Below are 56015 nucleotides of genomic sequence, written 5' to 3'. Positions count from 1 at the left end.
TGGCGCCATCAGCGAAGCCCTGGCCCGCAGCCTGGCGGAACCAACCGAGCGCGATGCCGGGCTGTTCACCTTCCTGGTCACCGCTTCGGGGGTGGCCTTCCTGGGCCTGTCGGCAGCCTTCTGGGGCCTGCTGTTCGGCCTGCTGAGCCATGGGTTGCTGAGGCTGCGCCAGCCACGTGCCCGGGAGGTGCTGCGCCGTACCCCATGAACCGCCGTGCTTCCAACGCTTTACCCATAAAAACAAGATCAAGAGAGCTTCGGAATGAACCACACCCCTTGTGTCGCCCTGGGCCTGACTTTGCTCAGCCAACCGTTGCTGGCCGCCGAAGGCGGCTTCTTCGAAGATTCGAAGGCCACCCTGAGTGCCCGTAACTACTACTTCAGCCGCGACTTCTCCGACATCGTCGGGGCAAACCGGCAATCCAAGGCCGAGGAGTGGGCCCAGGGCTTCATCCTCGACTTCAAGTCGGGCTACACGCCGGGCACGGTCGGCTTTGGCATTGATGCCCTGGGCCTGCTGGGCATCAAGCTCGACAGCAGCCCCGATCGCACCAATACCGGGTTGCTGCCGGTGCACGGCGATGGCCGCGCCGCCGACGAATACAGCCGCATGGCGCCCACCTTCAAGGCCCGGTTGTCCAAAACCGAATTGCGCGTCGGCGAACTGCAACCCAACCTGCCGGTGCTGACCTTCAGCGACATCCGCCTGTTGCCACCGACCTACCAGGGCGCCAGCCTGAGCTCGGCGGAAATCGACGGCCTGACCGTGCAGGCCGGGCACCTGAAAAGCACCCACCTGCGCAACGAAGGCGGCGACGGCAAGATGAACGCCATGCTCGGCCATGTGCCGATCCGCCAGGTAGAAAGCGACGCCTTCAACTACCTGGGCGGGGACTATGCGTTCAATGCCAACCAGAGCAGCGTCAGCCTGTGGTATGGGCAGCTGGAGGACATCTACGAACAGGGCTTTGTCGGCCTCAAGCACAGCAAGCCCCTGGGCAACTGGGTGCTCAGTGCCAACCTGGGGTATTTCACCGCGCGCGAGGACGGCGATGCGTTGCTCGGCAACATCGACAACCAGGCGTTCTTTTCGATGTTCACTGCCCGGCATGGCGGGCACAGCTTCCATGCCGGCTACCAGGGCATTTATGGCGACAGCCCCTTCCCACGGGTGTTCGCCAACATCTCGCCGCTGGGTAACGAAGTACCGACCTATGAGTTCGCCTACACCGACGAACGCTCGTACCAGGTGCGCTACGACTACAACTTCGCGGCCATGGGCGTGCCGGGGCTGACCGCGACCGTGCGCTACATAACCGGTAACAATGTCGATACCGGGCTGGGTTACGAAGGGCGCGACCGCGAGCGCGACCTGGACATCGGTTACGCCGTGCAGGGCGGGGTGCTGAAGGGGCTTGGGATCCGGGTGCGCAATGCCATGGCCCGGTCCAACTACCGCAGCGACATCGACGAGAACCGTCTGACGCTGGTGTACACCTGGCAGTTGTTCTGACGCACCCACAGGGTGCCTGCGGGACCTTTGTAGGAGCGGCCTTGTGTCGCGAAAGGGCTGCGCAGCAGCCCCCGACAATCTTCAGGGGGATCAAGATAGCCGGGGCCGCTATGCGGCCCTTTCGCGACACAAGGCCGCTCCCACAATGAAAGCCCATAACCAAGGGAATTGCGCATCAGGGCTGGATGAAGGTAGCTTCTGGAAACCACCTTTTCAGGAATGCCACCCTTGGACTCCATCACCCAGGCCGTACTCGGCGCGGCCTTGCAAGGTACCGTGCTCGGCCGCATCCAGGGCCGCCGCTCGCTGTTGTATGGTGCGGCGCTGGGCACGCTTCCCGACCTGGACGTGATCATCCGCTACGCCGACCCGGTGTCGCAGATGACCTACCACCGCGGCTTTTCTCATTCCTTGTTCGTGCTCACCGGCCTGGCCTTGCTGCTGGCCTGGCTGGTCAACAAGTGCTGGCCAGGCAAAGGCTATACCTTGCCCAGGCTGTTCCTGGCGTTCTGGCTGGTGCTGGTCACCCACCCGTTGCTCGACGCCTTCACGGTCTACGGCACGCAGTTGTTCTGGCCCTTGCAGGCCACCCCGGAAAGCTGGGCAGCGGTGTTCATCATCGACCCGGTCTACACCGTGCCGCTGCTGGCCGCGGTGATCTACGCAAGCATCAAGGGGCTGACAAGCAAGGCGGTGCAGCTAATGACCTTGGCCTTGCTCTTCAGCGCAGCCTACCTGGGGTTCGGCCTGGCCGGACGCATGGCGGCCGAGCAGCGGTTCCAGGCTGCCCTCGACCGCCAAGGCATCGCCGTCAGCCAGGTGCGTGCCGTGCCGATAGCGTTCAACAGCCTTGTCTGGCGGGTGCTGGCCAAGACTCCGGATGGCGATTACTACGAGGGCATCAGCAGCGGGTTCGACCAGCACCCGCCAGAAATGCAACGTTTGCCGCGTAATCTTCAACTGGCGCAAGCGCTGGCCGGGCACCCGTTGCACCAGCGCTTGCGCTGGTTCACCGACGACTGGCTGCGCTACGACCAGGTCGGCGATGCGCTGGTGGTCAGCGACCTGCGCATGGGCATCCCGGGGAACTACACGTTCCGCTTCAACATGGCCCACCGAGACAGCCAGGGGCACTGGATTGCCGATGTGCCGTCGCTGTGGGAGGGTGCCGGGCCAGGGGCGGCGTTCAATGGCGCCGACCTGGTGCTGATCTGGCGACGGATCGTCGAGCAGCAGCCACCTTTGCCGCTGGCCGCCTGGACCGATCGCTACCTGGGGCCTGCCGCAGTCGAGCGCGGGCGCTGAGGCGTGCGTTCAGCCGGGCTGGACCTGGTCAAGTGGACGGCGATGCTGACCATGGTCGCCGACCACCTGCGTTTTCTGTGGCCTGATGCCGATGGCTTGTTCGTGGTTGGCCGGTTGGCGTTTCCACTGTTCTGCCTAGCGATTGCGGTGAATGTGGCGCGCACCAGGTGCGGTGCGCTCTGTACCCGCGGCAACCTGCGTTATCTGGGGCTGATGCTGGTGTTCACGGTGCTGTCGGAACCTGCGTACCGTTGGCTGGACAGTGGTTCGCCAACGTTCAGCGTGATGCCGACCCTGGTGTTGGGGTTGCTGGTTGCCTGGGGCGTGCATCATCCGTCGAGGTCGGCGCGCGTGCTTGGCGTTGCCGGTCTGCTTGCAGGGTGGTTGTTCAGCGAACAGCTGATGTACGGGCTGCCGGGGGTGATGCTACCGAGCGCCTGGTTGATGGCCCGCCGCAAGGGAGGGGCGGCCTGGGTGTTGCCTTGCCTGTTGGCCATGGGGGGGAACCTGACCAACAGTTGGTTGCGGGAACATCTGTTGGCGCCCATTACCGTGCTGACGCTGATTGCTGCAGCCTTGGCCATTCCGGTCGGATTGCTGTTGCTGCGTCATGATGATTGGCGGGTGCCAGCAGTGGGACGTTGGGGCTACCTGTTCTATCCCGTGCATTTATTGGTGATCAAGGTCTTCGCTTGATCGCTCTCGACAGTCCTGCTTGCATTTCACAAATCCATACCTATCTAAACCAGCCGCACCAGACCCAGGAACCACCCATGGAACCCAACCGCTTCGGCGACATCGCCGCCTTCGTCAGCGCCGCGAGGGCCGGCAGTTTTACCGCCGCCGCCGCCACCTTGGGCCTGACGCGCTCGGCGGTGGGCAAGAGCATCGCTCGCCTGGAGGCGCGCATGGCCGTGCGCTTGCTCAACCGCACCACGCGCAAGCTGAGCCTGACCGACGAGGGCCTGGTGGCCTACGAGCGCTGGCGGCAGATTCTGGATGACCTGGACGAGGTGGAAAGCACCATGGCGCAGCGCCGTGGCAAGCCCACCGGCACCCTGCGCCTGACAGCACCCCTGTCGTTCGGCCAGCGCCATGTGCTGCCGATTCTCGACCGTTACCTGAAGCAGTGGCCCGAGCTGCGCGCGGATATACGCTTCACCGACCGTTTCGTCGACCTGGTCGAGGAGGGTATCGACGTTGCGGTGCGTATCGGTGTACCGAAGGAAGACTCGCAACTCTTGACCCGTACGGTGGCCTGGCAGCAGTTCGTCACCTGCGCCTCGCCCGCATACCTGGACGCACGCGGCGTACCACAGGTGCCCGGCGACCTCTACGGCCATGACAAGATCGCCTTCCTGGCCGGCGAAAAGGTCATGCCGTGGCGCTTTCATACCGAAGCGGGGCTGCACCTGTGCGAAGACCCCGGGCGGCTGAACATCGACAGCTCCGAGGCGATGCTCGCCGGCGCCCGGGCGGGTTTCGGGCTGATTCACTTGCCCACCTACATTACCGGCGACGACCTGCGTGCCGGCACCCTGGTGGAGGTGCTGCAAGCCTATCGGCCACCGGCGGACCCGATTCGCATCGTGTACCCAAGCAAGCGCCACCTGTCGCCGCGCGTACGCGGCTTCATCGACCTGCTGGTAGCCAGTTGGGAACCGGGCGTGCCCTGGGAAGACTGATTGGGGAATGGCAGGCCCCTATGCCGGGCCTGAAGCCGGGTTTATCACTGGCTGCGCAGCAGGGAAACTGGCAGTCACTGATAATCCCTGTGGAGACCCCATGACTGCACTGTCCGTACTGGACCTGGTCATGATCGGCGAAGGCAAGACCTTCGCCGACGCGATCGAAGAGTCCCGCCAACTGGCGCGCCATGTCGAGCAACAGCACTACAGCCGCTACTGGATCGCCGAGCACCACGACATGCCGGGCATCGGCTCGGCCGCCACGTCACTGGTCATCAACGAAATCGCCAACGCCACCCGGCATATCCGCGTCGGCGCCGGTGGCATCATGCTGCCTAACCACGCGCCGCTGGTGGTGGCCGAGCAGTTCGGTACGCTCGACACCCTGCACCCTGGCCGCATCGACCTGGGCCTTGGCCGTGCGCCGGGCAGCTCCGGGCCTACCGTGCGCGCCTTGCGTGGTGCTGCGCCAGAGCGCGACTTCAGCCAGGACATCGCCGAACTGCGCGACTACCTGGCTGACAATGGCAAACGGCGGGTACGCGGCGTGCCTGGCAAGCATGACATACCGATGTGGATTCTCGGCTCCAGCCTGTTCGGTGCCGACCTGGCAGCGAAACTGGGCCTGCCCTATGCCTTCGCCTCGCACTTTGCCCCGCGCTACCTGCTGCAGGCCATTGCCCATTACCGGGCCAACTTCCAGCCTTCGGCACAACTGGCCAAGCCGTATGTGATGGTGGGCATGAACCTGTTCGCCGCCGACAGCGATGCCGAGGCGGATTACCTGGCCAGCTCCCATCGCAAGTGGATGCTGGACTTGCACGTCGGGCGCGTCGGCCTGTTGCCCAAGCCGCAGGAGGGCTATGTCGAGAGCCTGCCGGACCATGAACGCGAGGTACTTGAGCAGGTGATGGCCTGCACCGTGGCCGGCGGGCCGGACCGGGTAAGGGAAGGGTTGCGCACGCTGATCGAGCAGACCGGTGCAGATGAACTGATGATCGACTGCCGCATCCACGACCCGCTGGCGCGGCAGCGTTCGCATGCCTATGCCGCGCAGGCCCTGGCGCAGCTGGGTTAAAGGTACCGGCCTCTTCGCGGTGAACCCGCTCCCACAGCGGTTGCACAGGCCCTGGAGTCATGGGCAATCCTGTAGGAGCGGGTTTACCCGCGAAGAGGCCAGAACAGGAGAACGATCAGCTACGGGCCAACCGCCCACTCACATAATGCGCCACATCATTGAACCCCGGCGTCGAGGCATGCCCCGGCGTGACCAGCGAATCAATGAACGCTTCATCCTCCGCGGTAATCTTCACCGCCAGCGCCCCGCCATAGGTATCCCACTGTTCTTCGGTCCGCGGCCCGACTATCGCCGAACTGACCAGCCGATTGTTCAGCACCCAGGCAATCGCGAACTCGACGATAACCACGCCCTTGGCTTCCACATAGGCCTGGATCTGCCGGGCAATGGCCAGCGACTCCTGGCGCCATTCCACCTCCATGATGCGCTTGTCCTGGCGCCCGGCACGGCTACCGGCATCCGGCACCGCCCCCGGCGCATATTTGCCGCTGAGCACGCCCCGCGCGAGCGGGCTGAATGGCACCACGCCCAGGCCATGGGCGGCCGCAGCGGTAAGCTGCTCCGGTTCGGCCTGGCGATTGACGATGTTGTACAGCGGCTGGCTCACCACCGGCCTGGGCACGCCCAGGCGCTCGGCAATGTGGCAGGCCTCGGCGATGCGCCAGCCGCGGAAGTTGGACACGCCCCAGTAGCGGATCTTGCCTTGGCGCAGCAGGTCGCCGATGGCCTGCACGGTTTCCTCCAGCGGTACCTTGTGGTCTTCGCGGTGCAGGTAGTAGATATCCAGGTAGTCCATGTCCATGCGCGTCAGCGTGGCATCGAGGGCATTGAAGATGTGCTTGCGCGACAGGCCGCTGCGGTTGGGAAGGCCATCGGCCGGGCCAAAGCCGACCTTGCTGGCCACGATCCAGTCATGGCGATGGCGGGCCACCGCTTCGCCGACGATTTCCTCCGCGCGTCCGGCGTTGTACACGTCTGCAGTGTCGATGAAGTTGATGCCCTGGTCCCAGGCCTTGTCGATGATGCGCAGGGCGTCCTCGGTGCTGGTCTGCTCGCCGAACATCATGCTGCCCAGGGTAAGGGCGGAAACCTGCAGGCCACTGTGGCCGAGGGGGCGGTAGATCATGCGCTTGGGTCCTTGTGCAGTCGGCTGATCTACCCGTTTTACACACAACCGGGGCGCAATGAAAGGCAGCTTCAGCCGATCAGCGCCAAGGCCTCCTGCAAGGTCAACGGGCGCTTCAGGCGTTGCGACAGCGTCGCCATGGCATCGGAATAGCCCTTGGCGACAACTGCCTCGACCCGCTCATCCACGCATTGCAAGGCAATGAAGTCGCCTTTTTCCGGCTCGCCGACGAACTCGATGCGGTTCCAGTCCCGCGCGTGGCCCAGCACTTCGTAGGTGCGGCCGTGCTGGTAGGTCCAGAAGAACGGTACGTCGGCGTAGCGGCGCTGCTCGCCGAGCATGTTGGCGGCGGCGATCACCCCATGTTGCTGGGCCAGCCGCCAGTGTTCGATACGCACCGGGCGCCCGCTGAGGGGGAAGGTGGCGATATCCCCCGCGGCCCACAGGCCATCTGCAGCGCGCATTTCGGCGTCCACTTGCACTGACTTGTCCTCGGTCAGCAGTACGCCCTGAATGAACGCGGTCGCAGGTCTTACCCCGGTGCCCAGCAGCACCAATGGCGTCTGTAGCCGCTCACCGTTGGCCAGCAGCACGGCCTCGACCTTGCCCTGGCCCTCGATCCGCTCGACCTCGGTGGGGCCGTGGAAGGTGACCCCCTTGCGTTCGTGCAACTCGCGGATGCTACGGCCGATGCGCTCGCCCAGTTGCCGGGCAAGGGGGACCTCATGGCGGGTGACCAGGTGCACCTGCACACCGTACTTGCGCAAGGCCGAGGCGGCCTCAAGGCCGATGAAACCGTCGCCGACGATCACTGCCGGCTGGCCGGGCTCGGCAGCGTCCAGCAGTTGCGCCGCATCTTCCCGTGAGCGCAGGGTAAATACCCCGGGCAGGTCGACGCCCGGGATGTCGGGCCGCAGCGCCTTCCCGCCGGTGGCCAGCAGGCAGGCGTCATAGTCGATCTGCTGGCCGTCGGCCAGGGTGATCTGGCGCTTCTGCGTGTTCAGGGTGCGCACCTTGCCATGCTTGCGCTCCAGCTGGCCCTTGCGCAGGGCGTCTGCGTCGAGCAGGGCCGGCACCTCATCGGGCGGCATCTGCCCGGCGATCACGAATTTGCTGAGGGAAGTACGATCGTAGGCTGGCTGGCGCTCCTGATCGACCCAGACCAGGCGGCCGGCAAAGCCATGGTCCAGCAGGGTGGCGACTGCGGCACTGCCCGCGGCACCAGCGCCGACCACCACGAAACAGCGGGCGTCGCTGTGGCGGGGCGGCTCGGTTCTGGGCAGGGGTTGGTCGTCGACCCAGACCTCGTCGCCCTTGACCCAGGTTTTGTAGCGGCGCAGGTCGGCCAGGGCCGGCGGCTCGCAGACCGCGCCCTCGTCCACGGCGAACGCGGCCTTGTGCCAGGGGCACACCAGCAGGCCGCCGCACACCACGCCTTCATTGAGTGGCGCGCCTTCGTGGGGGCAGTTGCCCTGGTAGGCGTGCACCTGGTCGCCCTGGCGGATGAGGATGATCTCCTCGCTGCCGGCCTGGACGCGCAGGGGGCGGTGTTCGTCGAGTTGAGCCAGTCGGGCCACGGCGTGCTGGGTCATGGGGGTTCTCCAAAGGGACCTTTGGAACCATTTGACGCCTGGGCTGGGGAGGGGATGCGTTGAGCTGACGATCGGTGGAGGGTGTGGATTGTGTGTGGCCTGGGCGGGCCTCTTCGCGGGTGAACCCGCTCCCACATGGATCCCACAATCTTCAAGTTGGTGGTGATCCTGTGGGAGCGGGTTTACCCGCGAATGCCTCAACTGGCCCTTGCAGTACTCAGCGCACCAGCCCGGGTAACTCGCAAGGCCACCAGGCTACCAAACACGATCAACGCCGCCAGCGAATACAGCGCAGCATCGGTCGAGCCGGTCTGGTCCTTGATGAAACCGACCAGGTACGGGCTGAGGAAACCGGCCATCTGGCCCACCGAGTTGATGATCGCAAGGCCCGCGACAGCCGCGCCGGCGCTGAGCAGTGCGGTGGGCATCGGCCAGAACATCGGCAGGCCGGTGAGCGCGCCCATGGTGGCGATCGACAGGCCGAGGATGGCAATGGTCGGGTTGCCGGCGAAGTTCACCGCGATCAGCAGGCCGATGGCGCCCATCAGCATCGGCACCACAAGATGCCAGCGGCGCTCATTGCGCAGGTCGGCAGAACGCCCGCAGAGGATCATGAACACGCCGGCCAGCAGGTACGGGATGGCGCTGAGCCAGCCGATCAGCAGCGGGTTGTCGAAGCCCATGTTCTTGATGATCGACGGCAGCCAGAAGTTGATCGCATACACACCGCTCTGGATGCAGAAGTAGACAAAGCCGAAGGTCCAGATCAGCGGGTTGGTCAGCACGGCGAGCACGCCGTCGCCGGTGGTGCTCGGCTTGCTGGCGGCATCGGCGTCCAGGTCGGCGGCGATCAGCTGACGTTCGGCCGGGCTCAGCCAGGCGGCTTTCTGGTAGCCGTCGCTGAGCAGGAACACCGCCAGTACACCCAGGGCAACGGTCGGCAGGCCCTGGATCAGGAACATCCATTGCCAGCCGGCCAGGCCGTGCTGGCCGGCGGCGAAGTGTTGGAGGATCCAGCCGGAGAACGGCCCGCCGAGCAGGCCCGAAACCGGGATCGCCGACATGAACAGGGCCATGATGCGGCCGCGGCGGGCCGCCGGGAACCAGCGCGAAAGGTACAGCACCACGCCCGGGAAGAAGCCGGCTTCGGCGGCGCCGGTCAACAGGCGCAAGGCGTAGAACTCGGTGGGCGTGGTGACGAACAGCAGGCAGGTGGAGAGGCTGCCCCAGGCGATCATCATCAGCGCGATCCAGCGCCGCGGGCCGAAGCGGTTGAGCGCCAGGTTGCTCGGCAGGCCGCAGAGCACATAGCCGATGAAGAAGATGCCGGCGCCAAGGCCGTACACCGTTTCGCTGAACTTCAGGGCGTCGAGCATCTGCAGCTTGGCAAAGCCGACGTTGACGCGGTCCAGGTAGTTGAACAGGTAGCAGATGAAAATGAACGGAATCAGCCGCAGGGTGATGCGCCGGTACAGCGCGTTGCGGGTGGTGTCCGTGCCTTGGTCAGGGGCGGGGCTGTATGCCATGATCGGGTTCTCTGTTGTTATGGTTGTCGCCGCGTCGCCTGTTCCGGCGCTCGCCCTGACGAGTCTCGGGGACTGCGGCGTGCCTGTCTTTGTGCTTTTGCACAGCACTTGCACCGGGCTGCTGTGCCCGAGCCCAAATCCCTGACACCCAAAGGACCGCTCAATGTTCGAACTCGACCATGACCTGGCGCAGGATATCGTTGACCGCGCGATGGCCATTCTGCCGTGCAACGTCAATGTCATGGACAGCCAGGGTTTGATCCTCGGCAGTGGCGAACCTGAGCGTATCAACACCCGCCACGAGGGTGCGCAACTGGTGCTGGCCAACGGCCGCATCGTCGAGCTGGATACGGACGCTGCCAAGTGCCTGAAGGGCGTGCAGCCCGGGGTGAACCTGCCGCTGATGCTGGATGGCCGATTGATGGGCGTACTCGGCTTGACCGGTGACCCGCAGCAAGTGCGCACCTATGGCGAGCTGGTGCGCATGACCGCCGAGATGCTGCTGGCCCAGCGCCATTTGCAGGCCGACCAGCAATGGCGACGCCAGCGCTGTGACGATTTGCTGGCCCTGTTGCTGGGCGGCAGCGGCGATTCTCCCCGGTTGCTCGACGAGGCCCGGCAACTGGGCCTCAAGCCCCAGCTGCCGCGGGTACCGTGCCTTTTCGAGCTGGCCTCGGGGCCAGCCGCCGAAACCCTGGCGGCATGGTTGATGAGCCGCTACCCGGACAGTTGGTGCGTAAGCCCGGCCCGCCAGTCGTTGTTGTGGTGTCGCCCGGCAGGTGTGGCGCTGGACGAAACTCGCCTGCTGGAACGCCTGCAGCGCCATGGCTGGGACGTGGAGCGGCTGGCCCTGGGCAGTGTCGCGCAAAGCCTGGAGCAACTGCGCCGGGGTTATCGCCGGGTGCGCGACCTGTTGGCCTATGGGCGCGAGGTACTGCCCGGCGAGCGCTTGCTCAGCCTGCAGCGCTACCGGTTGCCGGCATTGCTGTGGCGGCACCGCAACGATGATGCGCTGGATGAATTGCTGGAACCGTTGCAACGTATTCGCAGCAAGGACAGCAGCGGGCAGTTGCTCACCACCCTGCGCGCCTGGTGTGCCCATGACGGCCAGAGCCAGGCCTGTGCCGATGCCCTGGGCATCCACCGCAACAGCCTGCGCTACCGCCTGGAGCGGATTGCCGAGCTGGGCGAGGTCGACCCGCTGCGCATGGAAGGGATGCTTAGCTTGTACCTGGGGTTGCAGCTGCTGCCTGCCGACTGAAGGGCCAGTGCAGGTGAAAGGCATCTGCCCAAACAACCCGCCCGGCGTTTTGTGCATTTGACCGAGGCCACCTTTGCAGCCACCTGTCAGCATGCCGCTCATCAGGACAGGAGAAACCCCATGAAGATCGTCATTGCCCCCGACTCGTTCAAGGACAGCCTCGACGCCGCCGGTGTCGCTCGCGCCATCGCGGCGGGCCTGGGCGAGGCCTGGCCGGAGGCCGAGTTGGTCGAGTGCCCGATGGCCGACGGTGGCGAAGGCACCATGGATGCGATTCTTGCCGCCAGCCACGGCGAGCTGCGTCGTCAGACAGTGCGCGGGCCGCTGGGGCAAAGCGTGGAGGCGGGCTGGGGCTGGCTGCCGCAAAGCCGCACGGCGATCATCGAAATGGCCCAGGCCAGTGGCCTGCAACTGGTGCCCACTGGCCTGCGCGATGCCTGCCGCAGCAGCACCTGGGGTACCGGCGAGCTGATTGCCGCCGCCCTGGCCGCCGGCGCGCAACGGGTAGTGCTGGCCATTGGCGGCAGCGCCACCAACGACGCGGGCAGCGGCATGTTGCGGGCGCTGGGCCTGCGCCTGCTGGACGCCGACGGGCAAGCGCTGGAAGAGGGCGGCCTGGCCTTGGCCAAGCTGGCCCGCATCGATGCCAGCGACCTTGACCCGCGCCTGGCCGAGGTGCAGTTCGAAGTCGCGGCAGATGTCGACAACCCGCTGTGTGGCGCCAATGGCGCCTCGGCGATCTTCGGCCCGCAGAAGGGCGCCAACCCACAGCAGGTGCAGGCGCTGGACCAGGCCCTGGGGCATTTTGCCGACCATTGTGCGCAACTGCTGGGTGAGGATGTGCGGGACTACCCAGGCTGTGGCGCTGCTGGTGGCATGGGGTTCGCAGCCCGGGCCTTCATGGGGGCTCAGTTCCGCCCTGGGGTGGAAGTGGTGGCCGAACTGGCCGGCCTGGATGCCTTGGTGCAAGGTGCAGACCTGGTAGTGACCGGCGAAGGGCGCTTCGACGCCCAGACCTTGCGTGGCAAGACGCCGATGGGGGTGGCTCGGGTTGCCAAGCGCCATGGGGTGCCGGTGGTGGTGCTGGCCGGCACCTTGGGTGAAGGCTACCAGCAACTGTATGCCCATGGCGTCGATGCTGCCTTTGCCTTGGCCAGCGGGCCGATGAGCCTGGAGCAGGCTTGTGCCAATGCTGCTGAGCTGCTGCGGGCGCGGGCTTGTGATATCGGGCGGCTGTGGCGCTGCGCAACGCGAACTTGATCGACCGCTGCAGTCTGCCGCCCCCCGCGCTTGGTCATTGATTTTTTTGTTGTTATCGTAGAAAGGAGAATCGAAGGTAGCCAGCAAATGCCCGTCACAGAGCCTTTCCACGATAACGTTGCGGTGTTTACCGATGCCGCACAGGGCCTGGGACTGGCCTGTTCCATGACGCTGGCGGAGGTGGGCGAGTTGCGCAACCGCCTCAAGGCCTGCCGCTACGTGCCAGTCAACGTCGCCAGCACCCGCGCCGACCTGGGCGAAAGCCTGGTCTGGGATGAAGGCAGCGGCGCGTTGTACTTCGTCGATATCTCTGGCGGGCGGATCAACCGCCTGACGCCTGATGGCCAGGCCGAGTGCCTGTACGAATCCGCGGCACGCATTGGTGCGCTGGCGCTGACCGACCAGGGCAACCTGATTTTCACCGAAGACGCCAGCGTGGCCATCTTCGATGTGTCGCTGCGCAAGGTGCGCCGGCATTCGGTGTCGGTTCACCCGCGGTCGACCTACCGTTTCAACGACGGCGCCTGCGACCCGCAGGGCCGATTCGTGACTGGGCTGATGGACGATGCCCTGAGCGGCAACACCGGGGCACTGTTCCGCTTTGACGGGCAGTTGAACGATCAGGTGATCCACGACGACATGGCGTTGCCCACCGGCCTGGCCTGGTCGCAGGACGGCCACACGGTGTACTTCGTGGACTCGGCGGCGCGCTCGATCTACCGCGCCAGTTACCTGGCCGAAGGCCGGCTTGGCGCGGTCACTCTGTTTGCCGAAACCCCTGCCGAACTGGGGCGGCCGGACGGCCTTGCGCTGGACCGTGACGGCGGCCTGTGGGTGTGCCAGTACCATGGCAGTTGCCTGTTACGCTATGACCGCCATGGTCACCTCACCGACCAGGTACTGATGCCAGTGCCGTGCCCTACCAGTTGCTGCTTCGGTGGGGAGGGGATGAATACCTTGTTCATCAGCACCGCGCGCTTGGGCATGAGTGCCGAAGACTTGCAGCATTACCCCGACGCTGGCGACCTGTATGCCATCAACCCGGAAATTGGCGGCATCGCCCGTCACACCTTCAAGGAATAAGCTTTTGCGCCTGGCTGGCCGGTAGCACGGCCAGTTCGCCAAAGCGCTGCGCCGCGTCGATGTAGCGCAACGCCGACTTCGCGTCTTTCCAGCCCACATAGCTCATCAGCGCCTTCAGCTCCCAACCGTTGGCCGTGGCCCAGGTGGCAAAACCTCGGCGCAGCGAGTGCCCGGTATACAGCGCCGCCGGTACCCCGGCGCGCTCCAGCATGCGCCGCAGCAGGCCGACCAGGCTGTTGCTGTTGAGCGCGGTGTCGCCGAGGTTGCCCCAGCGGTCGAGCTTGCGGAACACCGGCCCATGGGCGATGCCGGCGACTTCCAGCCATTGCAGGTAGGCCGTGACCGGGCACAAGGCCTTGAGGGCCGGGGTGCGATGCTGTACGCCCAGGGCTTCGCGGTCGCCCTTGCTGCGCGGCAGGAACAGGGTGATGCCGACGCCGGCCTCGGCCTGGATGTGCTCCACGCGCAGGCGTGCCAGTTCATCACCCCGAAAACCGCGCCAGAAGCCCAGCAACAGCAGCGCAGCGTCGCGACGCGCCCGGCGCAGGGTGGCCAGGTCATGCTGTTCCCGGGCATGGCGGGCTTCTTCTTCGAAACATTCCACTGCGCTTTGCAGGTGCTGCAGCAACAGCGGCGCCGCCTGCCGGGGCGGTGTCGGGTGCAAGGTGCGGATGCCGCGCAGCACCTGGCGCACCAGCGGCGCCTTGGTCGGGTCGGGGAAACCTTGGGCGACGTGCCATTGGCTGAGCGCCGCCAGGCGCTGGCGCAGGGTACTGACGGCATGCTGGTCGGCGTGGTCGGCCAGGTAGCGGGCGATGCTCTCGGCCGTGGCCGGGAGAAAACCGCCCCAGTGGGTTTCGAAATGCTCGATGGCGGCCTGGTAGCTGCGCCGGGTGTTGTCACGGGTGGCGGCGCGGAGGTAGCGCTCGATGTCGGTCATGGTGCGGGGGCGAGTGGATGATGGGCACACGATAAACCGAAATGGATTGCCTGTCCTGGCTGCGATGCTGGCGGGATTGTCGGGGGCGCTTAGCGCCCCTTTCGCGACACAAGGCCGCTCCCACAGGGTTGCGCTGCCTGCAGGTCCAGCGCAATACCTGTGGGAGCGGCCTTGTGTCGCGATGGGCTGCGAAGCAGCCCCAATCTGGCTTGCGTTACACGCAGGCCTTGTCCTCGACACCGTTGAAGAGCGGGTAGTCGCGCAGCTGCGCCGGTGACAGCGGCCGGCTGAAGTGGTAGCCCTGGGCGATATCGCAGCCGGCAAGCTTCAGGCACACCACTTGTTCGCGGGTTTCCACGCCTTCGGCCACCACTTCCAGGCCCAGGCGTTTGGCAAGGATGATGGTGGACGACACGATCGGGCTGTCGTCGTGGCTGTTGGACAGCGGCGCAATCAGCGAGCGGTCGATCTTCAGCTTGCTCAGCGGCAGCGAATGCAGGTGGGCAAAACCGGCGTAGCCGCGGCCGAAATCGTCCAGGCTGATGCCCAGGCCGGCGTCGCGAAGAGTGTGCAGGTGCGCCACCGCCGTGCCTTCGGGGTCGAGGATGGTGGTTTCGGTGATTTCCAGCTCCAGCCGCTGCGGGGCGATGGCGTACTGCTGCAGTTCGCTCAGTAGCCGTGCAGCGAAGTCTGCCTGGCGTAGCTGCAGCGCAGATACATTGACCGCCAGCCGCGTCTTCCGGCCTTGGGCGTCCCAACCCGACAGGGCTTCGCAGGCCAGGCGCAACACCTCCCAGCCCAGCTCGACAATGAAGCCGCTGCGTTCGGCCAGGTCAATGAACCGGTCAGGGTACAGCAGGCCGAACTCGGGGTGGTCCCAACGCACCAGCGCTTCGTAGCCCAGCACCTGCTGGGTGTCGAGGCGGATCTGTGGCTGGTAGTGCAGCACGAACTGGCGCTCGGCCAGGGCGCTGCCGAAGGCCTGTTCGAGGGTGAAGGCGTGGATGTCGGCCAGGTTCAGCGATGGGTCGAAGAAACGGTACTGCGCGCGCCCGGCCTGCTTGGCCGAGTACATCGCGGCATCGGCACTGCGGATCAGGCTGTCGATGTCCTGGCCGTCGCGCGGGCAGATACTCACGCCTACGCTGGGGCTGGTGTTGACCTCCTGGCCGTCCAGCGCGTAGGTGGCCGACAGCTTCTGCACCAGTACGCGGACCCAGGCATTGATCTGCTCCTCGCTGCGCTCACCGGCCAGCAGCACCACGAACTCGTCGCCACCAAAGCGCGAAGCCTCGTCGCCGGGCTCCAGCAGGCGCTGGATACGCCCGGCAACGGCCTGCAGCAGCAGGTCGCCGATCTTGTGCCCGAGCGAGTCGTTGATCGACTTGAAGCGGTCCATGTCGATGAACAGGATCGCCATCAGCCGGCGCTTGCCGCGTTGCCGGGTCAGCACCTGGCCGGCCACCTCGACGAACTGGCGGCGGTTGTGCAGGCCGCTGAGGTGGTCGGTGGCCGCCGCATGGCTGCTGCGCCGGTGTTCGTCCTCGAGGCGGTCGATCAACTGCTGGTTGACCTGCTGCGCCTGTTCCAGCGCGCTGAAGGCCTCCTGGCGCTTGCGCAACAGGCGCAAGGTCCACAGCAGGCTGGCGAGGATCATCAGGGTCATGCTCAGGTTCAACCAGAACTGCCGGGAATAGGCCAGCGTCGAGGGCGCGAGGATTTCGTCCTGGCGCTGGCTGACCACCACGCTGAAACCCCGCTCCGGCAGGCGCCGGTACAGGCTCTGGTAGGGGGCGCCGCCCGCGTACTGGGTCAGCATGCCTGCTTCACTGCCGCTGTCCGGCAGCCCGGGCAGCAGTGCGTCACCGGCCACCACGCCGCTGCTATCGATGCGCACCCGCTCCAGGCCGTCATCCTGCAGCAGGCGCACCAGCCCGCTGCCGCCCAGGTCGATGTGCTGCAGCAGCACCGCCAGGTAGCCGATGTCCAGCTGCACCACCAGGATATTGTCGATTTCGCGGCCGGGCAGGTTGGTCAGCGGCAGCAGGAAGGGCAGGTGCCAGTTGGGCACGGTGGTCGCTTGCCCGGGGGGCTGCACGCTGGGCAGGAACGGTTTGAAACCGTAGCGGGCAACGTGCCGCTGCAGCTGGCGCAGCCAGTCTTCGGGCAGCTCGGCGGCCTCGTCGGCATGGCTGGCCGACAACAGCCGGCCTTGCCTGTCGTACAGGCTCATGCGCTTGAATACCGGGTCTTCGGCAAGCATGCGCGCCAGGCTGACGCTGCCCTGGCTCAGCATCTTCATGTCGTCCTGGGCGACCCGGCCCACGGCCTGGGCGCGATCCACCAACTGGCGCAGGCTTTCGCCAACGATACTGGCCAGGTTCAGGTGCTCGGCGGCCTTGGCCGACAGCGCATCCTGGCGGGCGGCAACCTTCTGCGAAACATGCAGCCCCCAGACAAAGGCCAGGGTGGCTGCACAGAGCATCAGGATCAGCAGCCGCAGAAGGCTGGCGGATGAAAGCGAACGGCGAATCACTGCTGATAGTTCCCGACCCTGGGTGATGGTCGAAAAATACGACAGAAAGATGACAGCCTAATGACTGGTGGCCAATTGCCTTTAAGGATTTCCCTTATCGGCCAGCGGCGTCTGCTGGCGCGCAGTTTCTTCCTCCATGTAACTCATCAGCGCGCTGACTTCGGTATCGCCCAGGCGCATGTTGGGCATGGCCACGCGGTTGTATTGTTCGTACAGCAGCATGGCCAGGGGGTCTTTCTGGGCCAGCATCTGGTCGGGCTCCTTCAGCCAGCGGGTCAGCCAGTTGGCATCACGCTGGCGGGTCACGCCGAGCAGGTCGGGGCCGATGCCGGGTTGTCCGGGCTCGGCATTGCCCAGGGTGTGGCAGGACGAGCAGCGGGTACGGAAGAGTTGCTCGCCACTGCTGGGTGCGCGCACCTCGGGAGCCTGGGCGTAGTCATTGGCCATGGCACTGGCCTGTTTCCAGTTGTGCAGGCTGTTGCCCAGGCGGTCGGCGAGAATGTACGGGTTTTCGAAAGGCGAGGCCTTCATCCAGCGGCCGGTGGCCTGGTTGCCGATGATCAGGCTCAGGTTGTGGTCCTTGGAGCGGCCGTTTTCCAGGCCATCGATGTACAGGCCCAGGCTGCGGCGCAATTGTTCGATATCGGCCGGCTCGCCGGTGAGCAGCGTCCAGCCGGGGCCGATACCAAACTTTTCGGCGTAGCGCTTGAGGGTGGCGGGGGTGTCGTTGTAGGGGTCGATGCTGATGGAGTAGAGGAAGATGTCCTTGCCGACCCGGTCACCGAGGATTTTCTGCACCTGGCGCAGGCGCGCGGTTTCCACCGGGCAGGAGTCGGAGCAGCCGGTGAAGATGAAATTGATGGCGACCACCTTGTCCTTGATCAGGTCGTCGAAGAAATGCACCTTTTCACCGTCCTGGGTGAGCAGCGGGATGTTGGGGAAATAGTTTGCGCCCCAGGGAGTTGCAGCTTCCTCGGCCACGGGTTGCTGTGGTTGCAACGGCCAGAACGGGATACTGGCGGCGAACAGCGAGAGCACCAGCAGGAAACGCCATGAGCCGGACATGATGCGGTCCTCGTCGATAACGGTAGCGGGGCTGCCATGCAGCCCATCGCCGGCAAGCCGGCTCCGACAGGGGTCGAGATGGAAGCCAGCATCCACAAGGACTGCATATGCTTGAAGCCGATGCGGTCGAGGTGGGAGCTGGCTTGCCAGCGATGGGCCGCACAGCGGCCCCCGCTTTTCGGTTACCTGATGCTGACCGGCGCCGTCACGCTCTGCCCCAGCGCCGATTTCACGGTCACGGTCGCCGGTGTGGCCGGGCCGCTGCCGGTGGTTGTGGTCGACAAGCGCCAACGGGCGCCGCTGGTAGTGGTACTCAGCGTGGCCGTACCCAGCAGCAGCGGGCCACTGGTGGTTGCCGCAGTCACGGTGATGCTGTTGCCGGTGGCCACCGTGGTGGTGCCCGAAATGTCCCAGGTAAAGCGGTTGCCGCTGCGCACCTGCACCGTGGCACTGGTGACCTGGATCTGGTCGACCGCCGCTGCCGGGCTCACCGCAATGCTGACCGTGGCCGGGGCCACCGATTCGGCGCCCTTGGCGTCACGAGCCGTGTAGTTGAAGCTGGCGGTGAACGCTGTGGTTACCGTGGCCGGTGGGACGTAGGTGACCGTGCTGCCGTCGGTACTGGTGGTGCCCTGGCCGGAGTTCGGCTGGCTGAGGCCGACTACGGTCAACGGCAGGTTGTTTTCCGGGTCGGTGTCGTTGGCCAGCACGTTCAAGGTGATCTGCTTGCCGGCCGTGGTAGCCGCGCTGTCGTTGGCCGCAACCGGCGGTTTGTTGGTCGGGTCGTCGTTATCATGGCCTTCGGTGCGGAAGGTCGGCAGCCCAACCGAAGCCACGTACTCCACGCCATCCCAACCCGGTAGTGGGGTCGGCATCACCTGGAACTGGCCTGGGTGTTCCAGGTCCCAGCGCAGCAGCATCGACGAGTCTTCATGCTGGGTGTTGTGGCAATGTTCCATGTAGGTACCGGCGAATTCGCGGAAGCGGATGGCCATTTCCACCTCTTTGGACGAGTCGGTATCCGGCCCTATGCGATACACGTCCTTGCGCGCCCATTTTTCCCATTCTGGCGGGGCCTTGCCGTCGCGACTGAGGATCACCCCTTCCTCGAAGTGCACATGCACCGGGTGACTCCAGCCATTGCCACCATTGATGATCTTCCATACTTCCAGGGTACCGTCGCCGCTGAAACCGCCGTCGGTAGACTGCTGGGCCAACTGTGGCGCCGCGTTGATGCGACGTGGGTCCATGGAGTAGCCAAAGCTGCCATCTGTCTTGATGGTCCAGGGCTGGGTGTCGGTACCGTCCGAGCGGCCGAAGATGAACTCGCGATGGCGGGCATCCTTGAGCTTGGCCTGGTCGGTGGCCGAATTACGGTCTATCGGCAGCGGCAGCATTTTCAGGCCTTCGGCCTTGCCCGGCTTGGCCGGTTCATAGGCAACCGGGTCCATGCTCAGGTCCTGGCCGCTGTAGGGCTGAACCACGAACTGCATGAACTTGCCGATCGCCGGGTCGCCGTTGTCCCACTCAGGCCCCTTGCTGGTCTGCTTGATTACCGCCTTGTATTTTTCCGACAGCACATCGGCCAGGGCAATGGTACCCTCCGGGCCCTTGCCGCTCTGATGTTCCTCCAGGTTGACCAGGTACAGCTTGTCGCCGACCTTGATGCCGTGTTTGGCGAAGTTGATGATGATGTCGTAGCGTTCGGCGATACCCTGCAGCGGCAGGACGCCGTTGTTGTCCTGCAGGTTGCCGTCACCGTTGAGGTCCATGGTGCCGTCGAACGGCACGGTGTGTTCCATGATGTTGCCGTCGTTGGCGATCATGTGGAACGGTACCCGCGCGTATGAAAGGTTGGAGCCGGTAGGGCCTTTGAACTCGCCGCTGTTGCCGGCGATCTCCCGCACGACGGCAAGCTTCAGGTAGCGCGACACCGAGCCATTGAGGATACGGAAGCGGTAGCTGCGCGCGCGTACCTTGAGCGTTGGCCGGTACTGCCAGTTGACCAGGATCTGGTCGCCGAGGAAGCCATCGGTGTTGAACGGGTTGAACCACAGCTGGCCGTTGGCATCCCAGGCCTTGTCGGCGATCACCAGGTTGACGTCGTAGTCGCGGTTACCCCACGGCATGCCCGAGCCACTGGGGAAACGCAGGTTGACGCCATCCTGCAGGGCCTCGTTGCCGCGGTCCAGGGCGCTGTAGTAGTTCATCATTACGGCGTTGCCTTTGTAGACGTTCTGCGCCGTGAAATCCATCATGTGGTCGTGGAACCAGTGGGTGCTCATGGTTTCGCGCCAGTCACCACGAATCTTGATGCTGCCGTTCTGGCAGGTTTTCAGGCCGGGGTTGGCATCGTTGACGAACAAGGTTTCGCCCGCCGAGCAAGGGAACGCAGCGCGTGGGTCTTCGGCACGGGTGTTGATGGTGTCATACCCAGCCAGTTGCAGCGGCCAGCGGTAATCGTAGTACTGCCCCGGGAAGAAGTAGGCGTTTGCATAGCCATCGCTCTCGGCCGGGGAGTGGCCGTTGTGCTCATGGGTCGAAAGGGTGTGCAGGCCAAACCCGGCGTTGGCCGAGGGGTCGATCGGCAACGCGTTGTAATGGCGCATCAGGATCGGTTGGCCATAGCGCACCATCAGCAGCTTGGGCGGGAAGGTGCCGTCGAAGGTCCATAGCGACTTGTGGTTTTGCAGCGGCATCTTCGGGTGGAAGCGGGTGTCGATGCCCTTGGTGGTGCCCAGTGTGTTCGGGATATCGGAAGTCTGGTAGTACAGGCCGCCCGGGGCGAACTCGCCAACTGCATAGTTGTGCAGCTGCTTGCGGTCACGCAGGCCGAGGTTGATGCGCGCACCGGCCTGGGCGGTCTTGAACCCCGCCTGCGGGTAGAACTCGTTCCAGCGCTGGTGCGACCAACCTTTTCCTGGTGGCCGGCCTTCCGCAGGCGAACCGACCGGTTGGCGGTTGAGGAACATCTCGATCTGCGCCTTCCATGGGTTGCGGTCGAGCACGTTGGAATACTGGGTCGGGAAGGGGTACAGGCCCGGCTGTTTGAGGAAGGCTTCCAAGGCTGTACCGCTGGGGCCGCTGCGGGCCACCACGTTGGGGTCCTGCGCTGGTGCCGCGCCCAGGGTCGGCACCGGGAAGGTCAGAGTGGGCGGCGGCAGCGTGGGGTCGAGCCTTTCCGTGCCGAATTCCTCGAACAGCAGTAACTGCTGGGTAAACGGCAACGCGCCGAACAGCGGGCTTGGCTTGCCATTGGTGGGGTATTTTTCCCCGGTTTGCAGGGCCGGTGGCAACACGTTGTTTGCGCTTACCGTGTTGCGGTCACCGTACACGCCATCGGTCAGTTCGAGTGAGCCTTGATTCGCCTCTGGCATGCTGTACAGGTCCAGCAAGGGCTGGGTCGGGTCAGCCGGCTGATCAGTGTAGGCCGACGGGTCGGTCGGCGGGGGCATGCTGTTGTCGTCCATGGGCGCCGCTGTCGCCGTGACCAGCCCAAGGCCGAGCATCAGCGTAGCGACGGTGGACAGCTGGAATGCATGCCTTGCAGGGTGGATCATGGCAGGTGTTTTCATTGCCTTGCGCCTCGTTTGCGCCATCATGGCTATTTGCCCGTTTCCGGGGCTGGAGCAACGGGTGTGCCAACCCAAATACGAGGAATATGTTTCTAAATAAATCCTTGTGGCGCCTGATGCGCGCTAAATGCCACGGCGTCAAAAATGGGTGAGGGCCCCCACTAGTGGGTCACCCATTGCCCACAGATTGGGTGGTGACAGCTTCGGCGCCCTGGGGTATACCTGAGCGCCACCAAGGGGAGCCCGGGAACGGGCTGAGAAACCGCTGGATGCTGCAGCGCGGTGACCCTTCGAACCTGATCCGGATCATGCCGGCGAAGGGATGGGACTTTGAAACCTGCCTTTTTGCCGGCCTCACTGCGAGGCCCGTCCATGCCAATCACCGCGGTCTCGCTGTCACCCCCCATCAAGGACAGCAACATGACCGAACGCTTCAGCCAGTCCCTGCGCCGCCGCAGCGAGCCGACCTGGTCGGCGGCCGTTGGCCACCGCTTCGTCACCCAATTGTGCGACGGCAGCCTGCCGGACCCGATCATGGTCGACTACCTGGTGCAGGACCACCGCTTCCTCGACAGCTTCCTGACCCTGCTGGGCGCGGCCATCGCCACCGCCGACACCTTCGAGGCGCGCCTGCGCTTCGGGCGCTTTGCCGGGATGATCTCCAGTGACGAGAACACCTACTTCCTGCGCGCCTTCGAGGCCTTGGGGGTAAGCCCCGCACAACGCAGCGAACCAGCCGACACCGTCCCGACCGCAGGCTTCAAGGCGATCATGCGCGAAGCGGCGGCCACCCGGTCCTATGCGGCCGCGCTGGCGGTGCTCAACGTCGCCGAAGGCCTGTACCTGGACTGGGCGTTGAAGGCGCCAAAGCCGATGCCGGACAACTTCGTCCACGCTGAATGGATCACCCTGCACGACAACCCGGCATTCCAGGACTTCGTTGCCTTCCTGCAAGCCGAACTCGACCGCGTCGGCCCGCAGGACGCCGTGCTGGCGGGTGACTTCTACCAGCGCACCGTGGCGCTAGAGCTGGCCTTCTTCGATGCTGTCTACCCGGAGGACAAATGAGCATGGATATCTTCGACCGCCTCAAGGCTGCCGCCACGCCGCAGTGGAACAGCTACGTCGACCACGAATTCGTGCGCCAGATGGGCGAGGGTACGTTGAGCGAAGCCGCCTTCCGCACCTACCTAGTACAGGATTACCTGTTCCTCATCCAGTTCGCCCGCGCCTGGGCACTGGCTGCCTACAAGAGCCGTCGACCGGCCGACATCCGCGCCGCGCAGGCCGGGCTGGCGGCGATTCTGGATGAAACCGAGCTGCACTTGCGCCTGTGCGCGCGCTGGGGCCTGACCCAGGCTGATATCGAGGCCGCGCCCGAACACCAGGCCACGGTTGCCTATACCCGCTATGTGCTGGACTGCGGTGCCGCGGGTGACCTGCTGGAATTGCATGTGGCGCTGGCGCCTTGCGTGATCGGTTATGCCGAGATTGGCCGGGCGTTGTCCGAGCGCATTGGCGATCTGAGCAATCACCCGTACCGCGAGTGGATCGCCGAGTATGCCGGCGAGGGCTACCAGGGTGTCGCCACAGCGGCGCGCAAGCATCTGGACGAGCTGGCAGCGCGGAGCATGACCGAGCAACGGTTTGCCGAGCTGGTGGGGATTTTCGGCCAGGCGTCCAGCCTGGAGGCGGACTTCTGGCAGATGGGGTTGGCTAGCCAATAACGCACTGCATGGCCCTGCGCGGACTCTTGTAGGAGCGACCTTGTGTCGCGAAAGGGCTGCGAAGCAGCCCCAGCAATTTGTGCTTCTGCGCTGAAATCCTGGGGCTGCTTCGCAGCCCTTTCGCGACACAAGGCCGCTCCTACAAAGGTCCGCGCTAACCGGGCAGATGAGATTTAGGCCAATATGCTGGTAGGGCCACCCGCAAAGCCCAGGGAGAAGCATCATGAACATCATCAACGCACGCCTGCGCGGCAAGCCTGGCCTGTTCCGCATCGAACTCAGCGGCGAACGCATCGCCGCCATCGTGCCCCAGGCCGAAGGGGTGGCGGCGCGCGCTGCCGATGACCTGGATGCCGGGCAGAACCTGGTGGTGGCGCCCTTTATCGAACCGCACATCCACCTGGACGCCACGCTGACCGCCGGCGAGCCGCAGTGGAACATGAGCGGGACCCTGTTCGAAGGCATCGAGCGCTGGGCCGAGCGCAAGGCAATCACCACCCACGACGACATCAAAAACCGCGCTAAGAAGACCATCGGCATGCTGGTGGATCATGGCATCCAGCATGTGCGTACCCATGTCGATGTCACCGACCCCACCCTGACTGCGCTAAAGGCCATGGTCGAAGTGCGTGACGAAGTGCGCCACCTGCTCGACCTGCAGATCGTCGCCTTCCCCCAGGAGGGTATCGAGTCGTACGCCAACGGCCGGGCGCTGATGACCGAAGCGGTGGCCATCGGTGCCGACGTGGTCGGCGGCATTCCACACTTCGAGAACACCCGCGACCAGGGCGTGTCTTCGGTCAAGTTCCTGATGGACCTGGCCGAACGTACCGGCTGCCTGGTGGATGTGCATTGCGACGAGACCGACGACCCGCAGTCGCGCTTTCTCGAAGTGCTGGCCGAAGAGGCGCGGGTGCGCGACATGGGCGCTCGGGTAACAGCCAGCCATACCGTGGCCATGGGCTCGTACGACAATGCCTACTGCTACAAGCTGTTCCGCCTGCTCAAGCAGTCGGGTATCAATTTCGTATCTTGCCCGACCGAGAGCATTCACCTGCAAGGGCGTTTTGACAACTACCCGAAACGCCGCGGCGTCACCCGCGTGGCCGAACTCGACCGGGCCGGGATGAACGTGTGCTTTGGCCAGGATTCCATCGTCGACCCTTGGTACCCGCTGGGCAATGGCAACATCCTGCGTATTCTGGAGGCCGGCCTGCACATCTGCCACATGCTTGGCTACGAAGACCTGCAGCGTTGCCTGGACCTGATCACCGACAACAGCGCCCGCACCCTGAACCTGGGCGAGCGTTACGGCATCGAAGTGGGGCGACCGGCCAACCTGTTGCTGCTCTCTGCGCCGGACGATTACGAAATGGTGCGCAGCCAGGGGCATGCGCTGGTGTCGGTACGCAACGGTAAGGTGCTCATGCGTAGAACACCTGCCAGGGTTGAACACTACAGCTGACGCTCCCTGCTTCAGCATTCTGCAGCGCCCCGCCGGCTTGAAGCCGAGCGGGGCGCTTTGCTGTCTGGCGTACTGGTTTATGCCCGCGCACAGCTCCCAAGAACCATTCACATGCGATAACCCGTGATTATTCCACCATAGGAAATGTTTGCACGGGCAATGGCTTGTCTCCATAATTGGTATGTAATTACATGGTACATAACACGGTACAAAATCGTAGGAGCAAGCATGGCCCGGGGCGGTATAAACAAGGTTGTAGTGCAGCAGGCACGTCAGGCGCTGATTGCCCGGGGCGAGAACCCCAGCATCGATGCGATACGTATCGAGCTGGGCAACACCGGCTCCAAGACCACGATTCACCGCTATCTGAAAGAGTTGAACGGCCAGCAACCCGTGGCTTCCGAGGGCGGCATTGCACTGAGTGACGTGCTGAGCCGAATGGTCGGGCAACTGGCAACCCAGTTGCAGGACGAGGCCGACCTGAAGATCGAGCAGGCCGAAAGCGCCTTCACTCGACAGCGCGAACAGCTGGAGGCACAACTGGCCATTGCCCAGCAGGCACTGGCTGCGGCGCACCAACAGCATCAGATCGATGTGGCCGCACTGGCCGCCGAATCGGAAAAACTGCTTTCCAACCAAAGCACCCTGCAGGCCGAACAGCTGCGCAGTGCCAGCCTCAACCAGTCGCTGGGCGAGCTGCAGGTGCGCCTGGCCGACAAGGAGGAGCAGGTAAAATCACTGGAAGACAAGCACCGTCATGCCCGCGATGCGCAGGAACACTATCGCAACGCCAGCCGCGAACAGCGTGAACAGGAGCAGCGCCGCCACGAAGCGCAGCTGCAACAGTTGCAGGTGGAGGTGCGTCAACTGCAGCAAGGCATGATCGTCAAGCAGGACGAGCTGACCCGCCTGCACCGCGACAACGAGCGCTTGCTGGGTGAGCATCGCCAGGCCGCCAGCGCCTGCAGGGCGCAGGACGAATTGCTGGAGCAGCGTGATGCGCAGATCCAGGGCTTGCGCACGATCCTGGCCCAGGCGCAGGGTGCTAGCGAGGAAATGCGTCGCCAGCTGGATGTGCAGGCACAGAGCCTGGAGGCCAGGCGCGACTTGTGCACGGAACAGGCTCGTCAACTGCAGCAGCTCGAGGAGCAGCTGAAGCAACGTGATGAAGCGTTGGTTCAATGCCGAGCCCGGCTAGCTGTAGATTAATCAAACTTTTCCCGGCCGGTGGTTTCTTCCCTAGACACTCACCGGAGAAAGCCTCATGCCTGAACCACAACAGCCAGAAAAACATCCCCAAGGGCCCCATTCGTCCGAGAAGGCGAACAAACACCAGGACTTGGGTTTCGACCCCGATTCGCCAGATGTGGAGGATCCGCAAGTCGACCCTCAAGGACCTGCCAAGCCACCGCGGGACGTCGAAAAATCCCCGTGAAGGTGGCATTTGTCGCTAAGGGCCGCTCAGCGGCCCCCGCGATCAACACGGTACTGCTTGGGGCACGCTGTCTCGAGGCCTTTGCCAGGCAAGCTACGCTCGCTTGACTCAGGACTCTGCCTGCCTGGCTGCCTCCACGCCCGCAGCCGAGAGTTTGATGGGGTAGTTCACGCTGATCTGGTGGTCGCTGCTCACCGCCACGCTGCCATCCTGGATCAAACCGGCCTCCTGCAGCGTCTTGAGCATGCCGGCCACGGCTTTCTCGCCCCGGTAGTTGTCCAGCACTTCCTTGCCCAGCCCTTGGGGGTGAGCGTGCAACAGGCGAGTCAGCACTTCGGCTTTCAATGCATCGTTACTCATGGCGGGCCTCACTTGCCGTGTTTGGCCTGAAGCGCCTTGGCATGCTCCAGATGCTGTTCGAGCTTGGGCAGGGTTTCGCTGGCAAAGGCCTTCAATTCAGCCTTGTCGGAAGATGCGGCTTCCTTCTTGAACAACTCCACCGCCTTTTCGTGAGCGTCGACCTGGTTGTTGACGTAAGACTTGTCAAACGACTCCTCTCGCCATTCCAGGATCATTTTCTTGACCTTGTCGGTTATTGCCGCCTCATCGGGTACGGAGATGTCGAGCTTGCGAGCGATGTCGCCGAGTTTCTGATTGGCCTTGGTGTGGTCGCTGACCATCTGCTGGGCAAAGGTCTTGATTTCGGCATTCTGAGTTTTTTCCAGAGCCAGCTTGCCGGTGACCACTTCGGCAATACCGGCCTCGGTGGCCGCTTCGACGAAGTCATCGGAACTCGCCGCCATTGCCTGCACCGATGCCAAGCCCAACACCATGGAAAAACCGACACGCTTGATGAAGAGACTGCTCATGCTTCACTCCTTAAACCGTGGCGCGACCTCAGTGTCGCGTACGGTTGAGGGTGAATGGGGAGCAAAGGTTTAATCTTTTTCCTGGTTGGCTGCGCCCAGGTGATGCTGAACTATAGTGAAACGCGGCGAACGCGGTAAGGCTAGGGATTTCAATGTGCGCAGCCAGGAAACAGGATGAGGACGGGCTCTTCGCGATAACCGGCGAGGGCCGGGCCGTGGCGCTGTTCCGCCTGGTACTCGCGTTCATGCTGGTGGTGATGCTCGCCTTCGTCGTGGTGGAAGGTTGGCGCATCTGGCGCGACTACCGGCACGCCTTCACCAATGCCGAGAACATGGTCTCCAACCTGGCCCGGGCCACGGCGCAGCATGCCGAAGATGCCATCCGCCAGGTCGACGCAATTACCGCGGCGCTGGCCGAGCGCCTGGAAGGCGACGGCTTCGAGCACATCGACCGGCCGCGCCTGCATACCTTGCTGGTCCAGCAGAAAAGCATCATGCCGCAGTTGCACGGGTTGTTCGTGTATGGCCCGGATGGCAGCTGGATCGTTACCGACCAGGCGGTAGTCCCACCCAATGCCAACAATGCCGACCGCGACTACTTCATCTACCACCGCGAGCATACCGACCGCAGGGTCCACATCGGCTCGGTGGTGCGCAGCCGTTCTACTGGCGACCTGATCATCCCCATTTCACGGCGCCTGCAATATGCCGATGGCAGCTTCGCCGGGGTGTTGCTAGGCACCATCAAGGTGGACTGGTTCGTACGCTACTACGGCGACTTCAAGATCGACGAACGCGGCGCGCTGGTACTGGCCAAGCGCGACGGCACTATCCTGGTACGGCGGCCGTTCGTCGAACAGGTAATTGGCCGCAGCCTTAGCAGCAGCGAGATCTTCCGCAAGCACCTGCCGCATGCAAGCGAAGGGGTGGCCGAGGCGGTGGCCGTGGTGGACGGTACGCCACGGCTGTATGGCTATCGCGCGCTGGCCAGCTACCCGTTGGTGGTGGAGGCCGGCTTGTCGCGGGAATCGATCGTCGCGCCCTGGCGGCACGATGCGATCAAGTCGGTGGCAGTGTTGCTGCTGTTGCTGGTGGGGCTGGCAGCGTTTGGTGGTGTGGTGTTGCGCCAGTTACGCGAGCGTATTGTCATCGAGCGGGCGCTGCACCAGGCACACCAGACCCTCAAGGCCCTGGCACTGACCGACAGCCTGACCGGCCTGGGTAACCGCAGGCGGCTGGACGCAGTGTTCGAGCCGGAGCTGCGTCGGGCACGACGCCAGGGCTACTCGCTGGCGCTGGTGATGCTCGACCTGGATTACTTCAAGGCCTACAACGACCGTTACGGGCACCCAGCGGGCGACCAGTGCCTGCGGCGCTTTGCCGAGGTGCTGCAGCAGGCACTGAAGCGGCCGGCCGACCTGGCTGTGCGCTATGGGGGCGAGGAGTTCACACTGCTGCTCCCCGATACCGATGCCCGCGGGGCGGAGCTGCTGGTGCAGGAAGTGCAACAGCTGTTGCGGCGTCAGATGCTGGAGCATGCAGGTAGCCCACTGGGGCGGGTGTCGTGCAGTGCGGGGATTGCGGTGGGTGACCTGGCGCGGGAGGGGGTGACGGCCGAGCGCCTTATGGCGGCAGCGGATGCGGCGCTGTACCAGGCCAAGCGCCGGGGTCGGGACGGGTATTGCCTGGCAGAACGTGCAGTGGTGGGCGTAGATGAATAAAGGCCCTTGGTTGCCTGTACCGGCCCCATCGCCGGCAAGCCAGCTCCCACAGGGACCGCGCAGTGCCAAAGAGATGCACATTACCTGTGGGAGATTGCCCATCCCTTTTGGGCTGCGCTGTAGCGCAGAGAACAAATATCGCTCGTCTGACGCGTCCTTTGTAGGAGCAGCCTTGTGCTGCGAAGAGGCCGGTACAAGCAATAGACAGGCTTTGTCAGTACTGGCCTCTTCGCAGCACAAGGCTGCTCCTACAGAGCCTCGCCGAACCAATGAGTCATGTATTGTTCTATGAGAGCTGGCTTGCCGGCGATGGGCTGCAAAGCGGCCCCGGAGTCTAGTGATCCACGCCAAGGCGCATCGCACAACGGCCCGCAAGCCCATGGGCACGCTCGTCGGCCAGAATCTGCTGCAAGCGTGCATCCAGCAGCCCCTCATCGATCACCTCGAACCCTAACCGCGCATAGAACGGCGCATTCCATGGCACATCGGCAAAGGTGGTCAAGGTCAGCTCCCGCGCCCCCGCATGGCGCGCCGCATCGACCACCTGCTGCAACAGCTTGCGCCCGACACCTTGCCCCTGGGCCTCCCGGCGCACCGAAATTTCATGAAGATGCAGCGCCTGATCCACGAACCGGGCACAGGCAAACCCCAGAATGCGCCCATCTGGCCCCTCGGCCACCCAGCTCCCGCCAGCTTCGACAAATGCCTGATGGGCGCCGCAGTCCATCACATCTCCTTGCGCCAGCCATGCCAGCGCCGGCCGGGCGGCAAAGGCCTGGGCAGCCGAACGTTCGACGCCCGGGAGCCATTGAATGTCTTGCACGAGGGTAGGGCGAATGCGCATGAAGAAGTCCTTTCGTTCTAGTCTGCCGCCAGCACCTGCGGCTGCAATTGCCAGCGCACCGAGCTTACACCTTTCTCCAGGCTCACCCGGCTGACTAACCGTTCCAGTTGCGCTGGCGCCTGCGCGGTGCCGAGCAGTTCGGCGCGTACTTCCAGGCGTGCGGGGTTCGCCAGGTCTTCGCTGTGCAGTGACTGCAGGCGCAGCTGCGGGTCGCCCAGGCTGTGCAACATCAGGCTGCGGACCTGGATCTCGTCCTCGGCGCGGCAGACGATGCGCACCTCGAAGTGCTGCTCCACCTCGCTGGCCGGCACCACTTCCTGGCGGTCCAGGCGCTGGGCAATGTCGCGCAACAGGATGTTGGCACACAGCACCACCAGGCTACCCAGCGTCGCTTCCAGCAGCAGCCCGAGGCTGCACAGCACGCCGACTGCGGCCGTGCACCACAACGTGGCGGCAGTGTTCAGGCCACGTACGTTGAACCCGTCACGCATGATCACGCCGCCACCCAGAAAACCGATGCCCGATACCACGTACGCGGCGATACGCGACGCATCGGTGGGCGCCATGCCCGGCACCGCCTGGGTCATCAGCACGAACAGGCAAGCACCGGTGCTGACCAGTGCATTGGTGCGCAGCCCGGTCAGGCGCTGGCGCAGTTGACGTTCGGCACCGATCAGCGCCCCCAGCAGCAGGGCGATGCTGACACGCAGCAGAAATACTTTCCAATCCATAGCAAACCTCTTCCACGGGCACACGCCCGCAAGAACGCCATCAGCTGGCGCGGTTGAAAAACCAGAAAATGCGCAGGACCACGAAGGGGGAGGAAGAAGAGGGGGATTACAAGAAACCACCGTCTTGCCAGGCCGGCCAGACAGTGCAGGACACTGCCGGACTAGCGCGCCACGTGGGCCTGTCGCATGCGACTGGGGCTACTGTCCAATGCAGGTCTCCTGTTCAGGGATGCAAAATTGCGCCGCGGACGTTACGCCCCGTGGCATGCCAGGTCAAGGGCAAAAACATGACAATGGCTTCATCCGCAAGTGCCCGCAACCGGTCACGCCTGCATGGAAAAAAACGCGGGCAATCGGTACCCTTGCGCCTTCCCTTGCCATCCCCCGGACCGTTCCATGCTGTTCAATCTCGCCGTACTGTTCGGCACCCTGGTGGCCATGGAGGGCGTTGGCACGCTGGCTCACAAGTACATCATGCATGGCTGGGGCTGGTGGCTGCACCGCTCGCACCATGAGCCGCAACTGGGCATGCTCGAAACCAATGACCTGTACCTGGTGGCCCTGGGGCTGATCGCCACGCTGCTGGTGGCCCTGGGCAAGGGTGGTTTTGCGCCCTTGCAGTGGGTGGGTGGCGGCGTGGCGGGGTACGGCGTGCTGTATGTCGTGGCCCACGACGGGTTCTTTCATCGGCATTGGCCACGCAAGCCACGGCCGGTCAACCGCTACCTCAAGCGCCTGCACCGCGCACACCGGTTGCATCATGCGGTGAAAGGGAGAACGGGGAGTGTGTCGTTCGGGTTCTTCTATGCACCGCCGTTGAAGGTGCTGAAGCAGGAGTTGCGGCACAAGCGCAGCCAGTTGTGACAGGGACTGGCAGAGCAGCCCACGATGATGCAACTGCCCATGACTCATTGAGTCAGCAGGGACACTGTGGGAGCGGCTTCAGCCGCGAACACCGGCGCAGCCGGTGCCATGCACCGAGTTGGATTCTTCGCGGGTAAACCCGCTCCCACAGGGTACGTGGAAAGGCCCTCAATTCACCGTTTCACCCTTGGGCTGCGCCGCCACATGCCCGCGGCTCACCCACCAGCCAAACGCCGCCGCGGTGAAGAACATGATCAGGCTGTACAGCGCCGCCGGCACCGCCATGGTGGCGTTGTTCAGCAGCGAAGGGCTCAATGCCAGAGCAATCGCCAAGGTGCCGTTATGGATGCCGATCTCCATGCCGATCGCAATCGCCTGGCGCTTGGGAATGTTCAGCAGGCGTGGTACCCAGTAGCCCACGCCCAGGCTCAGCAGGTTGAACAGCAGCGCGGCCAGGCCCACCACCGGCGCGTAGGCAACCACGGTCTGCCAGTCCTTGGCCAGCGCCAGGACGATGGTGAACGCCAGGAACAACGCAGCCACCAGCTTCATTGGCTTCTCCATGCGCGCGGCGAAGGCGGGTGCAAAGCGGCGAACCAGCATGCCCAGCGCCACCGGCAGCAGGACGATGGCAAACACCTGCATCACCTTGGCAAACTGCAGCGGTATGGCCTGGTCCGATGCCATGAACCAGCTCAGCGACAGGTTCACCAGCAGTGGCATGGTCAGGATCGCGATCAGCGAGTTGACTGCCGTCAGGGTGATATTCAATGCCACATCGCCATGAGCCAGGTGGCTGAACAGGTTGGCCGTGGTGCCGCCCGGCGAGGCGGCCAGCAGCATCAGCCCCACCGCCAGCGCCGACTCCAGGCCAAAACCGTTGGCGATCAGGAAGCACACCAGCGGCAGCAGCAGGATCTGGCAAACCAGGCCTACCACCACCGGCTTGGGGTACTTCACTACGCGGGCGAAGTCGGCCAGGGTCAGCGATAACCCGAGACCGAGCATGATGATGCCCAGGGCCAGCGGCAGAAAAGCGGTGAGCAAAGGGGAGGCGGTCATGGGCGGTCTCTCGGGCGAAGGATCCGGTGGAGTGTAGGTCGGCCCTGATTGATAGCTAATCGCAAAACGCCAGCCCTTGGTAACCGTTTGTTACCGAGCGCAGCGCCCAGCGAGGCTGTATGCCGCGTTGCAGCAGGCCTGCAGGCGCAGTAGCATTCCTGTTTTTACCGAGGATTAGCCTGTCATGCCGTTCCAGCAAGGTCTGCTTGCCACCCCGGTGCCGGCCCACGCCCGTCACCTGTTCTTCTCCCTGCAGTCGCCCGAGGCCCTGCCTGCCGCCCTGGATGCCTTGCTGCCGCAGGTCGATGGCGAACAGTTGATTCTGGGTGTCGGTGCCCCGCTGGCCAAGGCCCTGGGCCGTGACGTACCTGGCTTGCGCGCCTTCCCGCAGCTGGATGCTGCAGTGGAGAACCCCAGCACCCAACACGCCCTGTGGCTGTGGCTGCGTGGCGACGAGCGCGGTGACCTGCTGCTGCGGGCCCAGGCCCTTGAGCTGGCATTGGCTCCGGCCCTGCGCCTGGCCGACAGCGTCGATGGCTTCCTGCACCGTGGCGGCCATGACCTGACCGGCTATGAGGACGGCACCGAAAACCCGGTGGACGAAGAGGCCGTGCAGGCGGCAATTGGCGCCGATGGCTCCAGCTTTGCCGCGTTCCAGCTGTGGAAGCACGACCTGGAGTACTTCAAGTCGCTGCCCCAGGCTGACCAGGACAACATCATCGGCCGGCGCCTTAGCGACAACGAAGAGCTCGATGACGCCCCCGAGTCCGCCCACGTCAAGCGCACGGCCCAGGAAAGTTTCGAACCAGAAGCGTTCATGGTCCGTCGTTCGGTGGCCTGGGCAGACCAACGGGGCGCTGGCCTGGCCTTCGTGGCCCTGGGCCACAGCTTCGATGCGTTCGAGGTGCAGCTGCGGCGCATGAGCGGCCTGGAGGACGGCATCATCGACGGCCTGTACCGCTTCAGCCGGCCACTGACCGGTGGATACTACTGGTGTCCGCCGATGAGCGAGACGGGTGTCGACCTGAGCCTGTTGCTGCAAGCCTGATCGCTAAACATCCAGATACAGAAACACCGGACGCAGCCGGGGGCAGCGGCTAGCCTTGAAAGTTTCCGCTTCATGACGGGAGCTTTTCCATGTACGCACGTCGTGATGTCCTACGTGCGGGTGCTACCTTGGGCTTGCTGGCCGCCAGCCCCTGGTTGCACGCCGCTACCCCGGCGGGCTTGCTGACCCGCAATGTGCCGAGCACCGGTGAAGCGCTGCCGGTGATCGGTGCCGGTACCTCCGGCAGTTTCGAAGTGCAAGCCGGTTCCGCCCAGTACCAGCAGCTGAAAGTTGTACTGCAGGCGTTCTTCGAAGGCGGTGGCCGGGTTATCGACACCTCGCCCAACTACGGCGGCGCCGACAGCATTCTCGGCCAGCTGCTGGAAGAGGGCGGCTGGCACCGGCAATGCTTCATCGCTACCAAGATCGCCGCCGACAGCCGGGCAGACGCCGAAGCGCAATGGGCCGGCAGCCTCGAGAGCCTGCGCACCGACAAGGTCGACTTGCTGCAGATCCACAACCTGCGCGACTGGCAGACCCAGCTGCCTTATGCCCGCGAATTGAAGCAGCAGGGCAAGACCCGCTATGTCGGCATCACCCATTACCTGAACAGTGGCCAGGACGAGGTAGCCCGCATCGTGCGCAGCGAGCCGCTGGACTTCATCCAGATCAACTACTCGGTCAATGCCCCCGACGCCGCCCGCGAACTGCTGCCGCTGTGCCAGGACAAGGGCGTCGCCGTGCTGGTCAACCGGGCGTTCGACGATGGCCGCCTGTTCGCCCGGGTGAAGGACCAGGCCTTGCCCGGCTGGGCCGCAGAGGCGGGTGTCGGCAGCTGGGCGCAGCTGTTTCTCAAGTTCGCCATCAGTCACCCGGCGGTGACCACGGTCATCCCCGCGACCAGCCGGCCCGAGCGCCAACTTGACCAGCTCAAGGCCGGGCACGGGCCGTTGCTGACCCAGGCGCAGCAACAGGCGCTGATCAAGCAGTTTGCCTGACACCATGGCAGCCTGGCGGCGGCGCCTGGATCAGGGGCTGAACATCGAGCCCGGCGAAGGGCCAGCGGTGATCGCCGGTTTGCTGCTGTTCTACCTGTTGTTCACTGGCTATTTCATGCTGCGCCCGGTGCGCGAAACCATGGGCGTCGCCGGTGGCGTGGACAACCTGCAATGGCTGTTCACCGGCACTTTCGTCGCCACCCTGGCGTGCCTGCCGCTGTTTGGCTTGCTGGCCTCCAAGGTGCAGCGCCGACACATCCTGCCCTGGACCTACGGCTTTTTCGCCAGCAACCTGCTGCTGTTCGCCGTGCTGTTCGCCCGCAATCCGGAAGCTTCATGGGCGGCGCGGGCCTTCTACATCTGGTTGTCGGTGTTCAACCTGCTGAGCATCTCGCTGGCCTGGAGCGTGCTCGCCGACCTGTTTTCCACCGCACAAGGCAAGCGCCTGTTCGGTCTGCTGGCGGCCGGGGCCAGCCTGGGTGGGCTAAGCGGCCCCATCCTGGGCACGCTGCTGGTAGCGCCGCTGGGCCATGCCGGCTTGCTGGTGCTGGCCGCAGCGCTTCTCTTGGGCAGCATTGGCGCTACGTTGTACTTGCAACGCTGGCGAAAGCTCAACCCTCTACCGGCGCAAGCCGAGCGGGCGGATTCCCGGCCACTGGGCGGCAACCCGTTTGCCGGTGCCACTGCCGTACTGCGCTCGCCCTACCTGTTGGGCATTGCCCTGTTCGTGGTGTTGCTCGCCAGTGTCAGCACCTTCCTGTATTTCGAGCAGGCACGCATCGTCAGCGAAACCTTCACCGACCGTACCCGGCAAACCCAGGTGTTCGGCCTGATCGACAGCGTGGTACAGGCCCTGGCCATCCTCACCCAGGTGTTCCTCACCGGTCGCCTGGCCCGCCGGCTGGGGGTGGGCGTGCTGCTGGTGGCGGTGCCGCTGGTGATGGCTGCGGGCTTCCTGTGGCTGGCACTGGCCCCGGTGTTCGTCGTGTTCGTGGTGGTGATGGTGGTGCGTCGGGCCGGTGAGTACGCGCTGGTGCGGCCGGGGCGGGAGATGCTGTTTACCGTGCTGCCCGTCGAGGACAAGTACAAGGCCAAGAACTTCATCGACACCGTGGTTTACCGCGGCGGTGATGCGTTGAGTGGTTGGCTCAAACGCGCGCTGGACGTGATGGGCGAGTATCCGCAACTGGCGATGTTGATCGGTACGTTGATTGCCTTGGGTTGGGCGCTGACCGGCGGGGTGCTGGGAAGGCGACAGGCACGCCTGGAAAGCGCATCGCGCGACTGACAAGCGCGCCAAATATGCGGGTGCCGCTTATTTAATGCCGCTGGTCAGAACGCTTCGCATTAAACCGAATCCACCGAAATGACCGAACTCCCAACAGGTGTACGGCGGGTAATGCCGTGCATTCCGAAGTCATACGAGGTTTAAGACCATGGCCAACAAAGAGAACAGCCGCACCGGCAACCAGCAAGGCAGCCAGGGTGGCAACAAGAACCCGGGCAACTTTGCCAATGACCGCGAAAAAGCCTCCGAAGCTGGGCGCAAGGGCGGCCAGCAATCCGGTGGTGGCCGTACCAGCGAATCGGGCCGCAAGGGCGGCCGTTCGTAAGTGAGCCTACGCAGTGCCCGGGTGATCGGGCACTGCGATTCTGCACATGAGGAGAACCCCATGCGATTGATCCCTCTGATAGCACTTGTGGGCACGCTTGGCTTGCTGGGTGGCTGTTTCGACCGGGACAACGACCACCCGGCAAAGGATGCCGACCAAAGCAAACCTTCGCTGCAGATGCAGCAACCCGGCGACAAACCTGCTCCCCAACCGGCGCCGGACCCTGAACCGATGCCCGGGCAGAAACCCAGCCAATAAAACGCGGACAAGGACTACGGCATGACGGTAATGACCCGCAAGACCGGCGCGGTGATACCGGCTTCGGCAACTGGGCCAAGCCTGAAGGAGCGTTACCACAAGCTGCTCGTGAGCCACGACACCACGAGCAAAGCCTGGCTGAGCGAACAATTGGCACGCGCGCAGCGTTTGCCAGATGACCTGCCTGCCGATCCTGCTCAGCTGGAAGCCTGGAGCGCTGGCCATGCAAGCCAGGTGGCCGAAGCCTATGCCAGTTACCTCGAACAACGCCGCCAAGGCGCACCTCGGCGCTACTTTGCCAACCGCGCCCAGGCGTTGTGGTTCCTGCAACAAGTGGCGCCAACCAAGGCAGTGGACGGGGCATGGCTGCACAGCACCTTGCGCCACTGGGGCGATCCGCGCTATCACGGCCTGATTCGCACCTACCTGGAAGAACTGGGTGGCGGTGATCCGCGCTGCAACCATGTGCTGATCTACCAACGGCTGTTGAGCCGGCTGGGTTGCCTGGGCCTGACTGAACTGGACGACCAGCGTTACCTGCAAGGTGCCTTGCAGTTGGCATTGGGGCGCCATGGCGATGATTTTCTTCCCGAGCTGATCGGCTACAACCTGGGCTATGAACAACCACCGTTGCATTTGCTGATTACCACTTACGAACTGGCGGAAGTGGGCATCGATGGCCATTATTTCCAGCTTCATGTGACCATCGACAACGCGGCCAGCGGGCATGCGCATCTGTCCATCCAGGCGCTACGCCAATTCTGCCCGGTCGACGATGCTGGCCAGTTCTACCAGCGGGTGCGCAGCGGGTACCGCTTGAATGACCTGGGGCTTGATACACCCAGCCTGATCAGCAGCTTCGATCTTGAATCCGAGCTGCTGTCGGCACTGGAGCGCAAGCGCAATTTTGGCCAGTTCATGCATTCCGACCATTGCCGCTTGCAAAAACGCACCGTCAACCAATGGCTGGCCGAGCCCGGTGCCATGCCCGCGTTTCTGCAAGCCTTGCAGGCACAGGGCTGGATCCGCCGTGGTGAAGCACCCGCCAACAGCCGCTGGTGGGGACTCATCGATGGCCCCTCGGCACCGATGTATGGCGTGTTCACGGCGTATGAAAAACAGCTATGGCACGACTGGATCGCTGCAGGCTTGCAAGCCCGCGGGCGTCGCGTGCTGCCCGGCAGCTGGGAGGTGCAGGTGGAATCGGATGATACGCTCGCGACTCCTGCCCCGGACGCCGATATCCAGACGTTGATCGACACGATGTCCGGTAACCGTCATGCGACACCGGAAGGGTTGCTGGCCACCCGGCGCTACTTGCGTGCTACCGGCCTGAATCAGGAGGTAACCCGCTGATGCTGCTCGATCCACAACAAATCCAGGCTGACCAGGCAATGCTGCAATTGGGCAGGCGCCTGCGCGCCGACGGCTACCGCTTCACCTGTGTCACACCGGCAACCCATGCTCGCGTGAATGCGCGCCCGGAAGCCGGGCAAGCCAGGACAGTGCGCGATGTGTTCGGCTGGAGCCGCCCGTTCCGTTCGTCATTGGTTTCTGCCGATGAGCTGGACCAGATGCGGCGGGCTCAGGTGCTCAAGCAGCACGGAGAACTGCTGATCAGCACCGTGCGCTGGTCCACGATCGACGAGCTGCTGCTGCTGCACTCTGCTTACCCCACCGAGGAAACAGACGCAGTGTTTCTCGGCCCCGACAGTTACCGTTTCGCCCAAGTGATTCACGATCACCTGCAACGCCCCCCCAAGCGTGTCGAGCATGCCGTGGATATCGGGTGCGGCACGGGTGTCGGCGCCTTGCTGATCGCCCGCGCGGCGCCCCATGCCCAGGTCAGCGCCGTGGATATCAACCCGCTCGCGCTGCGTTATACCGCGATCAACGCGGCATTGGCGGGCTTGAGCAATGTTTCCGTGGAACCCAGTGACGTGCTCGACGGCATTACCGGGCTGTTCGACCTTATCGTTGCCAACCCGCCGTACATGCTCGATGCCTGCCAACGTACCTATCGGCATGGCGGTGGTTCGCTCGGCGCGCAGCTTTCGCTGCGTATCGTCGAGCAAGCTTGCGAGCGGCTCGGCTCGGGGGGCTCGCTACTGTTGTATACCGGCGTGGCGATAAGCGAAGGCCGTGATGCCTTGCTCGAGGCCATTCGCCTGCGCCTGGCGGGCCCGGAATGGTCCTGGGTATATCGGGAAATCGACCCGGACGTGTTTGGCGAGCAACTGAACGAACCCGGTTACGAGCAGGTCGAGCGCATCGCCGCGGTGGTGCTCACAGTCACCCGCAACAGCTGAGGCAGCATGGCCCGACCCTGCACGTTCGGCATCGAGGAAGAATACCTGCTGGTGAACCTGGACACGGGGCAGGTGCCAGCCACACCTTCGCCAGCCGTGCTCGGGCGTTGTCGCAAGGCGCTGGGCCAGCATTTTGCCCAGGAAATGTTCTGCAGCCAGATCGAGGTGGCCTCGCCGGTGTTCGCCAACCTGTTCGAGGCACGCGAGTTCTTCCAGCACAGCCGCCAGCGGCTGAACACAGCGCTGGCCGAAGAGGGCATGGGCCTGTACGGCGCGGCAAGCCACCCCAATGCCGCCTGGCTGCGTCAGAAACCTGCAACCCCTGCGCATTACCAGCAACTGTTCGCTGACTACCGGCATGTGGCGCGGCGCAGCCTGCTCAACGGCCTGCATGTTCACGTGGGCGTACCGCCAGGTTGCGACCGCATCCAATTGATCAACCGTGTACTGGGCTGGCTGCCTCTGTTGCTGGTGCTGAGCACGTCATCCCCGCTGTGGGCAGGCCAGTGCACCGGCTACATGAGCTACCGGCGGGTAATTTGCGGGGAGTGGCCGCACATGGGTTTGCCCGAGCCGTTGCCGGACTGGGCTGCCTACGAGCGCTACCGTGCATTGCTGCAACGCACAGGGTCGCTGGCCGCGGATGGCGACTTCTGGTGGGCGATCCGGCCTTCACGGCGCTTCCCGACGGTCGAACTGCGCATCTGCGATGGCTGCCCGCGGCTGGAGGACGCGCTGTGCATCGCCGCGCTATTTCGTCACCTGGTCGAGCACAGCATCGTGTACCGGCACGACTCGTCCGCCTGCAACCGCGAGCAGCGCTGGATCACCCAGGAAAACTACTGGCGCGCCATGCGCCATGGGCGCCAGGGCGAGTTCATTGGCCTGCATGAGCAGCAGCCGGTCACGGCCGCAGGTTGGTTGGCCCAGTTGCAGGAACAGTTGCCGATCGACACTGTAGACGCCGAACGCGCCTTCCTGCATGCACAACGCCTGCTGCGCGATGGCACCCATGCCGACCAGCAGCTGCAATGCCTGGCCCAGGCCAGCGCTGCAGGCTTGGGCAGGGCGCAGGCATTGCGAGCCGTGGTGGCCGCCGGGGCTTGCAATTAGCCGGGGTTGACCGAAAATGGCCGCGCCTTTCGCAGCCACCCGGAACCACCTGCGCCATGATGCTGATCAAGCAATTCCCCGACATTTCCCTGGACGACACGTTGTTTGTCTTCGCCCTCGAAGCCGAGGCCGGCGATATATTCGGTGACGTCAACACCGTGTTCACCGGCATCGGCAAGGTCAATGCCGCCATCGCCCTGACCAAGGCCATTGCCGCGCGCCGGCCCAGGCTGATCGTCAACCTCGGCTCGGCCGGCAGCCAGCGCCATGGCAAGGGCGAGGTGGTGTGCTGTACCCGCTTCGTGCAGCGCGACATGGACGTGACCCCACTGGGCTTCGCCCGTTACCAGACACCTTTGTCGGACATCCCGGTGGTGCTGGAGCATGGGGCGCAGATCCCAGGCTTGGCCCTGGAGACCTGCGGCAGTGGCGATAGCTTCGAGATCAACCATGGCGATGCACCCTATGACGTGGTCGACATGGAAGCCTACGTGCTGGCGCTGATCGCACGCAGCGAAGGCATCCCGTTCGTGTGCCTGAAGTACATCTCCGATGATGCCGGCAGTGACGCGGCGCAGGACTGGGCGGTACAGGTGCACCTGGCTGCCGAGGCCTTCAGGCGGGTGCTGTTTAGCCCGGTGTGACCGCTGGTCGGTGTTTGGGCCAGTCGAAAAAAACCATCGATGAGGGCTCTCCTCGAAAACGGTAGGACGGCCTTCGCGGGCAAGCCCGCGAATGGGCCAACACCGGTACACCAGAGGAGAGGCCCTCATGCCTAACAAACCCCACGACCAGTTCAGCATGCAGAACCCGCTGACCCAGTACCCGCATCCACCATTCCCGGCCCAAGGCCAACCAGCACCGGGGCTGGATGCCAACATGCAGCCCGAGCCAGACCACGGCGAAAACACCTACAAGGGTTTTGGCCGCCTGGCAGGGCGCAAGGCGCTGATCACCGGTGCGGATTCGGGCATCGGCCGTGCAGTGGCCATCGCCTTTGCCCGTGAGGGTGCCGACATTGCCCTCAACTACATGCCCATCGAGCAACCCGATGCCCGCGAAGTCATCAAGCTGATTGAAGCCGAAGGCCGCAAGGTGGTGGCAATTGCCGGTGACCTGAAGGATGAGCAGTTCTGCAAGGAGCTGGTCGACCAGGCCCATGAGCAACTTGGCGGGCTGGACATCCTGGTCAACGTCGCCGGCAAGCAGGAAGCGCGCAAGGACATCAGCCAGATCAGCCACGAACAGTTCGATCACACCCTGAAAACCAACGTCTACGCGCTGTTCTGGCTGTGCCAGGCGGCCGTGCCGCTGATGCCGGCGGGGGCGACCATCATCAACACCGCCTCGATCCAGTCCTACCAGCCTTCGGCCACCTTGCTCGACTATGCCACCACCAAGGCCGCGATCGTCGCCTTCACCAAGGCCTTGGCCAAGCAGGTGATCGAGCGCGGCATCAGGGTCAATGCGGTGGCCCCGGGGCCCATCTGGACCGTGTTGCAGCCCAGTGGCGGCCAACCGCCGGAGAAAATCCCCGAGTTCGGCGCACAAACGCCGATGAAGCGACCGGGGCAACCCGCCGAGTGTGCGCCGGTGTATGTGTTGCTGGCCAGCCAGGAGTCCAGCTACATCACCGGCGAGGTGTTCGGCGTGACCGGCGGCAACCCGCTGCCGTAGGGCGGGGCGGCTAAACCTTCGCCGCCCGTTGCAGTCGATTCAGGTATTGGCAGGCAACCCTGGGAGCACCTTCAATGGCTAGGGCAATCTGGAAAGGCGCCATCAGTTTCGGTCTCGTGCATATCCCCGTGGCCCTCAATACTGCGGTGCGCACCGAGCGGGTCGATTTCGACTGGCTCGACAAGCGCAGCATGGAGCCGGTCGGCTACAAGCGGGTGAACAAGGTCACTGGCAAGGAAATCGACAAGGACAACATCGTGAAGGGCGTCGAGTTCGAGAAGGGCCGCTATGTGGTGATCAGCGAGGAGGAAATCCGCAAGGCCCGGCCCGAGGCGACCCAGACGATCGATATCTTCTCCTTCGCGGAGGCTGGCGAGATCCCGCTGCAGCACTTCGACACGCCGTATTACCTTACCCCCGACCGCCGTGGCGGCAAGGTATACGCCTTGCTGCGCGAAACCCTGGCGAAGACCGGCAAGGTGGCGCTGGCCACGGTAGTGCTGCACACCCGCCAGCACCTGGCGTTGCTGCGGCCGCTGGATGATGCGCTGGTGATGATCACCTTGCGCTGGCCCGAAGAAGTGCGCGGGCTGGAAACGCTGGAGCTGGACAGCAGCGTCACCGAGGCCAAGGTGGACAAGCGCGAACTGGACATGGCCAAGCGGTTGGTCGAAGACATGAGCGGGCAGTGGAAGCCTGCGGATTACCACGATGCCTTCCGCCAGACCATCATGGACCTGGTGGAAGAAAAGGCCAGCAAGGGCAAGATCGAGACCGTGGAGAAGGGCGAGGCGACGGAAGCAGGGAAAGGCGCAGACATCCTCGACCTCACCGAACTGCTCAAGCGCAGCCTCGGTGGCAAGAAGCCGGCGAAGAAGACACGCAAGGCGTCGTGATTCCGTTGCGCTTGCACTGGGTGGGAAATTGCCCAGCCCTTTGGGGCCGCGCTGTCGCGCGGAGAACAAATATCGCTCGTTTGAAGCGTCCTTTGTAGGAGCAGCCTTGTGCTGCGAAGAGGCCGGTACAAGCAATAGAAAGGCTTTGTCAGGACCGGCCTCTTCGCAGCACAAGGCTGCTCCTACAGAAACTGCTGAACCAAGAGTCAAACACAAGCCTCATCAAACCTGTGTCTGCAACCCCGCCAGATAATCACCAAACCCTTCGCGGGCGCGGCTGTCGCGCCGGCTGCTGGTGGCCACGCTGTGCCTGGCGGTCCATACGATCTGCGCACCACTGGCCTGCAGGTCGCTGACCAGTTGCACATCCTCATGCGCCGCCAGTGGCTGGAAGCCGCCCACACGATCATAGGCGTCGGCACACACACCCAGATTGGCCCCATGCACATGCCGATGCCCTTCATGTGCCTGGTAACGGCTGTGGTACAGCTTGCGCAAGGCCGCTGTCTGCCAGGGTTGCCAGTACTCGACGTGCACCGTGCCGCACACTACCTCGGCCCTGCAGGCCAGTTGCGACAGCAGCCAGTGCGCCGGCACCCGGCTGTCGGCATCGGTGCACGCCAGCCACTGCGCGCCGCGCTCGAGCATGTATGCCGCGCCCACCCGGCGGGCCATACCGACGTTGCCGGCATCCACGGTCAGCACCTGTACACCGAAACGCCTTGCCACAGCGGCGCTGCCATCGCTGCAGCGGTCCAGCACCACCAGCACCTCCACCTGGTGCCCCGCCTGCTGCGCCTGCAGGGCGGCAGCCAGTACTGCCCGCAGGCAGCGCCCAAGGCGCTGGGCCTCGTTGTGGGCCGGGATCACCACGGCAATCATGGGCAGGTCTCATCGAGGTCGACCACGCTGGGCTGAGAGGACCAGTACTCCAGCAAGAAGTCCGCCTCGTCATGCTGGAACTGCAGATACAGCGGAAGGTGACGGGCCAGCATGCGGTGCACTTCACGCCCGTCCTGCGGGCAGCCGGCGATGGGATGCTTCCAGTGGCAGGCCAGCAGCCCGCCGCCGTAGGTCAGGCTGGCCACCGACTGTTCGATCACCTGCAACCAGTCGGTCGGGTCGAGGTAGTAACCCACCTCGCTCAGCACGATCAGGTCGAAACGCCCACCTGGCCAGTCCGCCGGCAGCCGCGCCAGTTCCACCGAGACATTGCGCAGCCCAGCCAAGCGTTCACCGGCCAGCGCTACCGCAGTAGGGTCCAGGTCCTGGCACACCAGGTTGGCACAACGCTCGGCCAGCAAGGCGCTGAGCTCGCCATTGGCGCAAGCGGGCTCGAACACGCGTTGGTAGCACTGGCGCGGCAGGCAGGCCATGACCAGCTCGCGCTTGCGCTTTTCGTACCAGCGGGTGCGAAAGGCCCAAGGGTCTTCACTGGTGGCGTACAGGTCGGCGAAATACTGTGGGTCGAGGCTCATGACAACTCCTTTTACAGGAACACCAGTTCGAAAGGTTGCAGCAGACAATCCAGCAAGTTCGGCGGCAGTACGGGCGGGCGCTGGCCGTCCGGTTCGAGTTGGCTGACATGGGCGGCCAGGGCCTTGCGCTTGCGGGCCAGGCTGGCCTCGTCCAGCTGAATGCGGTGGGCACGCGGCCACGGCAGACGCGGGTCGTCCGGTCGTGCCCAGTGCCACGCCCACACGGGTACCTCCAGGCATTGCGCCTTGCGCATCCGGGCCGCCTGCGCGGCAGCCCGGCCTACTGCTTCGTGGTCACAGTGGCCATCGCCGCTCCAGGTGGCCATCAGCAGGTCGTCAGGCCTGAGCAACTGGCTCAGGTGGTTGAGCAGAAACGCCTCGTCACGTGGCAACGCGCCATCCTTGAGGTGGAGCCGTCGCCAGTCCAGGCGGCCGAGGTCTAGGTCAAGCTGTTGCAGGGCATGGCGGCTCTCCAGTGGCCTTTGCCGGCGCAGGCGGTGTTCGCTCCAGTGGGTAGAGCCAGGGTGGCTGGCTTCACCATCGGTGGCGGAGATCAACACCAGGTCGTCTTCCCGGCCATGAAAGCCCGCCAGCAGCCCGCCGGCCATGAGAATCTCGTCATCGGGGTGCGGTGCCAGCAGCACCAGGCGGCGGCCCGGTGGGCACAATTGCTGAGGGGTGATCCAGGTGGCCCTGGCCAGGTGCGCGGCCTGCTGCCAGTCCGCCCACGGTGTACCGCTGTTCGCCTGGATCAGGTTCTCGCTCATAGTTGCCAGACTCCCGCCGGCTGTTTTGCCAACTGCTCCCCGAGCGCCGCCAGGTCGCGCTCGGCATGGCTCTGGCGCAGGAACACGGGCAAGTCGGCACTCAGCCGGGCAAAGTGGTTGTCACGGCAGAAAGGAGTGGCGCCCAGCGCCCGGCCAACGTGGTGGATCACCTGTTCAACGGCCTGTTCCACCTGGGCGCGGGTGCGGCGCACTTCGAAGCTGGCGTCTGCGCCTGGCTGGCGGTCGATCCATGCCGCGCATTCGCGCAGTGCCGCCCTGGCGCCGTACAAGGCGGCGTCGACTGCGCCCAGGTGAGCGTCGGCATGTGGGTCGGGGCGGGGGTTGCGGCAGTGTTCGCGCAGGTAGTCGGCCAAGGCTTCGGCGGCGCCGTACCAGCAGGCTGCAATGCCAGCACCGCCATGCCAGAAGCCGGGGCGTGACAGGTATTGCCCGGGGCGGCCGATGGCGATGCCAGGGGTGTGGTTGAACTCGACTTCGACACTGGCGGTGGTGGCCATGCCGATGGCTTGCCAGCGGTCTATGGCAAGGCCCTGGCTGGGATGGGACAGTTCGATGGCCACCAGCTGGGGTTGGTCATGCTGGTCCCGGGCCGTGACCAGCGCCCGATCGATCTGCAGTGCGCCCGAACACCAGGCCTTGCGACCCTCCAGGCGGACCTGGTCGCCATCACGGGCGACAATGCAGGCGCGGGCATCCGGCGGTTCGGCGGCCCACACGCCCCATATACCCTCGGCAGCGTGGTGTGCAGCCGCGCATTCGGCAAGGATCGCCAACGCGTCGGTGTGGCCCTCGTACAGCTTGGCCAAGGCCAGGTCACAGCCTGCCACCCGGGCGAGGGTTTGCCAGCGCCGTAGCGTATTGCCCTGGCCGGGCAGGGGCAGCAGGTCGAGGTGGTCGGCTTGCAGTGCCTGAATCAGCTGCGGCAACTGGGTATCGAGGTTGAGCGGTTGCTGCCGCTCGCCGAAGGCTCGCAACAGGCGATCGAGGTTGGTCAGGTCAAAATCCTGGACAATGCTCATGGGCTCGGCTCCTTGGTCAGGCATTGCGGGCGTAGCGCTGAAGGCAAGTCGTCATCAGGCCAGCCCCAGCTGCTTGCGCATGCCCACGGTGATCGATTGCCTGGTCTTGCCATAATCGGCCCAGGGGTCGTCGACATCACCCAGGCGTTCAAGCACGTTGCCGATGTGCCACTGGTTGGCGCCCTTGAGTTGCGGCAGTTCCTCGCGCCAGATCGGCACGGATACCGGCAGACCTTCGCGGGCGCGCAGGGTATACGCGCAGGCGGTGGTAGCCCCCTTGCCGTTGCGCAGGTAGTCGATGAAGATGCGCCCGATGCGATTTTTGGGCCCGGACACGGCACTGAGCCTGTCGGGGAACAACCTGGCCAGGTAATCGACGATGCCGTGGCTGAATGCCTTGACTTCATCCCAGCTGGCACGCCGGGTCAGGGGCACTACCAGGTGCATGCCTTTGCCGCCACTGGTCTTGAGAAACACCTTCAGGCCCAGCTCATCCAGCAAGGTGAGGGCCAGTTGGGTGGCTTCCAGCATGGCCTTCCACGGCAGTGCCGGGTCCGGGTCAAGGTCGAGGACGAAGCGGTCGGGCTTGTCGAAGTCCTTGTCGGTGGCGTTCCAGGTGTGCAGTTCGAGCATGTTCATCTGCACTGCGCCGATCAAGGTGTCGGCGCGATTGATGACCATCGCCGCCTGGCCGGCCTCGGTCTTGTCATAGCTGAGCACGTTGGGCAGATGCAACTGGCCGGCGTTCTTCTGGAAGAACAGCTCCCCGGCCAGCCCGTCCGGTGCACGTACCAGCGCCACCGGGCGATTCTTGAGTTGGGGCAGTATCCATTGGCTGACTGCGGCGTAGTACTCGGCGACCTCGCGCTTGGTAACGCCGCTGGTGGCGTCGACCACCCGCTCGGGGTGGGTCAGGCGCAGCTCGCCCAAAGCCTCGGGGGCCTTGGCCTGCTTGCGCTTGGGCAGGGTCTTGGCGGGCATGCTGCGCTCCAGGTCGATGGCGGTAGCCGGTTTGTCATCGCGCAGGCCGTGGAACACCGAGTGGCGCACGATGCCGTCACGGGTCATCTGGGCATAGGCGACTTCGGCCAGCAGTTGCGGTTTCAGCCAGTGCACGCCCCGGGCTTCGGCCCCGGTGGGCGGGTTGGGCAGGGCCGGCTTGGCGGTTTCCAATGGTTTGAGCCGGGCATGGATGCTGGCCAGCGTGGTTGCACTGAAGCCGGTGCCGACCTTGCCGGCATAGCGCAACTCGCCGCTGTCGTTGTCGTGCAAGGCCAGCAGCAGGGCACCAAAGCCGCTGCGGCTGCCTTTGGGGTCGGTGTAGCCGACGATCACGAACTCCTGGCGCTGCTTGCACTTGAGCTTGATCCAGTCAGGGCTGCGGCGGCCGCTGTAGGGGCTGTCGACGCGCTTGCCGATCAGGCCTTCGAGTTGCAGCCGGCAGGCGCTGTCGAGCAGGGACTCGACGGGCTGGTCAAAATCGTCGGAGTACTTGAGCACGTCCGCTTCGTTGTGCTCCAGCAGGCGCTGCAAGGTGTCGCGCCGGTCCTGCAGCGGTAACTGGCGCAGGTCCTGGCCGCCCAGGAAGGGCAGGTCGAACAGGTAATAGGTGATGTGCTCGTCATGCTCGGTGTCGAAAGCGTTCTGCAGCGCCTGGAAGTCCGCCGCGCCGTTTTCGCCAGCCACCACCACCTCGCCATCGAGCCAGGCCGAATCGAGGCCCAGCGCACGCAAGGCGGCAACCTGCCTGGGCATCTTGCCGCTCCAGTCATGGCCATTGCGGGTGAACAGGCGCACGTCATCACCGTCGATGCGGGCAAGGATGCGGTAACCGTCGAACTTGACCTCGTAGCGCCAGTCGCCACTGGGCGGGGAGTCGACCAAGGTCGCCAGTTGTGGCTGCAGCTGCGCCGGCAACGGCACCTTCCGGCCTTTGCTGGCGGCTTTGCGACGTGGCGCGGCGGCCTTTTTTGCTGTCGGCTTGCGCGGCACCAGCGTGCGGTCGCTGAGCACGCTGTCGGGCTGGGCGTCGACGATGCTGTAGTCGGCTTCGCTACGCGCCTGGCCGTCGTGCGACTTGACCAGCATCCACTGCTCCTTCTTGCCGGCCAGGTGGGTGCGGAACAGGTTCCATACACCGCCGAGCTTTTCGCCTTGCAGGCGGAAACGCAGTTTGCCCTTGGCATAGGCCTCATGCGCATCACCTTCGGGCTCCCAGATGCCCCGGTCCCAGACGATCACGTCGCCCGCGCCGTAATGGCCTTCGGGGATATGGCCTTCGAAGTCGGCGTAGTCCAGCGGGTGGTCCTCCACGTGCACGGCCAGGCGGCGCACCTTGGGGTCCAGCGACGGCCCTTTGGGGATGGCCCAGCTTTTCAGCGTGCCATCGAGTTCCAGGCGGAAGTCGTAGTGCAGGTGGCTGGCATCGTGCTTCTGGATGCAGAACTGCAGCGCGTGGGCCCGCTTGCCACGGCTGCGCTTGCCGCTGGGCTCGGGCGTGGCATTGAAGTCGCGCTTGCGCGCATATTCCTGCAGGGGCTTGGCCATGGCGGGCTCCGGGCGGTTCGCAGTCTCTAATCTGGGAGGCAACGGCCCGGGCGGTAGTTCAAAAAAACTCTGAATCTTCAAACAGCAAGTGCAGTCGACCGAATGAAGCCACCTGACGGAGAACGCACATGGCCCGAACAGATAAACCGAAGCCCTATACCCCCACTGAAATCGACGACACCGAAGACCGCATGGGCAGCGTGCATGAACTGGACTTCGACGAGCGCCTGGACGAGCGCGAGGGGCGTGCGGGTGACGAGCGACCGGCCGCGGACGTGGCCCGCGAGTTCCCGCCCCGGCGCGTGGCCGAAAGCGGCATGACTGGCGGCGAGGCGTTGAGCGACAGCCTGCACGAGGACAACGTCACCTACGACGACCTGAGCCCGGACACCTTGCTGGACGAGACCGGTGCCCGTGACCCGCACGAACCCGGTGGCAGCGGTGGCCCTGCAGACAAGACCCTTAGGCGGGTAGAGGCCAATGAGATTGGCGGCGGCATAGGCCTGGACGAAGCCGAACTGGCCCGCTCCGCACCGCTTGATGGCGAACCGTGGGCCGATGATGTGATCGATGACGAGGAGAGCAAGCCATGAACGAGTTGCGTTGTGCCTGTGCAGATTGTTCCTGCACCGTGGATGCCAATGCCTTGCGGCTCGAAGGCAAGGTGTATTGCTGCGAGGCCTGTGCCAACGGGCATCGCAATGGCGAGCCGTGCCGGATGCCGGATTGCCAATGCGGGGAAAAAACCAAGGAAAGCGCCGTGGACAATGCGCTGGACGAGACTTTCCCGGCGAGTGACCCGATTTCGCCCTGAAACATCGCCGTCTCATAGGTTCTGCATAGGTCTATGGGGCGGTGATGATCCTGTAGGAGCGGCCTTGTGTCGCGAACGGGCCGCGAGGCGGCCCCAGAATTTCAGCTTCGCACGGAAAATTGCCGGGGCCGCTTTGCGGCCCTTTCGCGACACAAGGCCGCTCCTACAAAACACGCGCCAAGCCTGCAGAATCAGTGAGTCTGCCAGATGCCGTTGCTACGCTCGCAATCGGTGCGGGCCTGGCCCAGGCTGGGAGTGTCGTAGTAGTAGGTGATCACCCGCGCATCCTTGGGCAACGCCGGCTTGTCACCGCCAGTTGCCTTGGGGTTGGCCAATGCCTCCTGGGTCAATGGCGCGATGCAACTGCCAACGCTGCCATCGGCACAGCGCGCGACCTTGTGCTTTTCGCTGTTGAGCATGTCCTTGCTCTCATTGCTGCACGACCAGTTGATCGCTTCGGCGGGCAGGTTGCTGTAGCTGTAGCAGCTGTGTCGCTCCACCGGCGTTACCGCCTCGCTGGAGGAGCGAGTGAGCACGTTGCAAGCTTCGGCCAGGGCCTGGCCGCTGAGCAGGCTGGCCATCATCAGTATCAACATCGGCTTCAAGACAGCGCTACGCATTTGCCACCTCCCGGGCCAATGGCCCTTGTCAGGCCTAGGCAGGCTTGTCGCGCCGGCGCATGGCCTTGGCGCGTTTCTCGAGGATCAGGTAGACAAGCACCGCCAGCAACAGCGGCACCAGGTAGTACAGCGTGCGGTAGCCCAGCAGGGCCGCCACCAGCGTGCCCTGGGCAAGCTGCCCATGCAGCAGGGCCAGGAACACCGTTTCCAGCACACCCAGCCCGGCCGGGATATGCGCAACCACACCAGCAACGCAGCTGATCAGCAGGATGCCAAGAATCGACGGGTAAAAGGCTTCGCCAGGCAGCAACCAGAAGATCAGCAGCGCCATCAGCGCCCAGTTGCTGGCACCCAGTACAACCTGGCACAGCGCCAGGCGCAGCGACGGCAGCGTTACCTCATGGTCGCGCCAGCGCCAGGTGCGCTTTTTGGCGAAGCCACAGGCCAGCAGGTAGCCAGCGGCAATCGCCAGCAACACCACGCCGATCAGTTGCAGGCCGCTGGCACCGACCGCCCAGTTGGCGGGCAGCTCGACCAGGCGCAAGGCGAACACGGTGCCAGCCAGCAGCATGTAGCCCATCCAGTTGGTCAGCAGGCCCAGGGTGAGGATGCGGGTGATGGTAGCCGTGTCCAGGCCAAGGCGGCTGTACAGCCGGTAGCGCAAGGCAACGCCACCCACCCAGGTGGTGAAGTTGAGGTTGAAGGCATAGCACACGAAAGCCACTGGCAAAACCTGGCGTGCCGGCAGGTGGTGGCCGGTGTAGGCTCGGGCTAGCAGGTCGTAGCTGGCGAACGTCAGGTAACTGCACCCGGCCAGCGCCAGGCCTATGGCCAGGGTGCCGGGCTTGTAGGCCAGCAACGACTGGCGCACCTCGTTCCAGTCCAGGTTGCGCGCCAGCAGGTACAACAGCGCAGGGATCAGGATCAGGAATGCCAGGGTGAACAGCCGCTTGCCCCAGGTTTGCCAGTTCTTACGCGCCATCAGGTTTGGCCCTCGTGGTAGTCACCCTGTGCCTCGGCCTCCGGCTGCACCGAGCGCAGGTGCTGGCGGTGCGCCGGGAACCAGCCGGCAATCCGCGGGAAATGGCGGATCACGTGGAAGCACACGAATATCAGCGGCGCCCGCCACCAGTAGCCGCGAACCATGCGTTCCAGGGTGACCGGCTTGCATTGTTCGCGGGCCAGCTGCTGCAGGTGCTGGTTGAGCTGCTGGTTGAAGGCGCGATCACGGATGAACAGGTTCGCTTCCAGGTTGAACGACAGGCTGAGCGGGTCCAGGTTGCTGGAGCCGACCGTGGCCCACTCATCGTCCACCAGCGCCACCTTGCCGTGCAGCGGCCGCTGGCAATACTCGTGAATGGCCACACCATCGCGCAGCAGGTAGTTGTACAACAGCCGCGACAGCGCCCGCACCCAGCGCATGTCTGGCTGGCCCTGCAGGATCAGCCGCACCTCCACGCCACGCCGGGACGCATTGCGCAGTTCACGCATCAACCGGTAGCCCGGGAAGAAATACGCGTTGGCCACCACGATGCGCTGCCGGGCGCTGCGAAACGCCTGCAGGTAGTGGGCTTCGATATCGGTGCTGCGCACCCCGTTGTCGCGCTCGACCAGCACGGCGCTGCAGGTACCGGCAGGCTCGGTCAGCGGCCGTACCGCGCTGGGCGGCTGCAGCACCGGCGACATCAGGCGCTTGCTGGCGGCATGCACCTGCGCCACCACCGGGCCGGCGACTTCCACGGCATAGTCCTGCTTGGCCATGGCACCAAAGTCGCCCAGGTGGTCGGCGCTGTAGTTGATGCCGCCAATGAAGGCCCGCTCGCCATCGACCACCACGATCTTGCGGTGCAGGCGCCGGAACAGGTTGGTGCGCATGCCCACCAGCCTCGGCTGAGGGTCGAAGGCGTGGAAACTGACCCCGGCATCGGTCATGGCCGCAATGAAGGAGTCGGGCAGGTCGGCCGTGCCATAGCCATCCACGGCCACTTCGACACGTACGCCGCGTTGGGCGGCATCGATCAGCACCTGCTGCAATTGCTGGCCAACCTTGTCATCGAAAATGATGAAGGTCTCCAGCAGGATTTCCTCCCGCGCCTGGGCCATGGCCTCGAACACGCGGGGGTAGTATTGCTCGCCATTGATCAGCAACTGCACGCTGTTGCCGTCTACCCAGGGTCGGTTCACAGTTTGATCTCCGCAGCCAGAGGGGCGTGGTCGGAAAGGTGCGACCACGGGTACTTGGACAGCACCTGGGCCGTGCCGGGCATGGCATTGCGCAGGTAGATGCGGTCCAGGCGCAACAGCGGCAGACGCGCCGGAAAACTGCGCGCCGGGGTGCCGAAATGTTCGCCGAAGGCCTCTACCAGGTGTTCGCTCAGCACGGCATCGGCCTTCAACCGCCAATCGTTGAAATCGCCGGCGATGATTACCGGCGCCTTGGGCGGCAGGCTGTCGAGCAGGTCCAGCAGCAGCTTTACCTGGCGTTGCCGATGGGCCTCGCGCAGGCCGAGGTGCACGCACACCGCATGCACCTGGTCATGGCCCGGCACCTCCAGCTGGCAATGCAGCAGCCCGCGCTGCTCGTTGCCCTGCACCGAGACATCCAGGTTGTCGAAGCGGCTGATGGGGAATTTCGACAGCAGCGCATTGCCGTGGTCCCCATGGGGGTACACCGCATTGCGGCCGTAGGCGAACTGCGGCCACATGCTGTCGGCCAGGAACTCGTACTGTGGCGTATCCGGCCAGGTCGGGTGGCGCAGGGCATGTTGCTGGTGGCTGCCGTGCACCTCCTGCAGGAACACCAGGTCGGCGCCGGTGGCGCGCACGGCTTCGCGCAACTCGGGCAGGATGAAGCGCCGGTTGAAGAAGGTGAAACCCTTGTGCACGTTCAACGTCAGCACATTCAGCCGACGCACGGCGGTGATCTTGTCGATGATGCCGTGCGGCGCACGCAGGGTCCTGTTCACAGGGGCACCTCCGGCACCACGCCAGGCTCGGTCATCAGTTCATGGTCCAGCGACAGCTTCTGCAACAGGCGCCGGGCGTCATAAGGTGCATGGACTTTCTGGTCGTTGTCGAAATAGCAGTAGACGTCCCGGGCAGCGCGCCGTGGTGGCGGCCCAGGCACCACCAGCTGGGCATCGTCGGCCTGGCGGCCCTGGCTCCAGTGCTGGATGCGCTGCTTCCAGCGCCGCAGCGCCTGGGCGGTATAGCCACTGCTGTACAGCTCGACATCGCCATGCAGGCGCACGTACACGAAGTCGGCGGTAAGGTCTTCGACATACGGCCATTTACCGGCGCTGTCGGCCACGACCAGCGCTACCCGGTGCTTGCGCAGCAGCTTGATGAAGGCTTCGCACAAAAAGCTTTCGTTGCGGATTTCCACAGCGTGGCGCAGCCGAGCGTTGCCCTTGATATCGGTGCTGCCGTTGTCCCGCAGTTGTTGCGCACACCCCTGCGCGCATTCGCGGGCAGCCTTGCGACTGTGCGGCAACAGTTCGAGAAAACGGGCGAAGCGGGCCTCGTCGAACTTCATGTTGGGTGGAAACTGCCACAGGAATGGCCCGAGCTTCCTGCCGAGCAGCAGCGGCCCGGAAGCAAAAAAATTGGCCACTGCTTCTTCGATGTCCTTGAGCCGGCGTACATGGGTGATGTAGCGCGGGGCTTTTACCGCAAACACGAAGCCGAGCGGCGTCTGGTCATGCCAGCCCTGGTAGCGTTCGGGTGTTTGCAGGCTGTAGAACGAGCCGTTGATTTCAATGCTGTTGACCGCCCGCGAAGCGAACGCCAGTTCGTCGTCCTGGGGTAGGCCCTTCGGGTAAAAATCCTTGCGCCACGGGCCGTAGCGCCAACCGGAGATGCCGATGCGGATATCGCTCACGCTGCCTTCCTCATTGCCAGTCCTTGTTCGGTCACTCTGAAGGTGCGACTGGTGAACAGCGGCCAGGGTTCAGCACGGTTGACCAACGGAAAAGGCTGATGCGGCGCGGAACTTTGCGGCCCGCGGCGTTTCCACCGCATACCTGCTACGAGGAAGGGCACCAGGATGAAATTCGACCGTTTCGCCCAATGGCTGGCCAATTGGGCCGGCCGCCCGCTGACCTTTGGCATCGCCTGCCTGCTGATCCTGATCTGGGCAGTGACCGGGCCGCTGTTCGGCTTCAACGACACCTGGCAACTGGTGATCAACACCTCGACCACCATCATCACCTTCCTCATGGTGTTCCTGATCCAGAACACCCAGAACCGCGACAACGACGAACTGCACATCAAGATCGATGAGCTGTTGCGCACCACCCAAAAGGCGCACAAGGCGCTGCTGGACCTTGAAGACATGGATCCGGCCGAGCTGCATGCCCTGCGCAAGCAATACCGGCAGATGGCCGGGCAGGGTGACGATGCGCATTCAACCAAGGAATGACCTGCCAACCCTGGAGGCAAGCATGGCCAGACATATCGTCCACTTCACCGGGCCTATCAATTCATCCACCTGCGGCAACCTGATCAACACCTGTTCGCGGGCGTTGCAGCAGGGCGCCGACGTCCTGCAACTGAACATCGCCACCATGGGCGGCGAGTGCAGCTACGGGTTTACCTTGTACAACTTTCTGCGGGCGTTACCGGTCGAGGTGCATACCCACAACCTGGGAACGGTGGAATCCATGGGCAACATCATCTTCCTGGCCGGGGAACGGCGCACGGCATGCAGTTACAGCAAGTTCCTGTTTCATCCTTTCCACTGGACCTTGCATGGCTCGGTCGACCACTCACGCATGGCTGAATACGCGATGAGCCTGGATTATGACCTGCGGCTGTACGCGCAAATCGTCGCCGAGCGGACCGAAGGGGCGGACGAGGTGCTGGATGTACCACGGTATCTGATGGCGTACCCGCGGATACTCGGGCCCCGGGAGGCCTTGGCGAACGGGATGATCCATGCCATAGACGAGATGCCGATCGAGGTGGAGGCGTGTCAGTGGAGTGTGCATGCCTAGTTGATTCCAGTGCCGGCCCTTTCGCGGGTGAACCCGCTCCCACAGGCATTTCACCGAACCTGTGGGAGCGGGTTCACCCGCGAAAGGGCCGGCACAGGTCAAGAAGATCTATCTGACCGACGCTGCCATTGCCCGGTCACACGCCAGCAACGAGCGGATCAGCAGCTTGATCTCGTCCTTGAGCATGGGCACCTGGTCCGGGTGGGCGAACCGGCAATCAGCAATTTCATGCAGGGCCTTGGGATGCGGGGCGTCGGCGAACTCCGCTTCGAACACATAATGCATGCGCTCTGCCGCTTCATGGCGCATCAACAGGGTCAGCGATTCTGCCTGCAACCCGGTTTCCTCAAGCAATTCACGCTCCGCTGCCTGCACCGGCGTCTCGCCGGGCTCTATCTTGCCGCCGGGCAGAGTCCAGGCGGCGTTGGGCTTTCTCACCCACAGCCATTTATGGGTTTGTTTGCCATGCCGGCAGATGATCGTTGCGCGATGCTTGACTGGTTTCATTCAGGCTCCCGGGCGAATCCCTCATTCCATGTATATTCGGCCCCCGATGGCAATGAACGTTGCGTTGAAAGCGACCAACGGTCAGTAGGGCACCGAGCCGCTTAGCGCCTCGATGGCCTCCACCAGCTCGTCATAGCCCACCGGCTTGCTCAGGTGCCGATCGAAGCCCGACTGGCGCGACTTGTACTGGTCGGCACTGGCGCCATAACCGGTCAGGGCGATGGCCGGGGTATGGCGCAGGTGCACGTAACCACGCAGAGCCTTGATCAACGCATGGCCGTCCATCACCGGCATGCCGATATCGGACAGGATGATGTCGTATTCCTCACCCGCAGCGGCGTCCAGGGCCTCACGTGGCTTGCTGAAGGCATTGACAGTGGCGCTCTCCATTTCCAGCAGCTCCTGCATTACCGCCAGCACTTCTACGGAATCGTCCACCAGCAACACGCGAATTCCATTAAGGCGGCCCTCGCTCAGTGGCTCCGAGCCTTGCTCACGCTGCGGGAGTTGCGTATCGCAAAGTGGCAGGGTGACCTCAAAGGTGCAGCCCAGGCCAAGCCCCGGTGACTTGGCGCGTACGGTACCGCCATGGGCCTCGACCAGTTGCCGTACCAGCGACAGGCCGATGCCCAGGCCCTCGCGGCTGTGGCTGGCCTGTTGCGGCGTAGCCTGGCTGAACAGGTCGAAGATGTGCTCGAGGCTGTCGTGGCTCAGGCCTACGCCATGGTCGATCACCTGCAGCCGCGCGTGGTCTTCGTCGTGGCTCAGCACCAGGCGTATCTCATTGCCCGCCGGGCTGAACTTCAGCGCGTTGTTGAGCAGGTTCCAGATGATCTGCTCCAGGCGGGTCACGTCACCTTCGATCATCACCGGCAGGGTGTCGGCCGGCAGCTCCAGGCGAACCGGGCAGGGGTGTTGCTCGCTCACCACCACATCATGGATGCCCTGCAGGAGGGCGAGCAGATCCACAGGTGCGGTCTTGAGCTTAAGCTTGCCGGTCCGAATGCGCGCCACATCCAGCAGGTCGTCGATGATCCGCGCCTGGCTGGTTACCGCGTCGCAGATGGTAC

The 56015-nt window shown here is 64.3% G+C and carries 54 protein-coding genes, 1 pseudogene and 1 riboswitch (2 of these 56 only partly in view); of the genes and pseudogenes, 31 read left to right on the top strand and 24 right to left on the bottom strand.

Annotated features, from left to right (window positions below; translation table 11 throughout):
- The 6 genes from M1D87_RS13895 to M1D87_RS13870 form a co-directional block, all read left to right on the top strand.
- Positions 1-208, top strand: partial view of a benzoate/H(+) symporter BenE family transporter gene (locus M1D87_RS13895; protein ID WP_123084094.1) — the final stretch only. Its footprint begins 992 nt before the window's first position; 208 of the gene's 1200 nt are visible here — the last part of the coding sequence; the start codon falls outside the window, past its left edge; its stop codon occupies positions 206-208.
- Positions 209-262: 54 nt separating this feature from the next.
- A complete protein-coding gene (locus M1D87_RS13890) occupies positions 263-1513 on the top strand; it encodes an OprD family porin (protein ID WP_123084095.1) in 1251 nt (416 codons plus the stop codon).
- A 228-nt stretch (positions 1514-1741) separates the two neighbouring features.
- Positions 1742-2818 carry a metal-dependent hydrolase gene (locus M1D87_RS13885; RefSeq protein ID WP_123084096.1) on the top strand — a complete coding sequence of 359 codons (1077 nt, stop codon included), beginning with the start codon at positions 1742-1744 and terminating at the stop codon, positions 2816-2818.
- A 3-nt stretch (positions 2819-2821) separates the two neighbouring features.
- On the top strand, positions 2822-3514 hold the full coding sequence (locus M1D87_RS13880; protein ID WP_123084097.1) for a TraX family protein: 693 nt from the start codon (positions 2822-2824) through the stop codon (positions 3512-3514).
- A gap of 77 nt (positions 3515-3591) precedes the next feature.
- Complete coding sequence (locus tag M1D87_RS13875) at positions 3592-4503, top strand: LysR family transcriptional regulator (protein ID WP_039613609.1); 912 nt, start codon at positions 3592-3594, stop codon at positions 4501-4503.
- 100 nt (positions 4504-4603) lie between these two features.
- A complete protein-coding gene (locus M1D87_RS13870) occupies positions 4604-5584 on the top strand; it encodes an LLM class flavin-dependent oxidoreductase (RefSeq protein ID WP_123084098.1) in 981 nt (326 codons plus the stop codon).
- Between the two features lie 115 nt (positions 5585-5699).
- On the opposite strand, the gene M1D87_RS13865 is transcribed toward M1D87_RS13870, so the two are convergent.
- From M1D87_RS13865 to M1D87_RS13855, 3 genes are all read right to left on the bottom strand, one after another.
- On the bottom strand, positions 5700-6710 hold the full coding sequence (locus M1D87_RS13865; protein ID WP_123084099.1) for an aldo/keto reductase: 1011 nt from the start codon (positions 6708-6710) through the stop codon (positions 5700-5702).
- A 71-nt stretch (positions 6711-6781) separates the two neighbouring features.
- On the bottom strand, positions 6782-8302 hold the full coding sequence (locus M1D87_RS13860) for an FAD-dependent oxidoreductase (protein WP_123084100.1): 1521 nt from the start codon (positions 8300-8302) through the stop codon (positions 6782-6784).
- 197 nt (positions 8303-8499) lie between these two features.
- Positions 8500-9828: an MFS transporter gene (locus M1D87_RS13855; protein ID WP_123084101.1), complete on the bottom strand. Its 1329-nt coding sequence runs from the start codon at positions 9826-9828 to the stop codon at positions 8500-8502.
- 163 nt (positions 9829-9991) lie between these two features.
- On the opposite strand from M1D87_RS13855, the gene M1D87_RS13850 reads away from it, so the two are divergent.
- The 3 genes from M1D87_RS13850 to M1D87_RS13840 all read left to right on the top strand — a co-directional run bounded on the left by M1D87_RS13850 (position 9992) and on the right by M1D87_RS13840 (position 13432).
- Entirely contained in the window at positions 9992-11089 is a 1098-nt protein-coding gene (locus tag M1D87_RS13850; protein WP_054573272.1) for a sugar diacid recognition domain-containing protein, read from the top strand.
- 120 nt (positions 11090-11209) lie between these two features.
- A complete protein-coding gene (locus tag M1D87_RS13845) occupies positions 11210-12349 on the top strand; it encodes a glycerate kinase (protein ID WP_123084102.1) in 1140 nt (379 codons plus the stop codon).
- A 165-nt stretch (positions 12350-12514) separates the two neighbouring features.
- A complete protein-coding gene (locus tag M1D87_RS13840) occupies positions 12515-13432 on the top strand; it encodes an SMP-30/gluconolactonase/LRE family protein (protein ID WP_232109093.1) in 918 nt (305 codons plus the stop codon).
- Here M1D87_RS13840 and M1D87_RS13835 read toward each other — a convergent pair.
- From M1D87_RS13835 to M1D87_RS13820, 4 genes are all read right to left on the bottom strand, one after another.
- Positions 13422-14372 (bottom strand): site-specific integrase, encoded by a 951-nt coding sequence (locus M1D87_RS13835; protein ID WP_054573275.1) that lies wholly within the window; start codon positions 14370-14372, stop codon positions 13422-13424. The two genes, M1D87_RS13840 and M1D87_RS13835, sit on opposite strands and share 11 nt — an antisense overlap.
- Positions 14373-14586: 214 nt before the next feature.
- A complete protein-coding gene (locus M1D87_RS13830; protein ID WP_123084103.1) occupies positions 14587-16908 on the bottom strand; it encodes a putative bifunctional diguanylate cyclase/phosphodiesterase in 2322 nt (773 codons plus the stop codon).
- Between the two features lie 81 nt (positions 16909-16989).
- The gene (locus M1D87_RS13825; protein WP_232881247.1) at positions 16990-17973 is read right to left on the bottom strand and encodes an SCO family protein; all 984 of its coding nucleotides are present in this window, start codon (positions 17971-17973) and stop codon (positions 16990-16992) included.
- A gap of 182 nt (positions 17974-18155) precedes the next feature.
- Positions 18156-21548, bottom strand: a complete 3393-nt coding sequence (locus M1D87_RS13820; protein WP_123084105.1) for an Ig-like domain-containing protein — start codon at positions 21546-21548, stop codon at positions 18156-18158.
- Positions 21549-21773: 225 nt separating this feature from the next.
- Positions 21774-21888, top strand: a riboswitch (TPP riboswitch).
- Between the two features lie 80 nt (positions 21889-21968).
- Here M1D87_RS13820 and M1D87_RS13815 point away from each other — a divergent pair.
- The 5 genes from M1D87_RS13815 to M1D87_RS13795 all read left to right on the top strand — a co-directional run bounded on the left by M1D87_RS13815 (position 21969) and on the right by M1D87_RS13795 (position 26175).
- A complete protein-coding gene (locus M1D87_RS13815) occupies positions 21969-22616 on the top strand; it encodes a TenA family protein (RefSeq protein WP_024087147.1) in 648 nt (215 codons plus the stop codon).
- Entirely contained in the window at positions 22613-23275 is a 663-nt protein-coding gene (tenA, locus tag M1D87_RS13810) for a thiaminase II (RefSeq protein ID WP_025339063.1), read from the top strand. The genes M1D87_RS13815 and tenA overlap by 4 nt, the downstream gene beginning before the upstream one ends.
- A gap of 223 nt (positions 23276-23498) precedes the next feature.
- On the top strand, positions 23499-24740 hold the full coding sequence (codA, locus tag M1D87_RS13805; protein WP_015270361.1) for a cytosine deaminase: 1242 nt from the start codon (positions 23499-23501) through the stop codon (positions 24738-24740).
- A gap of 228 nt (positions 24741-24968) precedes the next feature.
- Positions 24969-25949 carry a DNA-binding protein gene (locus M1D87_RS13800; protein ID WP_123084106.1) on the top strand — a complete coding sequence of 327 codons (981 nt, stop codon included), beginning with the start codon at positions 24969-24971 and terminating at the stop codon, positions 25947-25949.
- A 55-nt stretch (positions 25950-26004) separates the two neighbouring features.
- Positions 26005-26175, top strand: a complete 171-nt coding sequence (locus M1D87_RS13795; RefSeq protein WP_221177150.1) for a DUF6021 family protein — start codon at positions 26005-26007, stop codon at positions 26173-26175.
- 108 nt (positions 26176-26283) lie between these two features.
- On the opposite strand, the gene M1D87_RS13790 is transcribed toward M1D87_RS13795, so the two are convergent.
- Complete coding sequence (locus M1D87_RS13790; RefSeq protein ID WP_013972652.1) at positions 26284-26535, bottom strand: hypothetical protein; 252 nt, start codon at positions 26533-26535, stop codon at positions 26284-26286.
- Positions 26536-26543: 8 nt separating this feature from the next.
- Complete coding sequence (locus M1D87_RS13785; protein ID WP_013972651.1) at positions 26544-27044, bottom strand: DUF4142 domain-containing protein; 501 nt, start codon at positions 27042-27044, stop codon at positions 26544-26546.
- Between the two features lie 152 nt (positions 27045-27196).
- Here M1D87_RS13785 and M1D87_RS13780 point away from each other — a divergent pair, with 152 nt between their 5' ends.
- Positions 27197-28765, top strand: coding sequence for a sensor domain-containing diguanylate cyclase (locus tag M1D87_RS13780; RefSeq protein WP_038409652.1), 1569 nt, complete (start codon positions 27197-27199; stop codon positions 28763-28765).
- A 334-nt stretch (positions 28766-29099) separates the two neighbouring features.
- Here the strand turns inward: M1D87_RS13780 and M1D87_RS13775 are convergent, their stop codons facing one another.
- Complete coding sequence (locus M1D87_RS13775; protein WP_085720198.1) at positions 29100-29609, bottom strand: GNAT family N-acetyltransferase; 510 nt, start codon at positions 29607-29609, stop codon at positions 29100-29102.
- Positions 29610-29626: 17 nt separating this feature from the next.
- Positions 29627-30340 carry an MgtC/SapB family protein gene (locus M1D87_RS13770; RefSeq protein ID WP_013972648.1) on the bottom strand — a complete coding sequence of 238 codons (714 nt, stop codon included), beginning with the start codon at positions 30338-30340 and terminating at the stop codon, positions 29627-29629.
- A gap of 396 nt (positions 30341-30736) precedes the next feature.
- Here M1D87_RS13770 and M1D87_RS13765 point away from each other — a divergent pair, with 396 nt between their 5' ends.
- On the top strand, positions 30737-31204 hold the full coding sequence (locus tag M1D87_RS13765) for a sterol desaturase family protein (protein WP_085720194.1): 468 nt from the start codon (positions 30737-30739) through the stop codon (positions 31202-31204).
- Between the two features lie 168 nt (positions 31205-31372).
- Here M1D87_RS13765 and M1D87_RS13760 read toward each other — a convergent pair whose 3' ends face one another.
- On the bottom strand, positions 31373-32266 hold the full coding sequence (locus M1D87_RS13760) for a bile acid:sodium symporter family protein (RefSeq protein WP_039613373.1): 894 nt from the start codon (positions 32264-32266) through the stop codon (positions 31373-31375).
- A gap of 184 nt (positions 32267-32450) precedes the next feature.
- Between M1D87_RS13760 and M1D87_RS13755 the strand changes: the two genes are divergently transcribed.
- The 11 genes and pseudogenes from M1D87_RS13755 to ku all read left to right on the top strand — a co-directional run bounded on the left by M1D87_RS13755 (position 32451) and on the right by ku (position 42178).
- Entirely contained in the window at positions 32451-33314 is an 864-nt protein-coding gene (locus M1D87_RS13755) for a Dyp-type peroxidase (RefSeq protein ID WP_013972645.1), read from the top strand.
- Positions 33315-33403: 89 nt separating this feature from the next.
- On the top strand, positions 33404-34312 hold the full coding sequence (locus M1D87_RS13750) for an aldo/keto reductase (RefSeq protein ID WP_123084107.1): 909 nt from the start codon (positions 33404-33406) through the stop codon (positions 34310-34312).
- Between the two features lie 4 nt (positions 34313-34316).
- Positions 34317-35600: an NTP/NDP exchange transporter gene (locus M1D87_RS13745; protein WP_123084108.1), complete on the top strand. Its 1284-nt coding sequence runs from the start codon at positions 34317-34319 to the stop codon at positions 35598-35600.
- A gap of 205 nt (positions 35601-35805) precedes the next feature.
- Positions 35806-35925 (top strand): annotated as a pseudogene (locus M1D87_RS13740) (con-10 family general stress protein); the annotation flags it as partial.
- A gap of 60 nt (positions 35926-35985) precedes the next feature.
- Positions 35986-36183, top strand: a complete 198-nt coding sequence (locus M1D87_RS13735; protein ID WP_003259932.1) for a hypothetical protein — start codon at positions 35986-35988, stop codon at positions 36181-36183.
- Positions 36184-36204: 21 nt separating this feature from the next.
- A complete protein-coding gene (locus M1D87_RS13730) occupies positions 36205-37539 on the top strand; it encodes an iron-containing redox enzyme family protein (protein WP_371034058.1) in 1335 nt (444 codons plus the stop codon).
- Positions 37539-38492: a N5-glutamine methyltransferase family protein gene (locus M1D87_RS13725; RefSeq protein ID WP_123084110.1), complete on the top strand. Its 954-nt coding sequence runs from the start codon at positions 37539-37541 to the stop codon at positions 38490-38492. The genes M1D87_RS13730 and M1D87_RS13725 overlap by 1 nt, the downstream gene beginning before the upstream one ends.
- Before the next feature lie 6 nt (positions 38493-38498).
- Positions 38499-39605: a carboxylate-amine ligase gene (locus M1D87_RS13720; protein WP_123084111.1), complete on the top strand. Its 1107-nt coding sequence runs from the start codon at positions 38499-38501 to the stop codon at positions 39603-39605.
- Positions 39606-39661: 56 nt separating this feature from the next.
- Positions 39662-40249 carry a 5'-methylthioadenosine/S-adenosylhomocysteine nucleosidase family protein gene (locus M1D87_RS13715; protein WP_123084112.1) on the top strand — a complete coding sequence of 196 codons (588 nt, stop codon included), beginning with the start codon at positions 39662-39664 and terminating at the stop codon, positions 40247-40249.
- A 127-nt stretch (positions 40250-40376) separates the two neighbouring features.
- A complete protein-coding gene (locus M1D87_RS13710) occupies positions 40377-41282 on the top strand; it encodes an SDR family oxidoreductase (RefSeq protein ID WP_061302265.1) in 906 nt (301 codons plus the stop codon).
- Between the two features lie 74 nt (positions 41283-41356).
- The gene (ku, locus tag M1D87_RS13705; RefSeq protein WP_421091687.1) at positions 41357-42178 is read left to right on the top strand and encodes a non-homologous end joining protein Ku; all 822 of its coding nucleotides are present in this window, start codon (positions 41357-41359) and stop codon (positions 42176-42178) included.
- A gap of 222 nt (positions 42179-42400) precedes the next feature.
- Here the strand turns inward: ku and M1D87_RS13700 are convergent, their stop codons facing one another.
- Genes M1D87_RS13700 through ligD form a run of 5 tightly spaced genes read right to left on the bottom strand, consistent with a single transcriptional unit; the run spans position 42401 to position 48010 of the window.
- Positions 42401-43060, bottom strand: a complete 660-nt coding sequence (locus tag M1D87_RS13700; RefSeq protein ID WP_123084113.1) for a glycosyltransferase family 2 protein — start codon at positions 43058-43060, stop codon at positions 42401-42403.
- Entirely contained in the window at positions 43057-43656 is a 600-nt protein-coding gene (locus tag M1D87_RS13695) for a class I SAM-dependent methyltransferase (RefSeq protein WP_061302266.1), read from the bottom strand. The genes M1D87_RS13700 and M1D87_RS13695 overlap by 4 nt, the downstream gene beginning before the upstream one ends.
- Positions 43657-43667: 11 nt before the next feature.
- The gene (locus M1D87_RS13690; protein ID WP_085720181.1) at positions 43668-44423 is read right to left on the bottom strand and encodes a PIG-L deacetylase family protein; all 756 of its coding nucleotides are present in this window, start codon (positions 44421-44423) and stop codon (positions 43668-43670) included.
- A complete protein-coding gene (locus M1D87_RS13685) occupies positions 44420-45463 on the bottom strand; it encodes an acyl-CoA dehydrogenase family protein (RefSeq protein ID WP_123084114.1) in 1044 nt (347 codons plus the stop codon). Before M1D87_RS13685 ends, M1D87_RS13690 begins: the two co-directional genes overlap by 4 nt.
- Before the next feature lie 54 nt (positions 45464-45517).
- On the bottom strand, positions 45518-48010 hold the full coding sequence (gene ligD / locus M1D87_RS13680) for a DNA ligase D (protein WP_123084115.1): 2493 nt from the start codon (positions 48008-48010) through the stop codon (positions 45518-45520).
- 128 nt (positions 48011-48138) lie between these two features.
- Here ligD and M1D87_RS13675 point away from each other — a divergent pair, with 128 nt between their 5' ends.
- The gene (locus M1D87_RS13675) at positions 48139-48603 is read left to right on the top strand and encodes a hypothetical protein (protein ID WP_015270341.1); all 465 of its coding nucleotides are present in this window, start codon (positions 48139-48141) and stop codon (positions 48601-48603) included.
- Positions 48600-48824 (top strand): metallothionein, encoded by a 225-nt coding sequence (locus tag M1D87_RS13670; RefSeq protein ID WP_015270340.1) that lies wholly within the window; start codon positions 48600-48602, stop codon positions 48822-48824. Before M1D87_RS13675 ends, M1D87_RS13670 begins: the two co-directional genes overlap by 4 nt.
- A gap of 191 nt (positions 48825-49015) precedes the next feature.
- Here the strand turns inward: M1D87_RS13670 and M1D87_RS13665 are convergent, their stop codons facing one another.
- From M1D87_RS13665 to M1D87_RS13645, 5 genes are read right to left on the bottom strand one after another with little or no spacing between them, the layout of a single operon-like run.
- On the bottom strand, positions 49016-49444 hold the full coding sequence (locus tag M1D87_RS13665) for a hypothetical protein (protein WP_015270339.1): 429 nt from the start codon (positions 49442-49444) through the stop codon (positions 49016-49018).
- A 34-nt stretch (positions 49445-49478) separates the two neighbouring features.
- Positions 49479-50426, bottom strand: coding sequence for a lysylphosphatidylglycerol synthase domain-containing protein (locus M1D87_RS13660; RefSeq protein ID WP_013972628.1), 948 nt, complete (start codon positions 50424-50426; stop codon positions 49479-49481).
- On the bottom strand, positions 50426-51628 hold the full coding sequence (clsB, locus tag M1D87_RS13655; RefSeq protein WP_061302271.1) for a cardiolipin synthase ClsB: 1203 nt from the start codon (positions 51626-51628) through the stop codon (positions 50426-50428). The genes M1D87_RS13660 and clsB overlap by 1 nt, the downstream gene beginning before the upstream one ends.
- Positions 51625-52410: an endonuclease/exonuclease/phosphatase family protein gene (locus tag M1D87_RS13650; RefSeq protein ID WP_123084116.1), complete on the bottom strand. Its 786-nt coding sequence runs from the start codon at positions 52408-52410 to the stop codon at positions 51625-51627. The genes clsB and M1D87_RS13650 overlap by 4 nt, the downstream gene beginning before the upstream one ends.
- The gene (locus M1D87_RS13645) at positions 52407-53324 is read right to left on the bottom strand and encodes a DUF72 domain-containing protein (RefSeq protein WP_123084117.1); all 918 of its coding nucleotides are present in this window, start codon (positions 53322-53324) and stop codon (positions 52407-52409) included. Before M1D87_RS13645 ends, M1D87_RS13650 begins: the two co-directional genes overlap by 4 nt.
- Before the next feature lie 165 nt (positions 53325-53489).
- Between M1D87_RS13645 and M1D87_RS13640 the strand changes: the two genes are divergently transcribed.
- The gene (locus M1D87_RS13640) at positions 53490-53864 is read left to right on the top strand and encodes a low affinity iron permease family protein (RefSeq protein WP_003259456.1); all 375 of its coding nucleotides are present in this window, start codon (positions 53490-53492) and stop codon (positions 53862-53864) included.
- A gap of 22 nt (positions 53865-53886) precedes the next feature.
- On the top strand, positions 53887-54438 hold the full coding sequence (locus M1D87_RS13635; protein WP_123084118.1) for an ATP-dependent Clp protease proteolytic subunit: 552 nt from the start codon (positions 53887-53889) through the stop codon (positions 54436-54438).
- A gap of 108 nt (positions 54439-54546) precedes the next feature.
- Here M1D87_RS13635 and M1D87_RS13630 read toward each other — a convergent pair whose 3' ends face one another.
- Positions 54547-54945, bottom strand: a complete 399-nt coding sequence (locus M1D87_RS13630; protein WP_024087133.1) for an NUDIX hydrolase — start codon at positions 54943-54945, stop codon at positions 54547-54549.
- Between the two features lie 81 nt (positions 54946-55026).
- On the bottom strand, positions 55027-56015 hold the 3' end of the coding sequence (locus tag M1D87_RS13625; RefSeq protein WP_123084119.1) for a CheR family methyltransferase. It continues 2794 nt past the right edge of the window; only the last 989 of its 3783 coding nucleotides appear in the window; the start codon falls outside the window, past its right edge; the stop codon is at positions 55027-55029.

This window comes from Pseudomonas sp. SA233, from assembly GCF_054792385.1.
This window is presented reverse-complemented; position numbering and strand designations above follow the sequence as displayed.

Coding starts and splice junctions, on each gene's coding strand:
- M1D87_RS13700 (WP_123084113.1), bottom strand. CDS start 43,060: ATGATTGCCGTGGTGATCCCGGCCCACAACGAGGCCCAGCGCCTTGGG.
- M1D87_RS13855 (WP_123084101.1), bottom strand. CDS start 9,828: ATGGCATACAGCCCCGCCCCTGACCAAGGCACGGACACCACCCGCAAC.
- M1D87_RS13890 (WP_123084095.1), top strand. CDS start 263: ATGAACCACACCCCTTGTGTCGCCCTGGGCCTGACTTTGCTCAGCCAA.
- M1D87_RS13795 (WP_221177150.1), top strand. CDS start 26,005: ATGCCTGAACCACAACAGCCAGAAAAACATCCCCAAGGGCCCCATTCG.
- M1D87_RS13715 (WP_123084112.1), top strand. CDS start 39,662: ATGATGCTGATCAAGCAATTCCCCGACATTTCCCTGGACGACACGTTG.
- M1D87_RS13825 (WP_232881247.1), bottom strand. CDS start 17,973: ATGTCCGGCTCATGGCGTTTCCTGCTGGTGCTCTCGCTGTTCGCCGCC.
- M1D87_RS13850 (WP_054573272.1), top strand. CDS start 9,992: ATGTTCGAACTCGACCATGACCTGGCGCAGGATATCGTTGACCGCGCG.
- M1D87_RS13665 (WP_015270339.1), bottom strand. CDS start 49,444: ATGCGTAGCGCTGTCTTGAAGCCGATGTTGATACTGATGATGGCCAGC.
- M1D87_RS13755 (WP_013972645.1), top strand. CDS start 32,451: ATGCCGTTCCAGCAAGGTCTGCTTGCCACCCCGGTGCCGGCCCACGCC.
- M1D87_RS13640 (WP_003259456.1), top strand. CDS start 53,490: ATGAAATTCGACCGTTTCGCCCAATGGCTGGCCAATTGGGCCGGCCGC.
- M1D87_RS13760 (WP_039613373.1), bottom strand. CDS start 32,266: ATGACCGCCTCCCCTTTGCTCACCGCTTTTCTGCCGCTGGCCCTGGGC.
- M1D87_RS13750 (WP_123084107.1), top strand. CDS start 33,404: ATGTACGCACGTCGTGATGTCCTACGTGCGGGTGCTACCTTGGGCTTG.
- M1D87_RS13780 (WP_038409652.1), top strand. CDS start 27,197: ATGTGCGCAGCCAGGAAACAGGATGAGGACGGGCTCTTCGCGATAACC.
- M1D87_RS13800 (WP_123084106.1), top strand. CDS start 24,969: ATGGCCCGGGGCGGTATAAACAAGGTTGTAGTGCAGCAGGCACGTCAG.
- M1D87_RS13775 (WP_085720198.1), bottom strand. CDS start 29,609: ATGCGCATTCGCCCTACCCTCGTGCAAGACATTCAATGGCTCCCGGGC.
- M1D87_RS13785 (WP_013972651.1), bottom strand. CDS start 27,044: ATGAGCAGTCTCTTCATCAAGCGTGTCGGTTTTTCCATGGTGTTGGGC.
- M1D87_RS13835 (WP_054573275.1), bottom strand. CDS start 14,372: ATGACCGACATCGAGCGCTACCTCCGCGCCGCCACCCGTGACAACACC.
- M1D87_RS13695 (WP_061302266.1), bottom strand. CDS start 43,656: ATGAGCCTCGACCCACAGTATTTCGCCGACCTGTACGCCACCAGTGAA.
- M1D87_RS13875 (WP_039613609.1), top strand. CDS start 3,592: ATGGAACCCAACCGCTTCGGCGACATCGCCGCCTTCGTCAGCGCCGCG.
- M1D87_RS13735 (WP_003259932.1), top strand. CDS start 35,986: ATGCGATTGATCCCTCTGATAGCACTTGTGGGCACGCTTGGCTTGCTG.
- M1D87_RS13710 (WP_061302265.1), top strand. CDS start 40,377: ATGCCTAACAAACCCCACGACCAGTTCAGCATGCAGAACCCGCTGACC.
- M1D87_RS13790 (WP_013972652.1), bottom strand. CDS start 26,535: ATGAGTAACGATGCATTGAAAGCCGAAGTGCTGACTCGCCTGTTGCAC.
- M1D87_RS13840 (WP_232109093.1), top strand. CDS start 12,515: ATGACGCTGGCGGAGGTGGGCGAGTTGCGCAACCGCCTCAAGGCCTGC.
- M1D87_RS13770 (WP_013972648.1), bottom strand. CDS start 30,340: ATGGATTGGAAAGTATTTCTGCTGCGTGTCAGCATCGCCCTGCTGCTG.
- M1D87_RS13660 (WP_013972628.1), bottom strand. CDS start 50,426: ATGGCGCGTAAGAACTGGCAAACCTGGGGCAAGCGGCTGTTCACCCTG.
- M1D87_RS13730 (WP_371034058.1), top strand. CDS start 36,205: ATGACGGTAATGACCCGCAAGACCGGCGCGGTGATACCGGCTTCGGCA.
- ku (WP_421091687.1), top strand. CDS start 41,357: ATGGCTAGGGCAATCTGGAAAGGCGCCATCAGTTTCGGTCTCGTGCAT.
- M1D87_RS13820 (WP_123084105.1), bottom strand. CDS start 21,548: ATGAAAACACCTGCCATGATCCACCCTGCAAGGCATGCATTCCAGCTG.
- M1D87_RS13765 (WP_085720194.1), top strand. CDS start 30,737: ATGCTGTTCAATCTCGCCGTACTGTTCGGCACCCTGGTGGCCATGGAG.
- M1D87_RS13860 (WP_123084100.1), bottom strand. CDS start 8,302: ATGACCCAGCACGCCGTGGCCCGACTGGCTCAACTCGACGAACACCGC.
- M1D87_RS13675 (WP_015270341.1), top strand. CDS start 48,139: ATGGCCCGAACAGATAAACCGAAGCCCTATACCCCCACTGAAATCGAC.
- ligD (WP_123084115.1), bottom strand. CDS start 48,010: ATGGCCAAGCCCCTGCAGGAATATGCGCGCAAGCGCGACTTCAATGCC.
- M1D87_RS13815 (WP_024087147.1), top strand. CDS start 21,969: ATGACCGAACGCTTCAGCCAGTCCCTGCGCCGCCGCAGCGAGCCGACC.
- M1D87_RS13690 (WP_085720181.1), bottom strand. CDS start 44,423: ATGAGCGAGAACCTGATCCAGGCGAACAGCGGTACACCGTGGGCGGAC.
- M1D87_RS13745 (WP_123084108.1), top strand. CDS start 34,317: ATGGCAGCCTGGCGGCGGCGCCTGGATCAGGGGCTGAACATCGAGCCC.
- M1D87_RS13845 (WP_123084102.1), top strand. CDS start 11,210: ATGAAGATCGTCATTGCCCCCGACTCGTTCAAGGACAGCCTCGACGCC.
- M1D87_RS13725 (WP_123084110.1), top strand. CDS start 37,539: ATGCTGCTCGATCCACAACAAATCCAGGCTGACCAGGCAATGCTGCAA.
- M1D87_RS13670 (WP_015270340.1), top strand. CDS start 48,600: ATGAACGAGTTGCGTTGTGCCTGTGCAGATTGTTCCTGCACCGTGGAT.
- M1D87_RS13685 (WP_123084114.1), bottom strand. CDS start 45,463: ATGAGCATTGTCCAGGATTTTGACCTGACCAACCTCGATCGCCTGTTG.
- M1D87_RS13630 (WP_024087133.1), bottom strand. CDS start 54,945: ATGAAACCAGTCAAGCATCGCGCAACGATCATCTGCCGGCATGGCAAA.
- M1D87_RS13720 (WP_123084111.1), top strand. CDS start 38,499: ATGGCCCGACCCTGCACGTTCGGCATCGAGGAAGAATACCTGCTGGTG.
- M1D87_RS13870 (WP_123084098.1), top strand. CDS start 4,604: ATGACTGCACTGTCCGTACTGGACCTGGTCATGATCGGCGAAGGCAAG.
- tenA (WP_025339063.1), top strand. CDS start 22,613: ATGAGCATGGATATCTTCGACCGCCTCAAGGCTGCCGCCACGCCGCAG.
- M1D87_RS13635 (WP_123084118.1), top strand. CDS start 53,887: ATGGCCAGACATATCGTCCACTTCACCGGGCCTATCAATTCATCCACC.
- M1D87_RS13865 (WP_123084099.1), bottom strand. CDS start 6,710: ATGATCTACCGCCCCCTCGGCCACAGTGGCCTGCAGGTTTCCGCCCTT.
- codA (WP_015270361.1), top strand. CDS start 23,499: ATGAACATCATCAACGCACGCCTGCGCGGCAAGCCTGGCCTGTTCCGC.